Origin of the sequence: Hoeflea sp. TYP-13 (assembly GCF_040932035.1) — a bacterium.
In the GTDB taxonomy this organism is placed as follows: domain Bacteria; phylum Pseudomonadota; class Alphaproteobacteria; order Rhizobiales; family Rhizobiaceae; genus Hoeflea_A.
This window is the reverse complement of the sequence record NZ_JBFRBB010000002.1, coordinates 741,813-799,483: the sequence shown is the minus strand read 5'-3', so window position 1 is coordinate 799,483 and position 57,671 is coordinate 741,813. Positions and strand designations below refer to the sequence as shown.

Annotated in this window: 50 protein-coding genes (2 of these 50 cut by a window edge); 32 read left to right on the top strand and 18 right to left on the bottom strand. The window is 57.6% G+C overall.

Annotated features, from left to right (window positions below; all coding sequences use genetic code 11):
- The 5 genes in view from ABVT35_RS14060 to ABVT35_RS14040 are tightly spaced (at most 13 nt apart) and all read left to right on the top strand, a layout consistent with a single transcriptional unit that may run on beyond the window.
- Positions 1-394 carry the final stretch of an acetyl/propionyl/methylcrotonyl-CoA carboxylase subunit alpha gene (locus ABVT35_RS14060; protein ID WP_368467215.1) on the top strand. Its footprint begins 1,097 nt before the window's first position, so 394 of the gene's 1,491 nt are visible here — the last part of the coding sequence; its start codon lies off the left edge, out of view; its stop codon occupies positions 392-394.
- A gap of 2 nt (positions 395-396) precedes the next feature.
- On the top strand, positions 397-897 hold the full coding sequence (locus ABVT35_RS14055) for a biotin/lipoyl-containing protein (protein WP_368467214.1): 501 nt from the start codon (positions 397-399) through the stop codon (positions 895-897).
- Positions 890-2,497 carry an acyl-CoA carboxylase subunit beta gene (locus ABVT35_RS14050; protein WP_368467213.1) on the top strand — a complete coding sequence of 536 codons (1,608 nt, stop codon included), beginning with the start codon at positions 890-892 and terminating at the stop codon, positions 2,495-2,497. The genes ABVT35_RS14055 and ABVT35_RS14050 overlap by 8 nt, the downstream gene beginning before the upstream one ends.
- Before the next feature lie 13 nt (positions 2,498-2,510).
- Positions 2,511-3,164 carry a 2-hydroxychromene-2-carboxylate isomerase gene (locus ABVT35_RS14045; RefSeq protein WP_368467879.1) on the top strand — a complete coding sequence of 218 codons (654 nt, stop codon included), beginning with the start codon at positions 2,511-2,513 and terminating at the stop codon, positions 3,162-3,164.
- Positions 3,154-3,933, top strand: coding sequence for an enoyl-CoA hydratase-related protein (locus ABVT35_RS14040; protein ID WP_368467212.1), 780 nt, complete (start codon positions 3,154-3,156; stop codon positions 3,931-3,933). The genes ABVT35_RS14045 and ABVT35_RS14040 overlap by 11 nt, the downstream gene beginning before the upstream one ends.
- On the opposite strand, the gene ABVT35_RS14035 is transcribed toward ABVT35_RS14040, so the two are convergent.
- A complete protein-coding gene (locus ABVT35_RS14035; RefSeq protein ID WP_368467211.1) occupies positions 3,827-4,966 on the bottom strand; it encodes a GlxA family transcriptional regulator in 1,140 nt (379 codons plus the stop codon). The two genes, ABVT35_RS14040 and ABVT35_RS14035, sit on opposite strands and share 107 nt — an antisense overlap.
- 156 nt (positions 4,967-5,122) lie before the next feature.
- Here ABVT35_RS14035 and ABVT35_RS14030 point away from each other — a divergent pair, with 156 nt between their 5' ends.
- From ABVT35_RS14030 to ABVT35_RS13945, 18 genes are all read left to right on the top strand, one after another.
- Positions 5,123-6,115: a GlxA family transcriptional regulator gene (locus ABVT35_RS14030; RefSeq protein WP_368467210.1), complete on the top strand. Its 993-nt coding sequence runs from the start codon at positions 5,123-5,125 to the stop codon at positions 6,113-6,115.
- Between the two features lie 223 nt (positions 6,116-6,338).
- Positions 6,339-8,258, top strand: a complete 1,920-nt coding sequence (locus tag ABVT35_RS14025) for a sigma-54-dependent Fis family transcriptional regulator (RefSeq protein ID WP_368467209.1) — start codon at positions 6,339-6,341, stop codon at positions 8,256-8,258.
- Between the two features lie 394 nt (positions 8,259-8,652).
- Positions 8,653-10,659, top strand: coding sequence for a sigma-54-dependent Fis family transcriptional regulator (locus tag ABVT35_RS14020; RefSeq protein ID WP_368467208.1), 2,007 nt, complete (start codon positions 8,653-8,655; stop codon positions 10,657-10,659).
- 387 nt (positions 10,660-11,046) lie between these two features.
- Positions 11,047-12,756, top strand: a complete 1,710-nt coding sequence (locus ABVT35_RS14015; RefSeq protein ID WP_368467207.1) for an extracellular solute-binding protein — start codon at positions 11,047-11,049, stop codon at positions 12,754-12,756.
- An 82-nt stretch (positions 12,757-12,838) separates the two neighbouring features.
- Positions 12,839-13,696, top strand: a complete 858-nt coding sequence (locus tag ABVT35_RS14010) for a carbohydrate ABC transporter permease (RefSeq protein ID WP_368467206.1) — start codon at positions 12,839-12,841, stop codon at positions 13,694-13,696.
- Positions 13,693-14,655, top strand: a complete 963-nt coding sequence (locus tag ABVT35_RS14005; RefSeq protein WP_368467205.1) for a carbohydrate ABC transporter permease — start codon at positions 13,693-13,695, stop codon at positions 14,653-14,655. Before ABVT35_RS14010 ends, ABVT35_RS14005 begins: the two co-directional genes overlap by 4 nt.
- 3 nt (positions 14,656-14,658) lie before the next feature.
- Positions 14,659-15,759, top strand: a complete 1,101-nt coding sequence (locus ABVT35_RS14000) for an ABC transporter ATP-binding protein (RefSeq protein WP_368467204.1) — start codon at positions 14,659-14,661, stop codon at positions 15,757-15,759.
- A gap of 11 nt (positions 15,760-15,770) precedes the next feature.
- Positions 15,771-16,880: an ABC transporter ATP-binding protein gene (locus ABVT35_RS13995; protein ID WP_368467203.1), complete on the top strand. Its 1,110-nt coding sequence runs from the start codon at positions 15,771-15,773 to the stop codon at positions 16,878-16,880.
- A 13-nt stretch (positions 16,881-16,893) separates the two neighbouring features.
- The gene (locus ABVT35_RS13990) at positions 16,894-17,382 is read left to right on the top strand and encodes a peroxiredoxin (protein ID WP_368467202.1); all 489 of its coding nucleotides are present in this window, start codon (positions 16,894-16,896) and stop codon (positions 17,380-17,382) included.
- A 177-nt stretch (positions 17,383-17,559) separates the two neighbouring features.
- On the top strand, positions 17,560-18,525 hold the full coding sequence (locus ABVT35_RS13985; RefSeq protein WP_368467201.1) for a thiamine pyrophosphate-dependent dehydrogenase E1 component subunit alpha: 966 nt from the start codon (positions 17,560-17,562) through the stop codon (positions 18,523-18,525).
- Between the two features lie 15 nt (positions 18,526-18,540).
- Positions 18,541-19,545, top strand: a complete 1,005-nt coding sequence (locus ABVT35_RS13980) for an alpha-ketoacid dehydrogenase subunit beta (protein ID WP_368467200.1) — start codon at positions 18,541-18,543, stop codon at positions 19,543-19,545.
- Between the two features lie 72 nt (positions 19,546-19,617).
- Positions 19,618-20,730 carry an acetoin dehydrogenase dihydrolipoyllysine-residue acetyltransferase subunit gene (locus tag ABVT35_RS13975; RefSeq protein WP_368467199.1) on the top strand — a complete coding sequence of 371 codons (1,113 nt, stop codon included), beginning with the start codon at positions 19,618-19,620 and terminating at the stop codon, positions 20,728-20,730.
- 3 nt (positions 20,731-20,733) lie between these two features.
- The gene (locus ABVT35_RS13970) at positions 20,734-21,075 is read left to right on the top strand and encodes a carboxymuconolactone decarboxylase family protein (RefSeq protein ID WP_368467198.1); all 342 of its coding nucleotides are present in this window, start codon (positions 20,734-20,736) and stop codon (positions 21,073-21,075) included.
- A gap of 107 nt (positions 21,076-21,182) precedes the next feature.
- Complete coding sequence (locus tag ABVT35_RS13965) at positions 21,183-23,027, top strand: FAD-dependent oxidoreductase (RefSeq protein WP_368467197.1); 1,845 nt, start codon at positions 21,183-21,185, stop codon at positions 23,025-23,027.
- 33 nt (positions 23,028-23,060) lie between these two features.
- A complete protein-coding gene (locus ABVT35_RS13960) occupies positions 23,061-24,086 on the top strand; it encodes an NAD(P)/FAD-dependent oxidoreductase (RefSeq protein WP_368467196.1) in 1,026 nt (341 codons plus the stop codon).
- Positions 24,087-24,111: 25 nt separating this feature from the next.
- Positions 24,112-25,920 (top strand): 2-oxoacid:acceptor oxidoreductase subunit alpha, encoded by a 1,809-nt coding sequence (locus tag ABVT35_RS13955; protein WP_368467195.1) that lies wholly within the window; start codon positions 24,112-24,114, stop codon positions 25,918-25,920.
- A 21-nt stretch (positions 25,921-25,941) separates the two neighbouring features.
- The gene (locus ABVT35_RS13950; protein WP_368467194.1) at positions 25,942-26,805 is read left to right on the top strand and encodes a 2-oxoacid:ferredoxin oxidoreductase subunit beta; all 864 of its coding nucleotides are present in this window, start codon (positions 25,942-25,944) and stop codon (positions 26,803-26,805) included.
- Positions 26,806-26,958: 153 nt separating this feature from the next.
- Positions 26,959-28,485: a trimethylamine methyltransferase family protein gene (locus ABVT35_RS13945; RefSeq protein ID WP_368467193.1), complete on the top strand. Its 1,527-nt coding sequence runs from the start codon at positions 26,959-26,961 to the stop codon at positions 28,483-28,485.
- An 8-nt stretch (positions 28,486-28,493) separates the two neighbouring features.
- Here ABVT35_RS13945 and ABVT35_RS13940 read toward each other — a convergent pair whose 3' ends face one another.
- Both ABVT35_RS13940 and ABVT35_RS13935 read right to left on the bottom strand, forming a co-directional pair.
- The gene (locus tag ABVT35_RS13940; RefSeq protein WP_368467192.1) at positions 28,494-29,873 is read right to left on the bottom strand and encodes an MmgE/PrpD family protein; all 1,380 of its coding nucleotides are present in this window, start codon (positions 29,871-29,873) and stop codon (positions 28,494-28,496) included.
- 153 nt (positions 29,874-30,026) lie between these two features.
- Positions 30,027-30,998 (bottom strand): LysR substrate-binding domain-containing protein, encoded by a 972-nt coding sequence (locus ABVT35_RS13935; RefSeq protein WP_368467191.1) that lies wholly within the window; start codon positions 30,996-30,998, stop codon positions 30,027-30,029.
- Positions 30,999-31,251: 253 nt separating this feature from the next.
- Between ABVT35_RS13935 and ABVT35_RS13930 the strand changes: the two genes are divergently transcribed.
- Positions 31,252-33,666: an FAD-dependent oxidoreductase gene (locus tag ABVT35_RS13930; RefSeq protein ID WP_368467190.1), complete on the top strand. Its 2,415-nt coding sequence runs from the start codon at positions 31,252-31,254 to the stop codon at positions 33,664-33,666.
- A 68-nt stretch (positions 33,667-33,734) separates the two neighbouring features.
- Here ABVT35_RS13930 and ABVT35_RS13925 read toward each other — a convergent pair whose 3' ends face one another.
- The 6 genes from ABVT35_RS13925 to ABVT35_RS13900 form a co-directional block, all read right to left on the bottom strand.
- Positions 33,735-34,952, bottom strand: a complete 1,218-nt coding sequence (locus ABVT35_RS13925; RefSeq protein ID WP_368467189.1) for an SRPBCC family protein — start codon at positions 34,950-34,952, stop codon at positions 33,735-33,737.
- 8 nt (positions 34,953-34,960) lie between these two features.
- The gene (locus ABVT35_RS13920; protein ID WP_368467188.1) at positions 34,961-37,024 is read right to left on the bottom strand and encodes an FAD-dependent oxidoreductase; all 2,064 of its coding nucleotides are present in this window, start codon (positions 37,022-37,024) and stop codon (positions 34,961-34,963) included.
- Positions 37,025-37,098: 74 nt separating this feature from the next.
- Positions 37,099-38,163, bottom strand: coding sequence for an extracellular solute-binding protein (locus ABVT35_RS13915; protein WP_368467187.1), 1,065 nt, complete (start codon positions 38,161-38,163; stop codon positions 37,099-37,101).
- A 16-nt stretch (positions 38,164-38,179) separates the two neighbouring features.
- A complete protein-coding gene (locus ABVT35_RS13910) occupies positions 38,180-39,295 on the bottom strand; it encodes an ABC transporter ATP-binding protein (RefSeq protein WP_368467186.1) in 1,116 nt (371 codons plus the stop codon).
- Between the two features lie 19 nt (positions 39,296-39,314).
- On the bottom strand, positions 39,315-40,112 hold the full coding sequence (locus tag ABVT35_RS13905) for an ABC transporter permease (RefSeq protein WP_368467185.1): 798 nt from the start codon (positions 40,110-40,112) through the stop codon (positions 39,315-39,317).
- Positions 40,109-40,966, bottom strand: coding sequence for an ABC transporter permease (locus tag ABVT35_RS13900; RefSeq protein WP_368467184.1), 858 nt, complete (start codon positions 40,964-40,966; stop codon positions 40,109-40,111). The genes ABVT35_RS13905 and ABVT35_RS13900 overlap by 4 nt, the downstream gene beginning before the upstream one ends.
- Positions 40,967-41,162: 196 nt before the next feature.
- On the opposite strand from ABVT35_RS13900, the gene ABVT35_RS13895 reads away from it, so the two are divergent.
- Genes ABVT35_RS13895 through ABVT35_RS13885 form a run of 3 tightly spaced genes read left to right on the top strand, consistent with a single transcriptional unit; the run spans position 41,163 to position 42,442 of the window.
- Positions 41,163-41,819 carry a TetR family transcriptional regulator C-terminal domain-containing protein gene (locus tag ABVT35_RS13895; protein WP_368467183.1) on the top strand — a complete coding sequence of 219 codons (657 nt, stop codon included), beginning with the start codon at positions 41,163-41,165 and terminating at the stop codon, positions 41,817-41,819.
- On the top strand, positions 41,820-42,119 hold the full coding sequence (locus tag ABVT35_RS13890; RefSeq protein WP_368467878.1) for a 2-dehydro-3-deoxygalactonokinase: 300 nt from the start codon (positions 41,820-41,822) through the stop codon (positions 42,117-42,119).
- On the top strand, positions 42,029-42,442 hold the full coding sequence (locus tag ABVT35_RS13885) for a 2-dehydro-3-deoxygalactonokinase (protein WP_368467182.1): 414 nt from the start codon (positions 42,029-42,031) through the stop codon (positions 42,440-42,442). Before ABVT35_RS13890 ends, ABVT35_RS13885 begins: the two co-directional genes overlap by 91 nt.
- Before the next feature lie 47 nt (positions 42,443-42,489).
- On the opposite strand, the gene ABVT35_RS13880 is transcribed toward ABVT35_RS13885, so the two are convergent.
- From ABVT35_RS13880 to ABVT35_RS13845, 8 genes are all read right to left on the bottom strand, one after another.
- Positions 42,490-43,914: an aldehyde dehydrogenase family protein gene (locus ABVT35_RS13880; RefSeq protein ID WP_368467180.1), complete on the bottom strand. Its 1,425-nt coding sequence runs from the start codon at positions 43,912-43,914 to the stop codon at positions 42,490-42,492.
- 152 nt (positions 43,915-44,066) lie between these two features.
- Complete coding sequence (locus ABVT35_RS13875; RefSeq protein ID WP_368467179.1) at positions 44,067-44,453, bottom strand: DUF4440 domain-containing protein; 387 nt, start codon at positions 44,451-44,453, stop codon at positions 44,067-44,069.
- A 1-nt stretch (position 44,454) separates the two neighbouring features.
- On the bottom strand, positions 44,455-45,132 hold the full coding sequence (locus tag ABVT35_RS13870) for a DJ-1/PfpI family protein (protein ID WP_368467178.1): 678 nt from the start codon (positions 45,130-45,132) through the stop codon (positions 44,455-44,457).
- 64 nt (positions 45,133-45,196) lie between these two features.
- Complete coding sequence (locus ABVT35_RS13865; RefSeq protein WP_368467177.1) at positions 45,197-46,225, bottom strand: GlxA family transcriptional regulator; 1,029 nt, start codon at positions 46,223-46,225, stop codon at positions 45,197-45,199.
- A 443-nt stretch (positions 46,226-46,668) separates the two neighbouring features.
- The gene (locus ABVT35_RS13860; protein ID WP_368467176.1) at positions 46,669-48,204 is read right to left on the bottom strand and encodes an ABC transporter permease; all 1,536 of its coding nucleotides are present in this window, start codon (positions 48,202-48,204) and stop codon (positions 46,669-46,671) included.
- On the bottom strand, positions 48,197-49,261 hold the full coding sequence (locus ABVT35_RS13855) for a glycine betaine/L-proline ABC transporter ATP-binding protein (protein WP_368467175.1): 1,065 nt from the start codon (positions 49,259-49,261) through the stop codon (positions 48,197-48,199). The genes ABVT35_RS13860 and ABVT35_RS13855 overlap by 8 nt, the downstream gene beginning before the upstream one ends.
- A gap of 61 nt (positions 49,262-49,322) precedes the next feature.
- Positions 49,323-50,288: a glycine betaine ABC transporter substrate-binding protein gene (locus ABVT35_RS13850; RefSeq protein WP_368467173.1), complete on the bottom strand. Its 966-nt coding sequence runs from the start codon at positions 50,286-50,288 to the stop codon at positions 49,323-49,325.
- Between the two features lie 29 nt (positions 50,289-50,317).
- Positions 50,318-52,642: a DUF1989 domain-containing protein gene (locus ABVT35_RS13845; protein WP_368467172.1), complete on the bottom strand. Its 2,325-nt coding sequence runs from the start codon at positions 52,640-52,642 to the stop codon at positions 50,318-50,320.
- A 98-nt stretch (positions 52,643-52,740) separates the two neighbouring features.
- Here ABVT35_RS13845 and ABVT35_RS13840 point away from each other — a divergent pair, with 98 nt between their 5' ends.
- The 3 genes from ABVT35_RS13840 (at position 52,741) to ABVT35_RS13830 (ending at position 55,823) form a co-directional block, all read left to right on the top strand.
- Entirely contained in the window at positions 52,741-53,763 is a 1,023-nt protein-coding gene (locus ABVT35_RS13840; protein ID WP_368467171.1) for a LacI family DNA-binding transcriptional regulator, read from the top strand.
- Between the two features lie 185 nt (positions 53,764-53,948).
- Positions 53,949-54,953, top strand: coding sequence for a tRNA dihydrouridine(20/20a) synthase DusA (gene dusA / locus ABVT35_RS13835; RefSeq protein ID WP_368467170.1), 1,005 nt, complete (start codon positions 53,949-53,951; stop codon positions 54,951-54,953).
- A gap of 126 nt (positions 54,954-55,079) precedes the next feature.
- A complete protein-coding gene (locus ABVT35_RS13830; protein ID WP_368467169.1) occupies positions 55,080-55,823 on the top strand; it encodes a hypothetical protein in 744 nt (247 codons plus the stop codon).
- 215 nt (positions 55,824-56,038) lie between these two features.
- On the opposite strand, the gene ABVT35_RS13825 is transcribed toward ABVT35_RS13830, so the two are convergent.
- Positions 56,039-56,335, bottom strand: a complete 297-nt coding sequence (locus tag ABVT35_RS13825) for a hypothetical protein (RefSeq protein ID WP_368467168.1) — start codon at positions 56,333-56,335, stop codon at positions 56,039-56,041.
- Between the two features lie 760 nt (positions 56,336-57,095).
- Here ABVT35_RS13825 and ABVT35_RS13820 point away from each other — a divergent pair.
- A complete protein-coding gene (locus ABVT35_RS13820; protein WP_368467166.1) occupies positions 57,096-57,434 on the top strand; it encodes a cytochrome P460 family protein in 339 nt (112 codons plus the stop codon).
- 218 nt (positions 57,435-57,652) lie between these two features.
- Positions 57,653-57,671, top strand: the beginning of a protein-coding gene (locus tag ABVT35_RS13815) for a flavin monoamine oxidase family protein (RefSeq protein ID WP_368467165.1). 1,550 nt of this gene lie beyond the right edge of the window; 19 of the gene's 1,569 nt are visible here — the first part of the coding sequence; it begins with the start codon at positions 57,653-57,655; the stop codon falls past the right edge of the window.

Genomic DNA, 57,671 nt, shown 5'->3' with positions numbered 1-57,671 from the left:
GGCTGCATCACATATCCGCTTCGAAAACGGCCTTGTCGAGGGGCACTATGTGACGCTGAGTTTCGATTCCATGCTCGCAAAGCTTGTCGTGCATGGAGAGAACCGGAAAGCCGCAATCGACTGCACCGTCGAAGCGCTGCGCGAAACGGTCCTGCTCGGTGTCGAGACGAATCTTGATTACCTTTCCCGTGTTGCGGATCATCCGGTCTTCCGTGATGGCGCACTTCACACCGGATTTGTCACCGAACACGAGCAAGACCTCGTCGCGCCGCCGCCTGACGAAATGGAGCGTGATGCGGCGCTTCTTGCCGCGGCCCTTGCCTTCCGCGAGTTCCGTACGCTCGTCTTTGACGCGCCGGATCCCTACGCGTCCATGGGCGGATGGAGGAACTGACGATGGCTTTGAAACTCACAATGGACGATACGGCATATGCACTTGATATCGAATCCCTCCGTCCCGAGCTGAAAGTCGAGATCGACGGCCGGAAGAGGTCCGTGATCGACGAAGGAACACGCGATGGCTTTCGTATCATTGAGATCGACGGCCGGCATTTTGAATTCAGTCAGGCGCGTGACGGCAATCGCGTATTTCTGCGCCTGGGCGGCCGCAACTGGATCATCGATCTGATCGACCCTCGCGATGCTGCGGGCGAAGCCGGAAATGCGACGGATGAAATCCGCGCCCCGATGCCAGGTGCTGTGGTCACTGTTCACAAGGAAGCCGGCTCCGACGTGAAACACGGGGAAACGGTTTTGACGATCGAAAGTATGAAATTGCAGACAAACCTGGTCTCGCCGCGCGATGGCATCATCGCGTCCTTTCTGAAGTCCGTGGACGACACGTTCGAGAAGGACGAGGTGATCGTCACGCTGGAAACGGAGGCGTCTGATGCGTAGGATTCAATCGGCTATCAACACCGCCAGTCCGGATTTCCGCCAGAATCGGGATCATTACCGCCGGCTTGTTGCGGAACTGCACGAAAAGCAGAGCACGGCCCGCCACGCGCGCCCTGAACGCGATATCGCCCGGCTCGAACGCCAGGGCAAGATGCTGCCGCGCGAACGGGTCGAAAAACTCCTTGATCCGGGAACGCCGTTCCTGGAGCTTTCAACACTCGCTGCAAATATGGATTATGAGGGAGAGTCTCCAGGGGCGAGCATCATCACCGGCATCGGCATCGTGTCAGGCCGCGAGGTCATAATCCATGCCGACGATTCCTCGATCAAGGGCGGCGCCTGGTATCCACTTTCGGTCAAGAAGATCATCCGCTGTCTTGACATTGCGCTGGAAAACCATCTGCCGGTCATTCACCTTTGCGATTCTGCCGGCGGTTTCCTGCCGCTTCAGTCCGAGGTGTTTCCGGACCGGCACATGGCCGGGCGCATTTTCCGCAACCAGTGCCTGTTGTCGAAAGCAGGGATCAAGCAGCTTTCGCTCGTCTTTGGCCAGTGCACGGCCGGCGGCGCCTATATCCCGGGCCTGTCGGACTATAATGTCATCGTTCGCGGCACCGGCGCGGTATTCCTCGGCGGGCCGCCGCTCGTCAAGGCGGCGACCGGCGAGGAAGTCGGCGTCGAGGAACTCGGTGGCGCCGACATGCATACCAGCGTCAGCGGCACTTGCGACTATCCTGCGGCGTCCGAAGAAGAGGCGATAGCCATTGGTCGTGAAATTGTCGCCCAGTGGGATCGTCCGCAAAAATGGGCCTGCCAGCGCGAGGAGCCGGCTGATCCCTATTACGACCCGGAAGAGCTCTACGGCATTCTTCCCGACGACATCAAAAAGGGCTTCGACATCCGCGAGGTGATTGCCCGCATTGTCGACGGCAGCCGCTTCCACGAATACCAGCCGAATTACGGCACGACACTTGTCTGCGGCTTTGCCAATATCTGGGGCTGGAAGGTCGGCATCCTTGGCAACAATGGCGTCCTTTTCAACGATTCCTCGTTGAAGGGCGCCCATTTCATGGAGCTGTGCAACCAGAACAACACGCCGCTCGTCTTCCTGCAGAACATCACCGGCTACATGATCGGTCAGGCCTACGAGCGCCGCGGCATCACCAAGGACGGCGCCAAGATGATTATGGCGCAGACCTGTTCGCGGGTGCCGAAATTCACCGTCATGTGTCACGGTTCCTTCGGCGCGGGTAATTACGGCATGTGCGGACGCGCCTTCGACGGACGTTTTCTGTTTGGCTGGCCCGGTCATCAGATCGGCGTGATGGGCGGCGAACAGGCGACCAATACGCTGGCCGATGTGAAGATCGCGCAGATGCGGCGCAATGGTGAGACCTTCGATCCGGAGGTGATCGAAGAACTGCGCGAAACGACACAGTCAGCCTATCTCGAGCAGCTTTCAGCCTATTACTCGACTTCGCAGATATGGGATGACGGCATTCTCGATCCGGTCGACACACGCAATGCTCTGGGCATGGCGATCACCAGTTCGCTCAACGCTCCGCTTGGCGATTCAGGCTACGGCGTCTTCAGGTTCTAGAATTGTGACGCCGATGATAGAGGTCTATTTCGATTTTGTGTCTCCCTATGCCTATTTCAGCCTGAACCGGCTGGATGCATTGGCAGCACGGCACGGGCTCCAGGTGAGCTACCGCCCCATATTGCTTTGGGCGGTGCGCAGGGCCTTGAAGATGTCGCCGCCCATGGATGACGAACCGAAAGGGACGTACCTCCTCGATGACATGGCGCGTTCGGCCCGGTTTTTCGGTTTGCCCTACCGCATGCCGGACGCATTTCCGATCTCGACGCATCTCGCCGCACGTGCCTATTACGGTCTGGCCGCCATCGATCCGCTGAGGCTGCGTCCATTCATGCACTCGGTTTTCGATGCCTATTTCACCCAGAACCAGGACATCTCCGACGAAGACGTGCTCCGTAAAATCGGCGGACACTACGGCCTGGACCCCGAAACGCTCACGGAACTGATGACGGGCGATGGTCCACGAGAAGCGCTCGTTTTAGCCAATGACGATGCAGTGGCGCGCGGTGTGTGGGGCTCGCCCTTCGTCTTCATTGACGATGAAGCGTTCTTCGGGGCCGATCGGTTGCCGCAGATCGAATGGCATTTGGCATCGCGCGGGCAGGGCGCCGAACAACCGGGTGCACACAACCATCCACGCAGGGCGGGAGCTGACAATGGCATTTGAGGATATTTCGCTGGATATCGACGGTTCGGTAGCGACGATCACTGTGAGGCGGCCGCAGAAGCTGAATGCCATGCGCAACGGTACCGCAGATGAAATGCGGGCCGCTCTTACGCAAGCAGAGGAAGATTCGGGAGTTCGTGTGGTGGTGGTAACGGGCGAGGGGCGGGCGTTTGGCGCGGGTTATGATCTGTCGACCGTCGAACCGTCCCAAACGCAGGAAGCACATCTCCTCGAAAACGTGATCGACGTTCATTTCAATCCGCTTATCCGCGCGCTTCGCACCTCAAGGCTGCCGGTCATCGCCGCCGTCAACGGGCCATGTGCCGGGGTCTCGGTCGGCGTCGCGCTTTCCTGCGATATCGTGCTTGCCGCCAGCTCGGCCTATTTTTACGAACCCTTCGCAGGAATTGCGCTTGTCCCGGACGGCGGCAACACTTTCTTTCTTCCGCAAATCGCAGGGAGAATGCGCGCGACGGCAGCAATGCTGCTGGGCGAGCGCATTTCTGCAGAAGAGGCTCTGTCCTGGGGGCTGGTGTGGGAGGTGCACGAGGATGATGAGCTCATGAGCGCCGTTGAAAACGTTGCCGAGCGCATAGCACGACTTTCACCGCAGGCTGTTTCCGCAACCAAACGGCTTGTCGGTGCGGCCTGCGACAAGGATCTCAACCCACAGCTTGAGCTGGAACGTGATCTGCAGGCTGTATTGGGCCGCGAACCGGATATGCGGGAGGCCGTTGCAGCTTTCGTGGCTGGCGCGGGCAGGAGCTAAGGTCCCGACTGGCGACCAAAGTCCTTGATTCCACCGGCACGGCCTCATCTTTGCCAAAGACCTGTACCCGGCAATGGCTGGCACCGGTAATTTGAGCCTGGTGTCTTTCCTCACTGGGCGTGTGTCCGAAATGCCGAAGGTAGCATTTGCTGAAATGGCTGGCCGATGCAAATCCGTTTGCGATCGCGACCTCCAGAATTGACAGCGGAGTGTCACGCAACAGGTCCCGTGCCGCCTGCAACCGCAGGCGAATGTAGTACAGTCCGGGAGAACTGCCCAAATGCCTCTGAAACAGCCTTTCCAACTGGCGCATTGATATGTGCGTCATTTCAGCAAGCTGCTGACAGGTAACCGGCTCTTCGATGTACTCCCGCATCAACTCTACGGCCTGAATGATCTTCGGGTTATGCGTCCCCAAATGATAGGACATGTCGGGACGTTGTGCTTCTCCGTTCCTTCGCATGTGCTGGTGCAGCCCAGCCTCGGCAATCTGCCGTGCAAAGTCGTGCCCCTGCTCCTCGCTTATGAGGGCCAGCATCATGTCAAATGCGGAATTTCCACCCGCGCAGGTCAGGCGGTTACGATCGATCTTGAAGACAACCTCCGAGGCCGCCAATTGCGGGAACATCTCACGGAAGGTGCGCAGGCTTTCCCAATGGATCGTGCATTCGTAGCCGTCGAGCATTCGCAGCTTTGCCAGCACATAGGCGCCGGTGCAAAGCGCGCCGATCATTGCTCCACGGGATTCGAGCGCGCGCAACCGGTGGCCAAGCGCAGGATCAAGTGTGGTGGTTTGTACGCCGCGTCCGCTGACTACAAAAACAATATCCGCGTGCTTCAGATCGGATAAGGACGCGTCTGCCCCAACATCAATGCCGCAATCACTTTCCACCGCCGCGCCATCCAGCGTGTAGGTTGACCACCTGTATAAAGACTGGCCGGAAAGCCGATTGGCCTGCTTCAGAGGATCCAATGCCGAAACAAATGGAAGCATCGAAAAATTCGGCAACAGAACAAATGCAATGTGTTTCATTGTCTCCACCCGACACTGCCTCCACCCGACACTGTCCAAATTCGTCGCCCTTGAAGGACCGGTCATTGCAGCGTGGCGCAAAATCCGCCTGATCGGCTGTACAATTGCGTCAACACTACATTAAATATCCGTCATATCGGTTTGGAGAATTGTATAATGGTGCAGCCGAAGCCCGTTCTGAGGGTTGGATTCATCCTGTCGCAGAGGTTTACGCTGTCCGCGTTTGCGAATTTCGTTGACGTGTTGCGCCTGGCGGCTGATGAAGGGGACCGCTCACGTCAGGTCCGATGCAGTTGGACGGTTCTCTCGGCCACCATGAATCCCGTCAAGTCCAGTTGCGGTGTGCCGGTCTTTCCCGACCAACGCCTGGGTGATCCGCGCCAGTTCGATTATCTCGTGGTGGTTGGCGGGCTTATCGAAGCGATCGAGCGGCTCAACCCGGACTATGTGAATTATCTGAGGCTGGCCGCCGAGGCCGATGTTCCTATTGTCGGTGTATGCACCGGCGCTTTCATACTTCACCAGGCTGGTTTGATGCATGGCTACAAATGCTGCGTCAGCTGGTTTCACCATGATGATTTTCTCGAGCAGTTCGATGGTATCGAACCTGTGTCTGATCAGATATTCGTTGTTGATCGTGATCGCATGACATGCTCGGGAGGGGCGAGTTCGGCCCATCTGGCGGCTTTTCTCGTCAGCCGCCATGTGGGGCAATCCGCTGCTGCCAAGAGCCTGCATATCATGATCATTGATGAAGCCAAGGATGAGGAAAATCCGCAACCCGGGATACCGATCGACTTTTCTACCGAAGATCCTCTGGTCACAAAAGCACTGCATATGATCCAGCAAAACATGAGTGTTCCTCCGGCGGTGTCGGCCATTGCACAACGCCTGGGCATCAGCCGGCGAAAGCTGGAACGGCATTTCAGGGATGCGCTCGGAACCACGCCCGCGGAAGCCGGGATATCCATGCGGCTGGCCCGGGGAAGGCAGCTTCTGGAAACCTCTGATCTCTCAGTGACCCGGATCGCCCACGAGACCGGCTTTTGCGACGATTCCCATTTCATCCGGTCGTTCGGAAAGCGGGAAGGAACAACGCCTGCCGATTACCGCCGACGGTTTGCAGATCTGAAAAGTTCCGCTCAGTGACAAGACAGAGGCTTTCGCTGTCGCGTCGAATAGACCGGAGGGACAAGGCAACAATTCCTGCGGTTTATTGAAGTGCCCTGACGTTGCACTTTGCGCCAATTGTTGCTGGCACGCGCTTTCTGATAAGGTCTTTCGGCCTCGAACAAGAACAGATCGGGAGGCGCAAGTCGTCCGAAGGGGCGATAGCCGGAATATTTCCGGCGGCAAGGGAGGTGTCGGGCATATGTCCGGGACGAAGGAAACCAGACATATCGATGAGGTGGTTGGTGTCGTTTCCGGCCGTTCCTCGAAACGTGACCTGGCAATCCAGCAGTCCTGGCAACGGTGCGTGGATACATTCGGCCTGGACCCGACGAAGGCCAAGGAAGCGGTTATCCTGCCGGATTCACAGGTGCGCGAACATCAGGAGCGCAAGGACCATCTCATTCGCCGTGCCCGGTTTGGCCTGGAAAACCTCTATCGGCAGGTCTCCAGGCAAAACTATGTGGTTCTGCTCACCGATGAATCGGCAGTTACTGTCGACTATATCGGTGACCCGACTTTCAGTAATCAATTGAAAAAAGCCGGCCTTTATCTGGGGTCAAATTGGGACGAACGCCTGGCCGGAACCTGCGGTGTCGGTGTTTGTGCAACCACCGGTGAGGCTCTGACCGTTCACCAGACTGACCACTTCGACACGACGCATGTGCCGCTGACATGCACGTCGGCGCCGATCTACAATGCCGGAGGCAAGTTGTCGGCGGTTCTCGACATCTCCGCCCTGCAGTCTCCGAGCGACAAGGGCAGTCAGTACATGGCGCTGGCGCTGGTCAAGGAAACGGCAAAAAAGATTGAGATGGCGGGTCTTTGCGAGCAGTTCCGCTCGAACTGGATCATCCGCTTCAATCGTTCGCCGGAGCTTTTGGAGGTCGACCCGGACTGCGCCATTGCCGTCGATGACGGCGGCAGGCTGCTGGGCATGACGCACAATGCGCAGCGGTTTCTGGCCGAGACCCTGAACCGGGATTGGCGGCAGCCGGACGAACTGCTCGGGGTAAACATTTCGGAATATTTCGATTGCGACGTTGATGACCTCGTCCATCTGACACGCGCCACGCCAGCAGATCAGCGGGCGATTGTGTCGCGCATGGGTGCCGTCCTTTTTGCGGATGCAACGAAACCGGAGCCAAAGACAACAGGCAGAAACCCGGTCGCCAACAAGATTCTGAGTGCCGTTTCCAATGTGACCGATGGCGATCCTGCGATGCAGTCTGTCGTCGACAAGGCGATGCGCCTGGCGGACTCCCCGATCGCGCTTCTGCTGCTTGGCGAAACGGGCACAGGCAAGGAATTTCTGGCCCGGTCACTTCACAATGCCCGGCTGGCACCTGGGCCATTTGTTGCGGTTGACTGCGCGGCTTTGCCGGAGGAGATGATCGAGCGCGAGCTATTCGGATCGGCAAACCAGCTTGCTGACCGCGATGGGCCCACCGAAGGATATTTCCAAAAGGCAGATGGCGGCACGCTGTTCCTGGATGAAGTGGGTGAGCTCGATCTTGCTATCCAGACGAAGTTTCTGCGCGTGCTTTCAGAAAAAGAGTTCACGCCGGTCGGCGGCGGCGATCCGGTCCCGCTCAATTTCCGGCTGATATGTTCAACAAATCGGGAACTACGCAATCAGGTGACGTCCGGCCAGTTTCGCGGCGATCTTTACTATCGCATCAACGGTGCCGAGTTGAGGTTGCCGCGGCTTAGTCACAGAGAAGATTTTCGCTGGCTTGGTCGCAGGCTTTTGAAACAGGCCGGATTGAACGATGTCTCAATATCGCAAAATGCCTGGATCGAATTGGAGCGGCATATCTGGCCCGGCAACATCCGTGAGCTGGCCAACGTACTGGAATATTCCGCGGCGTTGTGCACCGACGGGGTTATACAGCCGTCGGATTTGCCTGAATACATGTTTGAGCGCCAGGGAGACGGGGGGGCGAGCGCGCCGGATTCTGCCTATGATGTTCTGCCGGGTTCGGAGGCCGCCAAACTTCAAAGTGCGCTCCGGGACAATGGCTGGAATATCTCCGCAACCGCGCGGGCGCTGCAGGTTGACCGCACGACCATACACCGCCGGATAAAAAGGCTGAATCTGGTTATTCCATACCGGCGATAAGCGCAGTGCAGCGTCACGCCACACCTGTTGCATCATTCAGCCTTCAGAATTGCCTTAATCCGGCTGCCTTGGCCATAACCATTTGACAAAATACAGATAAATTTCATTCGGTTTTGCGCATGGGTGTGGCGGTCCCTGCCACAATTGACAGCGTTCCGACTTTCTGGAACCCTTTTGATGGCATTGGGAACAACAACAGGTCTAAGAATCAACTGGCAATCAACAACCGGAATTAATCCGCCAGCCGGATCCTGAGAAAGTGTTTTGGGAATAACACAATCCGGTTTGTCCGGCACATTGTTTCGCACATTTTGACATGCCGAATTCTGTGCGCCGCTTTGCGGCGCGCACGCCAGTAAACTTGTTTTAATTTCCGTCCTGGGGAGGAGGAAGGATGCAGGCAGACAATCGCATAGACCCCGGCAGGGTAATGAAGGATCAGACTTGTGGAGCGGTATCCGGCCGGCCCTGGGCGGCGGGGTGCGGTCGAGTCGAAGCCTCATGGGAACGCTGTGCCAACGACTATGGCCTGGATCCGGGCGCCAGGCTTCGGAATGACAGGTTCGGCAATTACGAGGTGACTGAACGCCTGCAGGCCATTGAAAAGCCTCTGGTCGTTGCGGCCCCGCTGATTGAAAAGGTTCGCCGTGTGGCGCGGGATGCAGGCTATTGCGTAATCATCGCCGATAATGACTGTGCAGCAGTTGTTGAATATTGCGATTCCGCCGCAGCGAAGGAAATCAAATCATTCGGAATTAGCGCCGGAACCGTGTGGGATGAACCGTTCGTGGGTACCAATGGAATCGGAACATCCATCGCGGACAACAAAATTGCCACCGTCAACGGCAATCAGCACTATCACACCGCCTTCAAGAAATTCATTTGTTCGGCAGCGCCACTGATCGATCATGAAGGGCGCACATTCGCGGCGCTCAACCTGTCTGGCAAAGCTACGGACAGCGCCTCCGAAGTTGCGCTATTGGCGAGGCTGATAAAGAGATCGACCGGCAACATTCACAACTACCTGTTCAGAAACTATTTCAGGAACCATCATCTGGTGGCGCTTTCCACTGGGCCATTTTACGAACCGCACGATTATCAGGCGATGGTCGCTATTTCTGAAACCGGTGAGATTGTCGGCGCCACCAATCCCGCACTCGGCCTGATCGGCATGGACGATCGGGACAGTGTGATTGGAAAGAGCCTTGAAGCCACAATCGGACTGGGTATTGACGATCTGGCCGCCCTGAAGGGACGGGTGCATCGCACCGAAACCGATCGGGGTGAAGGACGCTATGTGCGCTTTTTCCGGCCACAGGCAGCGCGTGGCGGCAGCAAATCGGCCATCGGTTCCGCCACGAAAGCTGAAAGCAGAAATTCGAGGCAACCGGGTAAGCTGACCCTTGATCGAATAGCCGGAAACGACAGCCGGCTGGAAAAGACCATCAATCTGTGCAGAAAGCTGATCGACAGCGATATCCCGTTCCTTGTTCAGGGCGAGACCGGTGTCGGCAAAGATGTTTTTGCAGGTGCCGTGCATGCCAGCAGCAAACGGGCAGCCAAACCATTCGTTGCCGTCAACTGTGCCGCGATACCCGACAGCCTTCTGGACAGTGAATTGTTCGGATATGCGCCGGGCACTTTTACCGGCGCATTAAAAAGCGGCAAGGTCGGGCAGATCGTGGCGGCCGACAAGGGGACGCTGTTTCTGGACGAGATAGGCGATATGCCGATGGAGTCTCAGACCCGCCTCTTGAGGGTTCTGTCCGACCGGACGGTTACGCCGGTAGGCGCTACAAAGCCCGTCAGCATCGACATCAAGCTGATTTGCGCCACGCATCGCGACCTCGATGCCTTGGTGGCGGAAGGAAAATTCCGCGAGGACCTTTACTACAGAATCTGCGGCGCACGGTTCGAACTGCCGGCGCTGAGAGAACGCGAGGACTTTGGCGAAGTCGTGAATATGGTCATGGAAAAGACCGTGCCGGGTGCCGGCGGCCTTTCCTTCTCGGAAGACGCCTGGCAGATCATGGGGCAATACAACTGGCCTGGTAATATTCGCCAGCTTAAAAATGTGCTGCAGTATGTTTCCTACAGCTGTGCAAACGGGCATGTGCTGGTTGATGACCTGCCGGAGGATGTGCGCCGGGCCATGCGGTCTGGCTTTACGAGCGGTGTAGCAAACAGGTCGGCAAATACCGTATCCGGCAGGCGATCGGGCTCCATGCAATTTGACGGTAGCGCGCCGGAGATTGGCAGCGAGGAGCGCGACCGGATCGTGGCGGCACTCCAACAGGCCAAGTGGCGTGTCACTGAAGCAGCGGCAAATTTGGGCGTTAGCCGCGCGACCCTGCATCGGCATATGAACCGGTACGGCATTATTCGGCCCGATCACCGGTAGCGCAATAACCACACTTTCTCAGAACCGGCTGGCGCGATTGACGTGGCGCCGGCCTTTTTTGTGCTTCTCAACCGGCTTGAGCATGATGTGACACCTGTAGCATAGGTGCCGAAAACAACGCTCTATTGTCTGATGGATGAGAACTGAGCAAGTCACTGCCGGATAATGAAATTCCGTTTTTATCATTTAAAAACAAACAATTATTGCAAAACGAAAACTCTTTTCGCGCCAATCACCTGAATCTGGCACGCAATTTGCGGGTTGTTCTGCATCCGGAGACGACGCGTGTCCTGACCTGGGAGGAATAGGTCGGGATCGATGCTGGGTTGCTCCGGAAAACCATCTGATCGGGGTTCGATCCGTTCAGTCTATCGGGAGGAGAGCAACGTGGACACCAACGACAACGGCAAAACGATTATCCGGAGCGAAAGCCGGAGCCAGAAACCGAAAAGCGGAATAACGCGCCGCGATCTGATGAGCAAAAGCGCATCCGTCGCCGGAACCTTCGCGCTGACATCGGCTATCGGCATTGCGCCCAAATTCATCCGACCCGCCAGAGCCGGAGCGTATGCGCCGGGCATGACCGGCGGTCCGACCGGCTTCGCCGGCGCAGAGCGCTTCCAGTACAACGAAACCATGTCCGAAGGACGCGCAATCGAGGGCATCAAGAAGCTTCAGGCCGCCGGCAAGGCGCCCAAGAAACTCAGCATGCTGCTGACCGATGGCGCGATCGGTCAGATTACGAAGCCATTTCCTGTAGGCAAGATCGGTGGTCTCGACGCATTCCCCGATGGAGCGCCTTCGGTGAAGGATGTCTGGGAGCGCGAAACCGGCATTGAGATCGAAATCATCGGTGCGCCCGCCGAGGACATCTTCAAAAAGGTCATGCAGGACGTAACCACCGGCAGCGGAACGTTCGATATTTTCACCGGCCCGTGGAATTCAACCGGCGACCTTGCCGATGCCAACGGCATCGTCAATTGCGATGAGTATGTCGCCAAGTATATGCCGGACTGGGGTGATCCGGAGCGCGGCACGCCGACGCCTGAAATGGAAAAGCTGCTTTATACCTATGCCGGCAGCTACTACGCGTTCAGCCTGGATGGCGATTTCCAGACATGGTTCTACAACCGGGACCTTTATGAGAACCCGGATGTCAGGGCGCTCTTCGAAGACAAGTACGATAAGCAGCTCGGCACGCCCGCAACTTGGGAAGACGTTGACAATATCTCCGAGTTCTTTACCGGCAGGGATTTCGGTGCCGGCACGATGTACGGCAACGGCAATCTGATGAGCCCGTTCTGGGGTCTTGCCACGTTCTACGCCCGGTTCGCCAGCATGGCGTTTCCGAACAATTATTTCTTTGATGAGGAGGGCCGGCCTGCACTCGACAGCGATCTCGGCATCCGATGCGCCGAGGAGCATGTGCGGTCGTTCCAGTGGTGTCCGCCGGACGCGCTGACATTCACCTGGGCGGAAGCCTACAACACCATGTGGAACCTGCAGATCCCGCACACGGCGATCTACACCAATCTCGTTAAATTCGGGGATGGCTACAATCCGGACGGCACGCCAAAAAGCAAGGCGACCGGCAAGCTCAGCGCTCACCTTCCGGTCGGCAGGGATTTCGACGGTAAATTCAACCGCCGCTCCGTGCTTTACTACCACATCACCGGATGGATCTCGGCCAAGAGCCAGTATCCGGAAGCGGCTTACCTCTTCATGCAGTGGCTGAGTTCAACCCGCACCTACACCTGGATGTGCGGCAATCCTGGCGGCTATTTCGATCCCATGCAGCAGGCCAACTTCAAGGAACCGCTGTGTGAGGCGACCTATCACGACTATTCGATGGAGTTCATTCCGAAAACCATCGCGCGTTCGGTTCCTTCGATCAATTTTGCCGGTCAAACCGCGTTCGACAATGCGCTGGATGAAGAGTTGCAGGCGGCCATCACCGGCCAGAAAACTGCAGCGGAAGCGATGCGGGCTGCGTCCAAGAAATGGCAACGCATCATTCGCAAACGCCAGCGCAAGGGCATTCTTGATGCCATAGCTGCCAGCCGTCAGACCTGGCCGTCCATCGTCGACGATTCATGACCTCCCACGGCAACGGGAGAGGCCATCAATCCGGATGGCCTCTCCAGCGGAACACACGGGTTCGAAGCGAAGGGTGAACGGCATGCGCCGCAGTTTATTTTCAACGACCATTCACTATCTGCTGCTGCTGTTGGCAATCATTGTCGTCGGCTATCCGCTGCTGTGGATGGTCACGATGGCCTTTAAACCTTATCCGGAATGGACAACGGTTTCGGGTTTCACCTGGTTTCCCAAAAACCCGACCCTTCAGAATTTCGAGTTCATCTTTTACGGGCGGGCTGAAGGGCTGGTGGTTTCGCTCGATCGGACAATCATCGGTCCGCTGATATCGAGCCTGGTGACGTCGATATTGGGCACGTTCATTGCCGTTACGACAGGCACGCTTGCGGCCTATGCGGTCACACGTTTCGGGGTTGCGCAATCGCTGCCGCTCTCGGTGTTGCAACTGCGCTTGTTTCCGCCGCTTGCGGTGATGATCCCGGTGATGGTCATGTGGGCCTTCATCGGCGCGGTGGACACCTGGTGGGGCCTTTCGCTCATCTACGGCATCGTGACTTTGCCGTTTTCGTTCTGGCTGATGAAAACGTTCTTTGATGAAATCCCCATAGAGATCGAGGAAGCGGCGCTGGTCGAGGGCTGTAGTTATGCACGGATCTTCTGGCGCATCACGATGCCGATCGTCATGCCGGGTCTGGCAACCTGCTCGCTGTTCATCTTCATCCTGAACTGGTCCGACTATCTGTTCGCGCTGCTCCTGACGCAAAAGGAATGGGTGACGCTGCCGGTCTATATGGCAACGCTCACATCGGCGATGGGCGGCCAGATGTACGGAATGAAAGCCGCACTCGGAGTTATTGCAGCTATTCCGCCGGTCGTGTTTGGGATCCTGATCCAGAAACACCTGGTGCGCGGCCTGACTTTTGGAGCCTTGAAGCAATGAAATATGATGCCGCGACATCCGCACCGGGCACGGACATTGTGCCGCCCAACACCGATGCACCGTCTTTCTTGCAGAAGATTGCGCGGGACAAACAGAAACTTGGCGTGTGCTTTGTCCTGCCGACAATCCTTCTTTTGCTGTTTATCGTCGTTTTCCCGCTGCTGATGCAGATCTATCTCAGCATGAGCTGGTGGGGGCCGCTTGACGGCACGCCATGGTACAAGGCCTATGAGAGCTTCAATTTCTTCGAGCAGTATCTTTATCTTCTGGAGGACGAGCGGTTCTGGGGTTCGCTCTGGCGTACGCTGCTTATCATGCTGGTTTGCGTTCCTGCCGAGTTCCTGCTTGGTCTTGGACTTGCCTATCTGTTTATCGACCAGTTTCCGGGCCGAAAGCTCTTTTACTCCATTCTGCTGGTTCCCATGATGGTCGTGCCGGCTGTCGTCGGTCTGATGTTTTTCCTGCTCTTTCAGGGCACCGGGCCCGTCAACGACATGTTTGGACTGCCGCCGGATTTTTCATGGCTCACCGACAAGGACCGGGCGATATACACCGTCATGATCGCCGATATCTGGCAGTGGACGCCCCTGATGTTCCTGATCCTGCTTGCCGGTATGCTTGGCGTTCCGCGTGATCAGCTGCTGGCGGCGCAGCTTCTTGGCGGCTCCAATTTTCAGAATTTTCGCAAGATAATCCTGCCGCGAATGCGGACCGTGATGATCATTGCGCTGGTGCTGCGATCGGTTGAAATGTTCAAGATTTTCGACCTGATCTACATCATGACCAAGGGTGGCCCCGGTGTGCAGACCGAGACGATATCCGTCTACATCTACAAACTCACCTTCGCCGATCTCGAATGGGGCTATGTCGCCGCAATCGGCCTGACGATCCTGATTGCTCTCAGCGTGCTTGCCGCCTACGGACTGAAGGCAATGGCGCGCCAAACGGAGGAGGCGTGAGCGATGTCATCCATCCAGATCCGCAATACGACCAAGCAGTTCGGTGCGCTCACGGCCGTCGACAATCTCAATCTCGAGATTGAAAATGGCGAGTTCGTGGCGCTGCTGGGGCCTTCAGGATGCGGCAAGACCACCACCATGAACATGATCGCCGGAATGGAGCATCCGACAAGCGGTCAGATCCTGTTTGACGGTGAGGATCTTTCTGACACACGCATCCAGGACCGCGGCGTCGGGTTCGTGTTCCAGAACTATGCGATCTTCACGCATTTGTCTGTGCATAAGAACCTTTCCTATGCACTGGAAGTTACCAGGGTTCCACCGTCTGAGATCGAGACCCGCGTGAACGCCATGGCACGGCGGATGAATATAGAGCACCGCCTGCAGCAAAAGGCGAGCACATTGAGCGTAAACGAGATGCAGAAACTGGCAATCGGCCGCTCCGCCATTGCCGAGCCGCGCATCTTTCTGCTCGACGAACCGCTCAGCAATCTCGACTCTGTCTTCCGCGCCTATATGCGCTCGGAGCTGAAGGTGCTGCAGCACGAATTCAAGCAGACCATGGTTTATGTCACGCATGACCAGATCGAGGCCATGAGTCTCGCCGACAGGATCGCCGTGATCGACAAGGGTGTGCTGCAGCAATTTGGCGATCCACTCGAAGTCTATAACGATCCGAGCAATGTTTTTGTCGCTAATTTCATCGGCAGTCCGAGCATGAACCTGATTGAAGGAACGCTCGCGGTTTCTGAAGGCAAACCTGAACTTGCACTCGGTCCGCTGACAACGATCGGTCTTGACGACATGCGGTTTGCAACTCTGGTGGAGCGATCGGCGGGAAACAGGCTGGTGCTCGGGGTCAGGCCGGAATTCATTTACACCGGAGCAAAACGGACCGCTGGAGATATTGCACTTACAGGGGTCATCGATGTGATCGAACGCATTGGGCCGAAAAAGATCGCGCACGTGCAGATGGGTGGCTTCGAAATCCGCATCAACAGCGACGATCCGGATCTGCGGCCCGGACAGCAGGTGGAGTTCTGCCTTCCAGCGAGTAAATGCCTGCTGTTCGACGCAGATACCGGCAACCGCATCAGAATTTAGAGGGACGGATCATGGCAAGCATCAGCCTGTCGAATGTCAGGAAAAATTACCCGAAATTTGACCTCGGGCCGATCGACCTGGAGATAAAGGACAATGAGTTCTTTGGCGTATTCGGACCGCCCTCATGCGGCAAAACCAGCATTCTGAAAATCATTCTGGGCCTGGTCTCACCCGATGAAGGCAATGTTTTCATCAATGGGGCCGATGCCACGGATGCCAGAGCAAACGAACGCAATATAGCAATGGTTTTTCAAAACCTTGCGCTGTTCCCGCACATGACCGGGCGCGACAACATTCTGTTTCCGTTGCGTGAGAGGGGTGTGCCGGTCGAAGAAGCCGAAAAGCAACTGGCCCGTGTGTCGGAAGTCCTGCATATTTCGCACATCATTGACAAGACACCGGACAAAATGTCCGGCGGTGAGAGGCAGCGCATAGCCCTTGGGCGCGCCTTCGTGCGCGATCCGGCCGGGTTTCTGCTCGATGAGCCGATCGCTGCGCTCGATGCGCGCCTGCGCGAAGAAATGCGGGTCGAGCTGAAACGACTGCAGCGCGAGGGCAATCACACATTCATTTACGTGTCCCATGACGAGGAAGAGGTGTTGGGCATATCGGACCGCGTTGCCGTTGTGGAAGACGGCTGCGTCGCCCAGGTCGGCACGCCCGACGAAATCTACGACCGCCCAAGCAGCATCTATGTTGCCCGTATTGTCGGCTCGCCGCCGATGAATTTCATCGAAGGCCGTTTCAGCACGGCAACGGGTGAATTTGTTTCAGCTGACAGTCATCTGCGTATTGAGATTGCTCCGCCCCATGTCGTTGACAATCCCCGTGTGATTGATGCGACGATCGGCGTGCGGCCTGAAAACCTGGCTGTTTCGCGGGGCAACTCGGACGGAACGATAACAGGCACCGTGCTGTCCGTGGAGCCACTCGGTTCCTTTACGATCATCGATGTCGCGGCCTTCGACGGTGCGGTCATCAAGGCGCGGTTGCCCGGACAAATTACCTTCGATGATGGCGCGGAAATCCGGCTCGGGTTTCCGGGCAGCGCAGTTCATCTCTTCGACGCCGATGGCAGGCGGTATCCCGCTGCGCCGGCAGCATTGCCCGAGGCTGAATGAAAGGAGAAGTTTCATGTTGAAAAAAGGTGACCAGGTTCCGAACGCCGCCCTTCAAAACCTGACCGAAGACGGGCCCGTAAATATTACCCTGCAGGCATTGAGCGCCGGTCGGACGCTTGCGATATTTGCAGTGCCCGGGGCCTTCACGCCAACATGTTCGCAGAACCATCTGCCGGGATTTCTGGCGCATGAGAGCGCCCTCAAAAGTGCTGGCATAGACGAAGTCGTTTGCATTTGTGTGACGGATTTTTTTGTCATGGACGCCTGGGGACGCGATCAGGGTGTTGGCGCCAGGATCACCCTTTTGGCTGACGGAAACGGTGATTTTACCAAGGCCGCGGACATGGAACTCGATCTTTCAGCGATTGGTCTTGGAACACGATCCAAGCGCTATGCGATGACAGTCCGGGACGGTATGGTTCAAAATATCCTGATTGAAAAAGATGTAACACTGGCGGAGATGAGCGGTGCTCCGGCTCTGCTTTCTGCAATCGCTGCGTGACGCCCGCCATCTGTGAGACGGCGCTTCGATCTTGCGACATGTGTAGCAATACACCGTCAAATAAACTCAATAAATTCAACGGTCTGTTGTTGGCACGGAACTTGCTGATCTATTGGCAGACCTGCAATCGGGCAGCGTCAGACACCGCAAACGCCAACCAGTGGAGGAGTGTTGACCATGCAAATGAACCGCGAAGACCTGCTTGAGTCTTACCGAACGATGCGGACAATCCGCGATTTTGAAGAACGGGTGCATGAGGAGTTTTCCAACGGAAAAATTCCCGGCTTCGTCCATCTGTATGCAGGGGAGGAAGCCTCGGCCGTCGGCGTTTGCTCGCATCTGGACGGGCGCGATGCGATTGCCAGTACCCACCGTGGCCACGGCCACTGCATCGCCAAGGGATGCGATGTACGCTCCATGATGCTTGAGATTTACGGTCGCGGCGACGGGCTGTGCGGCGGCAAGGGCGGCTCAATGCACATTGCCGACCTCGAAAAAGGCATGCTTGGTGCCAACGGGATCGTCGGTGCCGGGCCGCCGCTAATATGTGGTGCCGCGGTGACGGCTAAATACAGGAAGACCGGTGGTGTTGCCGTCGCGTTCTTCGGCGATGGCGGCTCGAACCAGGGCACCACGCTGGAATCTTACAATCTCGCAAAAGTCTGGAACCTTCCGGTGATCTTTGTCGTTGAGGACAACGGATACGCAGAGTCGACCGCAAGCACGTGGTCGGTCGGCGGAAGCCAACAGGACCGGGCGACCGGATTTGGCATGCCTTCCGCACTGGTCGATGGTCATGATTTCTTTGCGGTTCACGAGGCGGCCGGGGAGATGATCGACCGGGCACGCAAGGGCGGCGGGCCAAGCCTGTTGCATGTCAAGTTGAACCGGTTTTTCGGTCACTTCGAAGGCGATGCGATGACCTATCGCGGCCCCGGTGAAATCCAGCGGCTGCGTGAGGAAAAGGACAGCCTCAAAATCTTCCGGGCACGGGTTACAGAAGCGGGCCTTTTGACGGGTGATCAGCTTGACGAGATTGACCGCGAAGTAATGGCGCTGGTGAACGACTCGATCACTGAATCCGAAGCCGCCGCGCCGCCGGCGCACGAACAACTCGTGACCGACGTCTACGTTTCTTACTAAGGGAGGCTATTTGAGATGGCTAAGAAATCCTATCGTCAGGCGATCAACGAAGCGATCGCTCAGGAAATGCGCCGTGATGAAAATGTCCTCATCTGGGGTGAGGACAATGCGGGTGGCGCCGGCACTGAAGGCGAATCCGATGCATGGGGCGGCGTGCTCGGTGTCACCAAGGGGCTTTTCCCGGAATTCGGGCCGGACCGTGTTCTGGACACGCCTATATCCGAAAGTGCCTTTATCGGCGCTGCTGCAGGCGCTGCCGCCACCGGGTTGCGTCCGGTGGCGGAGCTCATGTTCGTCGATTTCATGGGCGTGTGTTTTGATCAGATCTTTAATCAGGCGGCCAAGTTCCGCTACATGTTCGGCGGCAAAGCGGTAACACCCATGGTCATCCGAACGATGTACGGCGCCGGATTTCGGGCAGCGTCACAGCACAGCCAGGCGCTTTATCCGGTCTTCACGCATATTCCGGGTCTCAAAGTCATCATTCCGTCTTCACCTTATGAGGCGAAGGGGCTGATGATACAGGCTATCCGCGACGATGATCCGTGCATCTTCTTCGAACACAAGGTCATGTATGACGAGGAAGAAGAAGTGCCGGATGATCCCTATACGATCCCGTTCGGCGAGGCGAACCTGACCCGCGAGGGCGATGACGTAACGATCGTCGCATTCGGTCGCATGGTCCAGATGGCCAACCAGGCGGCAGATGCGCTTGAAAAGGACGGCATATCCTGCACCGTCCTTGATCCGCGCACGACATCGCCTTTGGACACGGATACCATTTTGGAGTGCGTGGAGGATACGGGCCGTCTTGTGGTCGTGGATGAAGCAAACCCGCGTTGCTCAATGGCGTCCGACATATCGGGCATTGTTGCGCAAAATGCCTTCAAGGCGCTCAAGGGACCAATTCAAATGGTGACGCCTCCGCACACACCGGTACCGTTTGCACCGGAACTGGAAGACGCATTTGTACCGTCGCCAGACAAAATAGCTGCCGCCGTTCGCGCAACGATGGCGTAGCGCAAAGGGAGCGCGCCGGGCACTGTTGGCCCGGCCGCTCCGGTTTCAGAAATTCAACCGAGGAACTGGTCGATGACTACAGATATCGAACCCATTGTGATGCCAAAATGGGGACTTGCCATGACCGAAGGACTGTTGACGTCCTGGCTGGTCGATGAGGGCGTCGAACTCAAACCGGGAACGGAAATTGCCGAGATCGAAACAACCAAAATTGCCAATGTGTTCGAGACTCCGATTGAAGGCAAGTTGCGTAAGCTGGTGGCCACAGAAGGTGAGACGCTGCCTGTGGGAGCGCTCCTGGCCGTGATTGCGGATGACGAAGTTTCAAACGAAAACATCGAAGCATATGTGACAACGTTCCAGGAAAATTTCGTTCCGGAGGAAACCGGCGAGGAAGCCGGCCCGGAACCGGAGACCGTGTCTGTCGGCGAACATCGGATTTCCTACCTCAAAGTGGGAGAAGGCGAGGGTGATCCGGTTCTTCTCATTCACGGCTTTGGCGCCGACACCACCGGATGGATGTTCAATCAGACGGCGCTTGCCGACGGCCGGCCTGTTTATGCGCTTGATCTGCCCGGCCACGGACGTTCGTCAAAATTTGTCGGAGATGGCAGCGTTACGGCTTTGTCGAAGGCGGTGAGTGGTTTCACAGCAGCGCTTGGACTAAAAAACGTTCATCTGGTCGGACACTCTCTTGGCGGCGCAATAGCGATTGCCGCGGCCACGGAAGTCGGCGCCAAATCGCTGACGGTGATCGACCCAGCCGGTCTCGGCACGGATATCAATATCGGTTTCCTGCAAGGCTTCATCGACGGCAAGCGCGGAAAACAGCTCAAGCCCGTTCTTGAACAGCTTGTCGCCGATAAGAGCCTGATAAGCCGCGACATGATCAATGAAGTCATCAAATTCAAGCGGGTCGACGGCGTGTTGGCCGGCCTTCAGGCGATTGTCGACAGCAATTTTGCCGGCGGTGTGCAGTCGATCGACCTTCGTGCGACCGTCAAGGACCTTGCTATACCCGTTTCGGTCATCTGGGGCAGGGAGGATGAGATCATTCCCGTTTCCCAGGCCGAAGGGATTGGCGATAGCACAGGTGTGACCGTCATCGACGGCGCCGGACATATTCCGCAAATGGAAAAGGCGTCTGAAGTGAATGACATCATCCTCGCCACCATTGGAGCCTGATCAATGACCGCTGACTACAAGGATTACGTAAACGGCGTCGACAAGCGGATCGGCGCTCTTTTCAAGGCTGTTCCCAAACCGATGGGCGCTTACAGCCAGCTCGCTCAGTCGGCATCGGCTGGCAATGCAATCGACAGCAAGACAAAAGAATTGATGGCGTTGTCGATTGCTATTGCGACGCGTTGCGAAGACTGCATAGCCTTCCACGCCCGCGCCGCAATCGGCCATGGCGCGGGACGGGATGAGGTGGCCGAGACAATAGCGGTAGCGGTGGAAATGGGCGGCGGTCCGGCGGTCGTTTACGGAGGCAAGGCACTTCAGGCTTTTGACGATCTGTCAAAGTAACCGGCTCAGGCCGATGGTTTGCAACACCAATTTGTGTTTAAGCCATTGCCTCCGTTGGATTTTGGGAGCATCGTAGGCGTATCAGGAATAATTGGGATACGCCTGACATGAACCCGCAGGAAAGTCGCAAGATCTATCTTAGGGAAGACGAGGATTTCTCCGATCCTCAATCGTACGGAAAAAGGGTCGTAACGCCAGTTCGCTATTCAACCGACCCGCGAGACATCGGCTGGGTTGAGGAAAACGTCCCGTGCCAGTCTGCCTGCCCGGCACTCACCAACATTCCAGCCTATATCCGCATGATCACCGAACAACGTTTCGGCCGTTCATACGAGCTGAACCGGATGGCGAATGTTCTGCCGGGCACCTTGGGACGTATTTGCTCGCGCCCCTGTGAAGCCAAGTGCCGGCACGGCTGGCCCGGCAATGGCGAACCTGTCGCGATCTGCCACCTCAAACGGCTGGCGGCCGATTTCAAATCCTCCGGCCACCGCATCAATGAAAGCCTGTTTACGCCGACGGGCAAGCGTATAGCCGTTGTCGGAGCAGGCCCGGCCGGTGTGGCGGCTGCGCACGATCTTTCCACCCTCGGCCACAACGTGACCATCTTCGATCGCGAAGAGCGTCCGGGCGGTATGCTCAACTACGGCATTCCGGAGTTCCGGCTGCCGCGGGAAATTCTTGACGTTGAACTGCAGAATGCGATGCGCCTTGGGGTCGAACAGCGCATCGGCACCGAAGTGGGGATCGGCGAGGGACAGGTTCGGCTGTCGGACCTTCACAAGGAATATGACGCCGTCCTCCTGGCAACCGGTTCGATGGAGGCGACACCGCTTCCGCTGCAGGATCTCGACAACGATGAGAAAGATCCCGTTCGTCTCTTGGACAATGTCGAATACGGGCTGGATTTTCTGGTCGAACTGCATCGTGGAGAAAAGAAGAAGGTCGGCAAGAGAGTCTTCGTCGTCGGCGCCGGATTTACCGCGCTCGATTGCGCGCGCGTGGCCAAGCGGCTCGGGGCCGAAGAAGTCACAATCCATCTACGCACCACCGAGGAATACATTCCGGTCGAAAAGGACGAGATTTTCGAAGCCAAGCGTGAAGGCGTGGTCATTCGGGGGCTGCGCACGCCCGCCGCGCTGTTGGCCGACGAGGACGGCAATTTCAAGGGTGTCCGGTTCGTTCAGAACCGGCTCGGCGGCTGGCGGGAAAACGGCCGGCGCGCCGCCATTGCCATCGAGGGCTCGGAGTTTGAAGAGGAATGCGACACACTTCTCGTCGCAATCGGCCAGCGTACGGTCAATGACTACGTGGATCTGGAACTGGATCTGGACCGTTGGGGCAGCGTGGTGATCGGCGACAATGGCATGACGTCAAAAGAGGGCCTATTTGCCGCCGGCGATTTCGTTTACGGCCCGACGACAGTGATCGAGGCTGTTGGTCACGGCCGGCGCATCGCCATTGACATCGACACCTGGCTGATGGGGCGCGAGCGGCGCAAGCTGGTGGTCAAGATCGAACCCGTGGAAGAGCCGCTGCGCGAACGGGCCTTCGATTTCATTCCACGTCAGGAAATGCCGACGGAGGATGTCAGAAACCGCTTCAAGGGGCTCACCGAAGAGGTAGAGCAGGGGATGGAACTCGACACGGCCTACGAGGAGGCCAAACGATGTTACCTGTGTTACCACCGCTACAGTATCGATGTGGATAACTGCATCTACTGCCGCGCCTGCATTGAGGTGGCGCCGCGCGACTGCATCAAACTGGTCGAGGGCGTTGAAATCAAGGAAGACGGCACATACGGCGACCTGCAGGAATCCAGTCAATGGGATCACGTCGGGGCAATATGGATCGACAACAATCAATGCATACGATGTGGCGCCTGTTACATGGTTTGTCCGACCAAGTGCATTTCGATCACCAAGAACGAGATGTTCTACCAGGACATCTGACGGGAGCGGTTCACCGGTGCGATGACAATGACAATGACCGAACACTACGTAATAATCGGAAACGGCGTTGCCGGCAGCGAGGCGGCCCGGCATCTTCGCCAGCGCGACGGCGATAGCCGCATCACCATGGTGAGCGCCGGCAAGCTGTTATCCATCAACCGCTACGAACTGCCCAAGATCTTCAGCACGTCGGCCGACTGGCGCGATTTTCTGCTTCACCCGCCTGAATATTACGATGAGCAGAATATCTCCGTTCGCCGCAATACATGGGTAAGTCATGTCGACCCGGCCAACAAATTGCTCATGCTGCACCACCGCGAACCATTGTCCTATACCAAACTTCTGATCGCCAGCGGCGGGGGCCGGTATATTCCTGAAAGCCTCAATCAGTTCAAAGATCTGATCGCCAAATTCGGAACCTACGAGGAAGCCAAATCCGTGAGCGACGCCTTGCCGAAGCGTGGTCATATGGTCATGCTTGGTGGCGACATGATCGGCCTTGACCTGGCCCGTTCACTGGTCAGGAATGGCTACAAGGTGACGGTGATAGGAGAGGGCCACCTGTTCTGGCCGCATCGGGTCGAGGCCGATGAAAGACAACAATTCATTGCGGTGCTGCAGGGTATGGGCATCAACGTCAGAACCGATGTCGGCATCACCTCAATCAAAGAGGGCGGGCGCAACAAACCAGAGCGGCACATCGTCCTCGACAATGATGAAGTCATTGACGCGGATGTTGTCCTGTCATTTTGCGGTCTTATGCCGTCTTTGGCGTTCATGGCCGGTGCCGGCGTCGACATAGAGCGCGGTGTTCTGGTCAATCCGCAGCTGCGGTCGACGGACAAGAGCATTTGGGCGGCTGGCGATGTTTGCCAGATCTGGTCGCCGGAAGAAAACCAGTACCGGTTCTTCTACGGTTGGGAGAACGTCAAGAAGATGGGCAAAATAGCGGCGTTCAACATGACTGGAGCGGATGAATCGATCGATACGGTTCAAAATGAGAAGCTGGTCACGACGAAGAGCGGTGAGATCGATTCGCCGTTTTGGCAATACGGCTAGAAAGACAGAACTGAAGGCACGTGAAATGGCAAGAACGGCCAAACAAAGAACTGATATCCAGATAGCCATTTGCGGCTCGGCGGGCGACGGCACCATCGCGGCTGGCGACATTTTGAAACAGGCCATGGCCAAGGCCGGTTATAATGTGATTGCGTTTGACGTCTACCCGCCGGAAATCAGAGGCTTCGGCAAATGTATCGCCCGCGCCCGGATTACGTCCGAACAGGTCTATTCGCTGAAATCGGAATCCGATTGCCTGATCTCGCTCAATGACAGCCATGCCATTCCGCATGTCTCGGAGGTCTGCAAGTTCGGGACAGTCATTTACGAGGATACGCCGGTTTCCACAGTCGAGGAGGGTGCGCATGTTTCATCGCATCTCGCGCCGGCGCATTTGCCCTATGGCGTGGCGTTTCGTGAGATTTCCGAACGTATCACCAGCAGCGCCCGATCGCGCAACATTGTAGCCGTTGGTTATCTTGCCGGTTTGTATGATATGCCCGCAGATGTTTTTCACGAGGTGATCAGCGGTAAATTCGCGAGTAAATCCAAGGAATTGGCGGATTCCGTTCGCGCTGCGTTCGACGCAGGCTTTCAGGCAGGCGTCGATACCTTCCGCTTGCATTTCGACCGCATGGGCGCAGCCGGCGGCAGGGGCAAGCAGACCGATCTCGTGATGATGAGTGGAAATGCGGCTATTGTACGTGGGTGCCTTGATGCCGGCATTGACACGTTCTTCGGCTATCCTATCACGCCGGCCACCACGATCATGGAAATGCTGGCGCGTGAAATGCCAAAGCGCGGCGGCCGCCTCCTTCAAACCGAGGATGAGATTTCGGCCATCGCGGCGACCATTGGCGCCGGTTACACGGGCGCGAGGGCTGCCACGGCTACTTCAGGCCCGGGTCTGGCTCTTATGGCGGAAATGATGGGGCTTGGCGCCATGGCCGAAGTGCCTGCGGTCGCATTTGTTTCCCAGCGTGGGGGGCCGAGCACCGGCATGCCGACGAAAACCGAGCAGTCGGATCTCAACCTTGCCGTATTCGGCGTTGCGGGTGACGGCCAGCGGATCGTTCTGGCACCCACCAATGTGGAAGGCTGCTACAAATGTGCCGGCAAGGCGTTCGAGATGGCGGAGGCTTTTCAGACCCCTGTCATCGTGTTGCTCGATCTTTATCTCTCCAACCGCTACGAAGCTGTGCAATTGCCGGTGAAAAATCCGTTCGCAGAGAATTGCTCGAAGGCCCCGCGAAAAAACGCAAGCCCGGCCGAATACAGCCGCTACAAGCTCACCAGCGATGGGGTCAGCCCACGCGCTATTCCGGGCGAAACGGGGCGCATGCACACCGTTACCGGTCTGGAACATGACGAGCGCGGAAAGCCAAGCGACCAACCGCGCATCCATCACGCCATGAGCGGCAAACGCCACCAAAAGCTGTTGCCCGCGCTCAAACACCCGGGCATCACCATTTCGAAGCGCTTCGGCGACAAGGGGGCGGTCGATGTTGGCGTTCTTGGCTGGGGATCAACGTTCGGCGAGATCCTGGAAGCAATGATCGAGGCCCGCAAGGAGGGCATTCGTTGCGCGGCCATGAAGGTCGTCATGCTGTCGCCCCTGCCGGTCGGGCCGGTAAAGGCATTTATGGACGACTGCAACGAAGTTCTGGTACCCGAACTCAATTATGAAGCCCAGTTCGCCTCGCTGGTGACCGGAGCAACCGGCCGTTCGGTCCACAGGCTGAACCGGGTGAGGGGAACGCCGATGAGTGTCGGCGAGATACTCGACCAAATCCGCCATCTCGCCGGTCAAAGTGGAAAAATCGCCGCCGAATAGTGGTCAAACAGGAAGCAAGCCATGATGAACGTTAGTACACCGGTTTACCTGGAAGACAAACTGGAGGAAGTGGAAAGAAGCGGAAAGCTGGAATACCGCTCCGGCACCCTGCCGACATGGTGCCCTGGATGCGGTTACTTCTCGATCTCCGAAGGTGTCGGCAAGGCCATGACCGAGCTCGGTCTCGATCAGAAGGACACCGTTTGCGTATCGGGAATAGGATGCGCATCGCGCTTCCCGTTTTTCATGAACACCTATGGCTTTCATTCGCTGCACGGGAGGGCGCTGCCGGTAGCAACCGGCATAAAGGTGGCCAATGACGATCTGACGGTCGTCGTTGTCGGCGGCGACGGCGATGCATTTGCCATTGGCGGCGGGCACATTCCACACGCCGCACGGCGCAATGTCGATATTACCTATATCCTCTTTGACAACGGCGTTTACGGCCTGACCAAAGGGCAAACTTCACCGACGTCGGTTCTCGGCTTCAAAACGACAACAACGCCGTATCTCAATTTCGATCAGCCGCTGAATCCGCTGATGATGCTGTTGTCGTACGGCGCAAGCTGGGTTGCCCAGGCCTACGCCGGAGAGCCGCACCATCTGACTGAAATGATCAAGGCCGCAATCGATCACCGGGGGTTTTCCTATCTGCACGTGCTTTCGCCGTGCGTCACATTCGACAAGACGTCGATGACCTACAAGAACCTTGACATGAGTGTGCATCCGCTGCCTGACGACCACGATGCTTCAGACTTTTCAGCAGCGATGACCGCCGCCCAGACCACCGATCATCATCAAATCGGGGTTTATTTCTCCAGCGAGCGCCCGACGCTTTCGGATGGTCTGGACGAAATCTCGGAACGCGCCAAGCAAACGGCCTGACCGGACTGCGGGTCTGAATGCACGCCGTGATTTGGCCTGATCCCGGCATGAGGCGATCTCATGCCGCCTGCAAATCTATTCGTTTGCAGCAAGGGTAGTTCGTGCATGATCATCATTTCTACATGATTTACCCCATCGAGGTTGAACGGATCCATGGCCAGAAGAGCCCGCAGAGAGCGCCACCGGCGTATCGGAATCAAAGTCGAACAGGCGCCAAGCCGCCAGTTGAAAAATCCCTACAAACCCTTTGAAATCATGAGCGAAGACCAGATCTGCATGATCCATGAATCTTCGATGGAGATAATGGAGAACGTCGGCATTGATGTTCAGGATGCCGATGCGCGCCGGATATTGAAGGATGCCGGATTTGATGTGATCGAGGGCAGCGAACGGGTTCGCATGGATCGGGACGGGGTCCTGGCGCTGGTTGGCAAGGCGCCGTCAAGCTTCACCGTTCATGGACGCAACCCAGCCCGCAGCGTTTCCGGCGGGGAGGGGCAGCTTATGTTCTCCGCCGTTGCCGGGCCGCCCTTTGGCTCCGATCTGGATCGAGGCCGCCGGGCCGGAGTTTTCGAGGACACGGTGAAGTTCCTGAAGCTCACCCAGAGCCTCAACATCCTGCATCTGCAGGGCGGTGCTTCTATCGAGCCGACCGACCTGCCACCGGAAACCAGGCATCTTGACCTTGCGCTTGCCTGCGCGCGCTATCTCGACAAGCCGTGGAAGCCGAACTTTATCGGCCGGGAACGTTCACTCGATGCACTCAGAATCGCAAAAATCCTTCACGGCAGAGACGAAGAGGGTTTGGCGGAGTATCCGGTCTACTACTGCAATACCAACACCAACACGCCGCTGATACTGGATCGCGAGATCGCGCAGGGCGTGATCGAACTCGCAAAGGCGGGGCAGGTGATCTGCATTACCCCGTTCACCCTTGCCGGCGCCATGACACCGGCATCGCTGGCCGGAGCATTGGCCATGCAGAACGCTGAAGCCCTGGCAGGCTGCGCCTTTGTGCAGGCGATCCGCCCCGGGTGCCCTTTTGTCTACGGCTCTTTTACCATGGCCGTCGACATGAAATCCGGATCGCCAACCTTTGGTACACCGGAATTTGCCAAGGGCGCTGCTGCCACCGGGCAACTTGCGCGCCACTACAAATTGCCGTGGCGTTCGTCCAATGCCTGTACCTCATGCGTACCCGATGCCCAGGCTGCCTATGAAACGCAAATGAGCCTGTGGAGCGCGATCACCGCCCATGTGAGCGTCATCTATCAGGGCGCCGGATGGCTGGAGGGCGGGCTGGTCGGCTCGTTCGAAAAACTGATCCTCGATGCGGAGATGCTGCAGATGTTCGCAGCATGGATGGAACCGTTCGAAGTGAGCCCAGAGGAGATCGGTCTGTCAACGATCGAAGAGATCGGTCCGGGCGGCCATTTCCTCGGCACGGCCCACACGATGGAGCGTTACGAAAACGCCTTCTACCGTCCGCTGGTTTCCGATTGGAACAATTTCGAGAACTGGCGCGATGCCGGTGCAAAGGATGTTGCGGCTCGGGCCAACGAAATGTGGAAGCGCCTGCTTGATGAGTATGAGCAACCACCGCTTGATATAGCCATCGAGGAAGAACTGGAAGCGTTCGTTGCCAAGCGCAAGGAAGGCTATGGTGCCGCCGCTGCATAGAGCTGAACCTATAAAGCGGCGTCAGGTAACGCCGCGCTGGTAGCGGTAAATATGAGATCGAACAGCTCGTTGAGTTCCGAAGAATTCAGCTGATCAAACATTCCGCATGCCTCTTCGATGGCCCGCGCCCTTTCCGGATAGATCAAGCCTTCTGTAAAAGCATGGAATTTGAGTGAGATTTCCGCATCCGTCAGCGGATCGTCGGGATCGCCTCTCGGTGTTTTGGGATCGGACGCCAATTCGCGCCCGTTTTTCAGTAAAAGGCTCACATCCGCCCAGCGTTTGCGGACCGATATGGCGGTGTATTGCTCTGTTTCCACCAGTTCGGTCGCCCGTGCCAGCCGCCGGATTTCGGGATCGGTCAGGACGTCCTCGCGCAGTTCGCACCGGCCGATTTGGCCGCGCACCGCCATGACCGCAGCCGGGTAGATCATGCCATAGGTCATCTCGTCAAGGTTTTGCGGATCGGCGCCGGCCAGGCGCACGGCGTTGTGGAATGTCCGGATGCGAATGCGGGCAATGTCTTTGTACGAGAGATGGTTATCCGTCATAAGCTGTTTGATTGCATCCAGCGCTGGATGCGCCCATCTGCAGACGGGATAAAGCTTGTAGTGTGTTTCCTCGGTCTCCCACCGTTCGCCCAAACCGGACCACCAATCCCGCGCATTGTCGGCCTCAATGGTGAGTGCCGGCGCACCGGTGAAGCCCATTGCCGCCATATAGGCAGCAGACACTCCGGTCGGTGCGCCCCAGCCGACGCCGTCACGCAACATGGTTGGAAACTCGATGCAGCGCATCATCTGGCTGCGCGGACCGTGATATTCGGCAATGCCGGCCGCATGCCGGATGCCCTGTTCGTTGAGGCCAAGCAGCCTCGCGCCGGCGGCGGCAACGCCCACAGCATTCCATGCGCCCGAAGAGTGATAGTCGCGCAGTGTGCCGTGCTGTGCGAGACCGGACCGATAGCCGATCTCGTAGCCGAGCGCCATGCCGACCATCAGGTCCTGTGCGGTGAGCGGCCTGCCGCTATCCCGGCGCTCCTCGAATATCGCCAGCATACCGGGCATGACGGCAGAGCCTGCATGACCCTTTACTGCGGAATAGCCGTCATGGGCGTCAATGGAATCGATGGTAAAGGCACCGGCAAAGGCAGCGCCCGCTGGTGAAACACGCCTTCCGTCGCAAATCATCCGCGCACCGGGTTTTCCCTCCGCCGCACCCCAGAACTCGGTCGCATAATGCCGCACGATGCGTGAGATTTCCGTAGTGGTGCCGACGATGGCAACGCCGATCGTGTCGAGGAGGCTGCGGCGCATGATGCGGCGCACATTTTGCGGGACGTCGGCATAGTCGGTTCGGGTCATGAATTGCGTGAACGACAAGGCCACCAGGGTCTCCTGAACAAGCCGGACGACTGAATTTCCGGGCCAACGTGCAGAGTATTCCGAGGATGAAACTGCATGAGATAAGCAGCCGTGTCGAGGATATGGCGACCTCATCAGCGGGATCGTTTTTCACCTGCCGTTGAGCTCGTTTCACTGTCAGTGATCTTGTTCCGCATCAAGCGTTGATACGAGCCAATCGCAGAAGTTCCTGACATTGGGGAACTTCGCTTTGCGCTCCGGCCAGCACAGATAGTAATTCATGCCGGTTTTGATCTTCAGATCAAAGGGGATGACGAGATTTCCGTTCCGCAAGTAGCGGTCCGCGTAGGGCGTGCGGGCCATGGCAATGCCGAGCCCGTCGCGTGCCGCCTCGATGACCAGTGCGCGATTGTCCAGTTCCACCCGGGCTGCCGGCGCGTAACCGTTGGCGCCGATCAACGGGCGGCCTGAATTGTTACGGGTGTCCATATCCATGCGCCGGGCCGGCACGATTTCCTCAAGTCCAGCTTCGCGGAACCAGCCGGTCCATTCGGTCGGGTGATTGATGCAGTAGATCAGGGTTGCTTCAAGGATCGCTTGCGGATTTGCAAACGGACCATATTCCTCAACGTACGAAGGCGAGCACACGGGAACAATTTCCTCTTTGAACAGAAAGGCACTCATGACCTCCGCGGGCTTGTGCTCCGAATAGCGGATTGCCACGTCAATGTCAGATCCGGTGAAGGGGATCGAGTCGAGAGACGAGACAATGCGAATGTCCACGTCACGATTTTCAGACTTGAATGTATTGAGTCGCGGCAGGAACCACGTCGAAACCAGCGACGGGAACAGGTTGATTACAAGACTTGCATCATCCCGCTCCTTTTCAACGCGTGAGGATGCTGCTTCAAGGATATTCATGGCGGCGGCGACATCGCTCCAGTAAGCCTGCGCAAGATCCGTCAGCTCCAGCGCATTGCGCGTGCGCTGGAACAGGCAAACACCGAGATAGTCTTCCAGGGACTTGATCTGGTGACTGATGGCGGAGGGAGATAAATTGAGCTCCTCGGCGGCCTGCTTGAAGCTGCAATGACGGGCAGCGGCTTCAAAAGCGCGCAGAGCCGCAAATGGAGGCAGGGAGCGGGCCATGTCATCCTCTCGGTTCTATTCCAGTTGCTGCGACCCGTGCTCGGCAATGCGACCGCAGCTTGTTCCATTTCTCTTCAAGGGCGCATGAACTCTATTCATTTGCACTACCTGCAGAAGAATTCAATTCTTTTTGGAGCGGCGCACCGGATTTCGCTGAATCGAGCTGGTTTGCGTTCGGGCCTGGCTTTGTCCGGCATTTGCCGAGTGAGTTTGGATGAAGGGCGCACGACGCTCATTTGAAGGATTGTAATTCATGCAGGATCAGGCACGGGTCGTCGTGATTGGAGGCGGCATTATCGGCTGCTCCGTTCTGTATCATCTGACCAAGAAGGGATGGTCGGATGTGCTGCTGCTGGAGCGGAGCGAATTGACCGCGGGATCAACCTGGCACGCGGCGGCATCCATGCACCGCTATCACGACAATCCCAACATTGCCCGGCTGCAGGCCTATTCCCAGGACCTGTATAAAAGCCTGGAAACGGAAACCGGTCAGTCCTGCGGCATCCATGAATGCGGCGGCATATACCTCGCCTCCTCGCAGGATCGCATGGACGATCTGAGGATCCAGCACGCCCGTGCGCGCTATCTCGGCTTTGATTTCGAGCTATTGGGTGCCGACGATATCCGCAGGCTCAATCCGCTGGTGAACACGGATGGACTTCATGGCGGCATGTATGACCCGCTCGACGGGCATGTCGATCCCTCCGGGGTGCCCAATGCGCTGGCCATCGGTGCGAGGCAGGGAGGCGCGAAAATCCATCGCCATACGACTGTCACAGCACTTGAGCCGCGCGCCGACGGAACCTGGACCGTGCGCACAAACAGAGGCGGCATTCATGCCGAACATGTGGTGAACTGCGCCGGGCTTTGGGCGCGGGAGGTGGGGGCGCTGACCGGCCTCAAGTTACCGCTGCAACCAATGGAGCATCAGTACCTGGTTACTGAAGACATTCCGGAGCTGCAGTCCCTGGGGTTCGAGATGCCGCTGACCCGCGACTATGACAAGGAATTCTATCTGCGCCAGGAGGTGGGCGGGCTTTTGATCGGCGCCTATGAACGGGATGGGCGCGCCTGGGCCATCGATGGCACGCCGCCCGAATTCGGTATGGAGCTTCTGGCCGATGACGTTGAACGCATGATGCCGAACCTCGAACAGGCGATGGAACGCTTGCCCTGCTTTGCCGAAGCCGGACTCAAGCGTGTCGTCAACGGCCCGATGATTTTTTCCACCGACGGTCTGCCGTTGCTGGGTCCAGTGCCCGGTCAACGCGGCATGCATGTGGCTGTGGGCGTGATGGCGGGATTTTCGCAAGGGGGCGGCATCGGCAAGGTAATGGCCGACTGGATCGTCGAGGGCGATCCGGGCATGGATCTTTCCGTTCTGGACAATGCCCGATTTGGGCTCTACGCGACACGCGAATACACCGTTAGCAGAGTGGTGGAGAGCTATTCAAACCGGTTTGCCATCCACTATCCGGGTGAGGAGCGACCCGCTGGGCGGCCGCATGCGACGACGCCGATGTATGACGAATACACAGAAATGGGAGCCGTGACGGGCTTTACCTACGGCTTTGAGCGTCCGCTGTGGTTTGCCCCGCAGGGTGTTGAAGCAAAGGACGAGCTCAGCTTTCGGCGCACAAACTGGTTCGAACATGTCGGCAATGAATGCCGGACATTGCGCGAAAAGGCCGGTCTGATCGATCTCTCCATCTACGGAAAACTGCTGGTGGAGGGGCCTGACGCGGAAGCATTTTTACGACATGTCTTTTGCGGTCGTATTCCGAAGAACACAGGCCGCATGGCGTTGGTTCCCATGCTCAATGACCGCGGCGGTATTATCGGCGACTACACAGTCGCGAAGGTCGACGACAACAGTTTTTATCTTGTCGGCGCGCTCGGGGCGGAGCGCATGCACATGCGCTGGTTTGACGATCACCGTGGCGAATTCAATGTCGCCTATCGTTCGGTTGCCGCCGAATACGGCGTTTATGGACTAGCAGGACCAAACTCCCGCGTCATTCTTCAGCAACTGACCAGGGAAGATTTGTCGACCGGAAACTTTCCCTTCTTCCGCGTCAAGGACGTTGAGATAGCCGGGGTGCCTGCGCGGTTGATGCGTGTCAGCTTCACCGGAGATCTTGGATATGAGATCCACTTTCCCATTCAGTACCAAAGGAAAATGTTCCATGCGTTGAGGGACGCAGGCAGACCGTACGGGCTCGGCCTGGCCGCATCCCGCGCGCTTGACAGCCTGCGTCTTGAAAAATCCTATCCGCGCTGGGGGCTGGAGCTGACGGCAGATACCAATCCCTTTGAGGCGGCGATGGACGGCTTGATCGACTGGGACAGGGATTTTGTCGGCAAACAGGCAGTGCTTGCGAGCCGGGAGAAGCCACTGAAGTGGCAGATCTGCACACTGAACGTCGATGCGGCATATGCTGATGCGCTCGGAAACGAGCCGGTGCTGATCGACGGGGAGGTGGCAGGCGTTGTTACGTCGGGCGGCTATTCCCACACCTATCGGCAATCTGTTGCCCTTGCCTATCTAAGGCCTGAATGCTGCACACCGGGCCGCGAAGTCGAAGTGGTCATCCTTGGCGAAAACCGTCTCGCAAAGATCAGCGCGCAGTGTCTGTTCGATCCCGAAGGACAGCGTCTGCGTGCATGATGGTGCTTTGCTAAGCGGAACGCGAGGGAGGGGCGGGCGCTGTAATCTGCGCCCGCCCAAAAATTGTCTCAGACGAGGCGCAGATAGCCGTGGTAGAAGTCGCGGATGCCCCATTCCATCTCGGCGAGCGGGCCGGGTACGAAACGGTGCGAATTAACCCCTTCCTGATTGTGGCGAATGATGCGCTCATCATCCAGGGACGTTACATGCCACAGCCAGGTCAGCATTTCCTTGTCGTAATCGCGTCCTTCTTCTGCATCCTGATCGACCATCCAGATAATCTGGATGTCCGTTTCCTGCATGCTTCTGGGTACGAAGCGATAGCCCACAACATGGTCTGAATAGGCCAGGAAGTTGTTCAAGGGGCCGATCTGGATGTCGGTCGTGCCGCCGTCGAAGCCGCTGAGCTGTCCGAGAAGCGGGGCAAGCGGTTCGCCCGATTTGCTGCCAGTCTTGTAGCCGGGAAAGAGCGGATATCGACGATAATAGATATCGGCCGCCGGGCCTGCTGCATCGCCGCCCGTCAGCTCCAGGTTCACCGGTTGCAGGCCGGCGCCGACGGAGCGCTCCTTGAGCGGTGCGATGAGTTCCTCCAATTCGCGCGGGTCCTTCAGGCTGTGCGAGCGGGAATAGTCCTTGTGGGACGGCGCGCAGTGATAGCATTCCATGTAGTTTTCCAGCGCCAGCTTCCAGTTGGCCGGCACCGGATAGGATGCGCTATGGGCGATCTTGAGCCTTTCCAGGCCATAGGGCTCGGTGAGCGGCGCCAGTCTGGCAAGGCCTTCGTCGATTGGTGGCGGATTGTCCGCCACGCAAATGAAAATCAAACCCTGGAATACACGGACATTCGCTGCGAAGAGGCCATAATCCGCCGGATTGAAATCCGGGCCCATGGCTCGCCCTCCGCGCAGGCGCCCGTTCAACTCATAGGTCCAGGCGTGATAGGGACAGGAAAAGAGCTTCGCCTTGCCCGATTCCTTCAGGCAGACGCGCGAACCGCGATGCCGGCATACGTTGAGGTGGGCACGCACGATGTTTTCGCGGTCGCGAACCACGATGATGGATTCCGGCCCGTATTCGAAAAGAAAGTAGTCGCCCGGCTCGGGTATCTGGCTGACATGACCGACCCAGATCCAATTGTGGTTCCAGTAGGCTTTGATATCGTGTTCGTAAACTGCTTGAGATGTATAAAAATGCCGGGGCAGGGCAAATCCGTCCTGGTGATCGCGAATAAGGTCGCGCATGATCTGCAGGTCATCGTTGTTACCGGTAGCTGCGATATTCATGTCATGCCTCATGCGTTTTCCAGAGAGATTATTTCCCGGCGAAAGAGTTGCTGAGCAACCTTCTGCGGGTTCATTTCGAAATTACGAGCCGTCATGTGGCCGGCATAGACAGCATCGGCGATCAGGCCCGGCATGGCCGCATCACCGATCAGTTCCAGTGTTTGTAATCCTGATTCAGGGCTATTTTGCAGTTCGTTATAGAGATCGCATTGCCGGAACCGCTCAGTCACCGGAAGAAGTGTCGCACAATCGACGGTTCGGATCTTGCCGGTATAGATACAACCGAGGTCACAACGGCCATTTTGGGCAGATATCAATTTGTGACCGATCACGATGTCAACACCCTTTTCCAACAGGCTGCGCTGAATTCGCTCCTGCTCCAGTGTGTACTCGGTGAAGGGTGAAACGACGCTGGCCGGAGTGACAAATGTGATGTTGCAACCGGCTTCAGCCAGGTGTTCGGCTATAACCCCTGCAAGATAGGCCTGGTCGTCGTCGTAGATTACAAGAGGGCCGGGCCCCGGAACCTTGCCGTCCATGATGTCGTCGGGTGTCAAAACAGCCATCGCCGGGGATATCTCAGCCGGGCGGCGACTTGATCTGCCAACACCGTCGGAACGCCAGCGTGCCCCGGTGGCGACAAATACATTGGGGATGCCAAGCTCGATCACGTCTGCGGCCGACAAACGGCTGTCCATGAAGGTCTGCACGTTGGCACGCTGCTGCAGGTCGTAGATCCGGTGGTCCGCCACACGACGCCAGGCGCCAAGACCTTTCAACTGTGCCTCCCGGGCAGCGCGACCACCGAGTTCCTGACCGGCTTCGGCAAGGGTCACCTGATAACCGCGCCGTGCCAGTTGCATAGCGCATTCCAGCCCGGCGGGGCCCGCGCCGATGACGAGGGCTGTCTCTTCAACACCCTTCGGTTCAATTTTCTCTGGATGCCAGTTGCGGCGCCATTCTTCACCCATCGTCGGGTTTTGTGTGCAGCGAATGGGTATGCCCATCGTGTCACTGGACACGCAGATGTTGCAGCCGATGCATTCGCGGATTTCTTCGGTGCGGTCGCTGCGGATCTTCTCCGGCAGGAACGGATCGGCGATGGAGGGGCGGGCCGCGCCGATGAAGTCGACAATGCCGCGCTTGACCATGGATACCATCATATCGGCCGATGTGAGGCGGCCGACCGCGACGACCGGTTTCGATGTCATCTGTTTGACGAATTCGATATAGGGTGTCTGGTACCCGTCGTTCGGTTCGAACCTTGTGGTGGCTGAATCATTGGCCCAGTCCGAGACATTGACGTCCCAGATGTCCGGAACCTCGGCCAGCATTTCAACGACAGCACAGCCTTCCTCCTGCGCCTGCATGCCTTCCGCACCCATCATCTCATCAACGGCAAAGCGGAATGCGACGGCGCAGGTGTCGCCCACTTCCTCGTGCGTCTCCTCCAGGAGTTCGCGTATCAGCCGGGTCCGGTTTTCAAGGCTGCCGCCATATTCATCGGTTCGGTCGTTATATTCCGGCAGCAGGAAATGCTGGGTAAGGGTCATGCGATGACCGGCATAGACATAGATGATGTCGAACCCGGCCTGTTTTGCACGCCGCGCCGCATCACGGTGCCAGCGGCGAAACGCGCGAATGTCCGTCTTGTCCATCGCGCGGGCCTGTTTCGGATAAGCGATCGCAAGCGACATGTCCGAAGGTGCAAGGACGGGACCGCGGCTCAGAAGGTTCTGTGCGTGATTGCCATTGTGCACGAGTTCGATTGCCGTCAAAGCTCCCCTGTCGTGAACGGCGTCAGTCATCAGCCGCAGAGCCGGAATATCGCGTTCATCCCAAAGCCGCTGTTCGGCGTAGGGAGACAGATCCGATGTCGGATGGATCTCGGTTTCTTCCGTGCTGACAACGGCCCAGCCCCCCTCCGCCTTCATCGCCCGCATGGCCGCATGGGCCTGAGGCCGGACATGCCCCATGCCGCAGCAATGCGGGACCTGATAAAAACGGTTTCGCGCCGTGACAGGTCCTATCTTAACCGGCTCGAACAGGACGGAGTACTTGTTGTCAGGCATAAACGCCCCTCAAATTGCGGGTTTCAACGCTTGCAAGGTGGAGCGGGGCGACGGGCGCCCCACTCGAGCCGGGTTTAAAACCCGGCCTTGATCCGTTCGAACTCCTTCAGCATCTTTGCTTCCAGCTCGGGATCGACCGCATTGAAGAACAGGCTCTTGTCAAAAAAATCGACGGCCTTGTCAAAGCCGTAGCTTTTGATCAATTCGGGGTCGACGACGTCGAAGGCCTCCGCATTGGAGTGTGCATAGCCCCATGATTCAATTATGTACTTGCCGCTCGCCTGGCTTGTGAGCGCGTTCAGCATGTCATAGACCTGATCGTCGGACTGGGACGAGTTCTTCAGATGCACATAACCGCAGACCCATGTCGCGATGCCCTTGTCGGCATCCTTCATCATGATGGCCGGGACCTTGTTGCCGATCAGGTTCAATTCCGACTGGTTCCAGCCCCATCCCATCACCACTTCCTTGCTGGCAATGGCCTGGTCCAACTGGCCGGCATCGGTCCAGTAGAACCGAACATTCGGGTGGATGGAGCGCAGGAAGTCTGACGCCTTCTTGAACTCTTCATCGGTCATGTTTGTGTAGTTCTTGATGCCTGTGGCAAGGGCGGCCAACGCATAAGCGCTGGGACCAGCATCGGGTATGGCGATCTTGCCCTGATATTTTGGGTCCGCCAGCAATTGCAGCGAGATTTCATCATCCGTGATCATGTCCGTGCGGTAGATGAGGCCGGTATTGCCCCACTCGAACGGCACCATGTAAACCTCGCCGTCGACGATAATGCCGTCGACATCCTTGATTGCCGGGAGAAGTTTGTCCCAATTCTCAAGACGGCTGGCATCAATCGGCTGTATCAGGCCGGCGGCAGCCCATTTGCGGGTTGCATCGGTGCAAGGGTGCGCTAAATCCGCCGAAAATCCGGACCGCAGCTTTGTGAAGGCCTCGTCCTGACTGCCGAAGAACGAATAGGACGGCGCGCTGCCGTGCTTTTCGACATAGGAGCTGAAAAAGCCCTGGTCCTCGTAGCCGGACCAGTCGAAGACGGTCAGGTCCGATCCCTGCGCCATTGCCGGGGCCGACCACAGCAGACTGGTCAGTCCTGCGGCCAGCAGCAAATCTCGTGTTCTGATTTTCATGTCATTTCCTCCCAATTCATGTTTTGGCGGCGGTGTCTGTGCGTTTGCCCAGATCGATGACCGACGCGTTTTGCAAGCCCAGCCACACGGCGTCTCCGCGCCGGTAGTCAACCGTGTGGAAATAGTTGGGCACGGCAACGGCGATGGGGGCATCCACGCCGTCGATCTTCACGTAGTAGTGGACGCTCTCGCCGTAGAAGGCGACATCAGTCACCGTGCCGCTGGCGGTGGCGTCGTAGTCGTCCGGTTCCTTCGCCGCGATCTCCAGTTGCTCGGGCCTTATACCGACGAGAAGAGCGCTATCATGTTCGCGAACATTCGGATTTACGTCGATGCGTAACGGTCCGAACCCCGCCGCTGTCACTTTCAGACCGTCCTTGTCTTCCCCCGTTTTCTCGGCCGGCAGGAAATTCATGCCGCCGATGAAAGAAGCGACTTCACGGCTACAGGGGCGGGCATAAAGAACCTCGGGTTTGTCGACCTGTTCCAGGCGACCGTTGAGCATGACGCCGATCCGATCCGACATGGTCATGGCTTCGTATTGATCATGGGTGACCATGACAAAGGTGATGCCGATCGATTGCTGCAGCCGACGCAGCTCCAACTGCATGGATTCACGAAGGTTCTTGTCGAGCGCCGAAAGCGGTTCATCCAGCAACAGGACCTTGGGACGCAGCACGAGGGCGCGTGCAAGCGCCACGCGCTGCCGCTGCCCACCTGACAGTTGGTCGGCCTTGCGTGCCTGGAGACCGCCGAGCTCAACCATTTCGAGGGCTTCTGCAACGCGTTCGTTTGCCTCCTGGCGGTTGAGACCGTTCTTGCGCAGGCCGAAGGCGACGTTGTCACCGACATTCAGATGCGGGAATATCGCGTAGCTCTGAAACACCATATTGGTGGGGCGCTTGTTGGCGGGAATGTCGTGCATCGACTGACCGTCGATGGAGATGTCGCCTTCTTCGGGCTCCTGAAATCCGGCAATCATGCGAAGCGCTGTGGTCTTGCCGCAGCCGGATGGGCCCAGCAGCGAGAAGAATTCGCCTGCCTTGAGTGCCAGGTTCAGGTTGGACACGGCCACAAAATTGCCGAACCGCTTCTCGACGCCGTTCAATTCGATGATGTTCTGATCACTCATAATTCAGGTCGTCCCTTGTTCAGGCCGCGGCTTTGACTGACCGGCGGCGGAAATATTCCGCGATCAGCAAAAGCAGGATCGAGAAGAGAAGCAGTAGAGAACCCAGCGCCAGCGTGTTTGGAAGTTTGGCCGGGAAACGGATCTGGCTCCAGATATAGACGGGAAGGGTGGGCTGGTTGCCGGACAGGAAGAATGCCAGCACGAACTCGTCGAAAGACACTGTGAAGGTAACCAGCAGGCTGGCGATGATGCCCGGAGAGACGATTGGCAGCGTTACCCGCCGGAAAGTTCCAAAAACGCTCTCGCCCAGGTCAAACGCGGCTTCTTCCAGGGATTGGTCGAAATCGTCAAAGGCCGATTTCATGATCGAGACCGAAAAAGGCAGGGCGATGAAAACGTGACCTAAAATGATGGTTGTAAGGGACGGCCGCAGCCCGACGCTAATGAACAGAACCAGCATGGATGATGCGACAATGATGCCCGGTATGACCAAGGGCAGCATGACCAGCCCTTCCGAGACTTCGCGGCCTCGAAACCGGTAGCGGACATAGGCGCGTGCGGCGAACAGACCGAGCGCGGTTGCCAGAACAGCGGTGACCGAGCCGACTATCAGGCTGTTGACCAACGACTGAAGCATGGTGCTCGCTTCGGCCAATTGCGCGTACCATTTCAACGTGAAACCTTCTATCGGGAAGGCCACGATTGTGCCGTCGTTGAACGAAAACAACGGCAAAAGCAGAACCGGCAGGTAAAGGAACACCAGATAGAGCACGGCGTAGGTGGTCAGGCCCGGAAACAGACGCATTACCGATCTCATCGTATTTTCTCCCCGACACTGCGCACAAGAAATACGAAGACGATGGCGACAAGCCCGACCGACAACATCGCTATCAGCGACAGTGTTGCGCCTAGCGGCCAGTTATTTGCCGCTCCGAACTGCACCTGGATGAGATTGGCGATCATCTTGCCGTCGGAGCCACCCACCAGCGATGGCGTCACATAGTCACCAACCGTGGGTATGAAAATAATCAGGCAGGCGGCGATGATGCCGGGAACGGTAAGCGGCAATGTCACCCTGACAAACCGCTCCAGCCTGCCGGCGCCAAGATCCGTTGCCGCTTCCAGAAGACTGCGGTCGATTTTCTGCAGCGATACGTAGATGGGCAGAATTGCAAATGGGGCCCAGGCGTGGGCAAGCGTCAGGACCACGGCTATTTCGTTGTACAGCAGAAAGGTCAGCGGCTCGGAGATCAGGCCCAGCGTCAACAGAGCGCTGTTGAGGACGCCGTTAAAGCCGAGGATCAGCTTCCAGGAAAACACACGCAGTAGATAGCTGCTCCAGAACGGGATCGTGATCAGCAGGAGCCACAGGGTTTTCTTTTGTGTTCTGAATGCGATGAAATAGGCAATCGGGTAGGCCAGCGCCACGGTCGCCGCGGTCACGCAGCCGGCGATGGCAACAGAACGAATGAGCAGGTGACGTACAAGTGGATCGTTGAATGCTTCCTGATAATTGACCCAGGTCGGAGTCCGGTCGATGTCGACATAGGTCTGTGTCCAGAAGCTGTAAACAACGAGAATGCCGAGGGGCGCGGCCACCAGTAAGCCGACATAGAGCGAAGCAGGCGCACTGAGTGCCATTCCTTTCGAGGCGTCAGTCTTGATGCGCAATCCCGTCTCTCCCCACGTTCGGCGGATGAACTCGATACCGGCAATCGCCTTTCAAAATTAAAATGGATGATCGTCCATTTAATGTGTATTGTTATGGCACTCTGAGTCAACAGGAAATTCCGAAGGCTTGCGATTTCGTTGTACGGCGCTAAAAAAAGACAGTGAAATCAGTCCGGAATAGGGATGTGTTCGATTGGTGGAAAACGGCAGACGGCAACAGTTGAAGGAGCAAAACCGCGTCACGCTGATCGAAGCGACGCTGGACTCCATCGCCGAAATCGGATTTGCCCGAACCTCGGTCAGTGAAATAATCGACCGTGCAAATCTGTCACGTGGCATGATCCATCTGCATTTCGGCGGCAAGGATGCACTTGTCGAAGAGGCAGCCAAATATTCCAGCGCTGACTACTACGACAGCCTCGACGGTCTTTTGCAGACTGCCGGTCCCGAACCGCAGGAGCGCATTGAAGCGATCATCCGCAGCGATCTCAGCGAAAGAGTGCTCAACAAGCGGACCGTTAGCCTGTGGTATGCATTCCGCGGCGAATCCCGGGAGCGCGAGACGATCGCCGCATACAGTGACACGCGCGATGCCCGATTGCGTAATCTTGCTTTCGATGCATTCCTGAAGATTGCACGCCAGACAGATTTGCCCGATCCTGAAACCACCGCCAAGGATGCCACGCACGGTCTTCTGGCGCTGCTTGAAGGCATGTGGACGGACTTTCTGCTGCACCCGGAGTCCTTCGACCGGGACACGGCGATGCGCACGATATTCCGTTTCCTGTCAGCGCTGTTTCCCAGTTTTTTTGCCCTCCAGGGTGCCGTAAGGCGGGACCGGGAACACCGTTAGCTGTTCGGGCTTGTTCTGCTATTCCCGCCCCATCGATCAGCTGCGACCGATCCGGAGCTGGAACCGGACCTGGGGATGGGACGCCTGCAACCGGACGAATTCGAGGGCGCGCTTGTTTTGCTGATCGAACCGTGGCTTACGGATGGCGAAACCATCCCGGTCTTTGCCTGTGGAATGGTCGGCGCCTTTCAGACTTTTTTCAGACTTTCATGTCGGGCGAACTGTTTTCGCTTCTGGCTCACCATTCGATATTGCGGCACAGTATTTCCGAGGAGGGCGAAGATCCTGCGGCTTTCCTGAGTGCAGCAAAAAGAGCCGCTGAGCATCCAGAGAACATCGCTTTGAAACTGTTCGGATTGAGGGCCGCCTCACTCCTGAACTATCCGCAGCCCCAGGTCGCGCGCGCCAAGCTTTCCGGCATGATCATCGGGCACGAGATCGGTGTTGCAAGGACATTCTGGAGTGGCAGGCCAGTCGCGATTATCGGCACGTCCAAATTGTTATCGCTGTACCACATCGTGCTCGATGGGGAAGGCGCGGATACGCGTCTGGTCGGCACCAAGATCGCAGTCCTGTCCGGTCTGGCGATGGCAACAAGGCAGGTCGGCGCCGCCGCGGCTTGACGGACAATTGCAGCAGCGCCTTACGGTGCGGTAGTACGGAGGCCAGGTCAGGCGGCTTCGGCCTTGCTGATGCTGATGATCTGCGGTTGGGTCAATGCCTTCAAACCTTCGATACCGAATTCGAGACCAAATCCGGACTTTTTGGCACCGCCAAAAGGAACCATCGGGTGGATCACACCATGCCGGTTGATCCAGACCGTTCCGGCATCAAGCCTGCCTGCCACTGCCGCTGCCTTTTCGGTGTCCGATGACCAGACGGATGCGCCAAGGCCGGTGTCACCTTCATTGGCCATGCCGATTGCATCGTCCGTGTTGCTGTAGCGAATGACCGGCAATACAGGACCGAACTGTTCCTCTTGCACAAGCGGCGCATCGTTTTCGATATCGGTTACCAGCGTGACCGGAAAGAAATTGCCAGGCCCGTCGATGGAATTGCCACCACAGACAATTGTCGCGCCCCTGGCTTTGGCGTCTTCGGTGAGGCGGGAAACGATGTCCAACTGCCTGCGGTTTTGAACCGGTCCCAGGACAATGCCGTCGTTCAGTCCGTTGCCCATCGGCATGGCTTCAGCGAGCCCTTTCAATTTCGCGACCACCGCGTCGTGAATGTCTTCGTGCACATAGAGCCGCTTGGCGCAGGCGCAGGTCTGGCCCTGATTGATGAAGGCGCCCCAGAAGAGCCCTTCTGCAATCGCTGCCGGATCGGCATCGGGAAGCACGATGGCCGGATCGTTGCCACCCAGTTCCAGAGTCAGGCGGGCCAGGTTTTCGGAAGAGGCCTGAATGATTTTTTTGCCGGTGGCCGCCGAGCCCGTGAACATGATCTTGTCGATATCGGGGTTCTCACACAAACGTCTGCCAACCGTGCCGTCGCCGCTGACCGTGTTGATCACGCCTTCCGGCAGAACCTTGCTGATCAATCGCACCATTTCGAGTGTGCCGATCGGTGTATATTCTGACGGTTTGATAACCACTGTATTGCCGGCTCGGATCGACGGCATGATCTGCCAGGTGGCAATGAGCAGCGGCCAGTTCCATGGCGCAATGGCGGCGATGACGCCAAGAGGTTTGCGGTGGAGTTCATCGCGTCGCGTTTCGTCTTCAAAAACCACTTCGACCGGCAGTTCAAGATCGGCGGGAACGTTTGTCCAGTCCACACACGCTTGTATTTCAAACTGCGATCCCGGACCGGTAAGCGGTTTTCCCTGTTCGCGGGTAACGAGTTCGGCCAGGTAGGCGGCATTTTCTTCCAGCACGGCTGCTGCCTTGACCAGGTATTCCCGTCGATTGGCATCGGGCAGGGCCGCCCAGGCAGGCTGGGCCTTTCTTGCAGCGGCAATGGCTTGGCCTATCTGTACATCTGTGCTTCTCGCCACCAGTCCCAGAACTTCGCTGGTGGCCGGATTGTAGGATTCGAATGTCTCTGTCGATGCGAGCGGTTTTCCGTTGATGATGTTGTCGTAGGTTTGCATTCTTCGATGTTCCTTGCGGCTTGTGGCACAACGGTCCGAAGACTGCCTGCACGAGGGCAGGCAGTGCTTGTCGAATCGGCTGTCGCGACAGGCGGTTCAAAAGGTCCGGATGGCGTCAACGCTCTCCGTGACGGCTGAAATGGCCGTTGTCTTCACACGGGTTGTGTGACGCTGCTGCAGACGATGTCCCGGCTGATCAGCCAGCCCTCGCCGGTCGACTGCCACAACACCATATAGCTGCCGCTGTCGGCGACAGCGTCACCGGCAACTTTGAGTGTGTAGCTGCCGATCTCTACGACCGTGTCGTCTTTTTCGACCAGTTCGTCTGTTTGCAGTTCGAGTGCTTTCAGTCCGGCCGAGATCATGCCGCCAAATGCGGATTCTATCTGTGAGCGGCCGACGGCCGGATCAGCGTTCGGCAGCATAAACCGGGCGTTATCGGTGTAAAGCGCGCCGAGTGCCTTGAGATCCCCGACGGCAAAGGCCGACATCATCGCTGCGTTGTTTTCATCGATGGCGTTTTTAACCTGGGCGGTCATATCAATTTCTCCTCTGATTGGCGTAGTCCATAAGGTCGGCAGCGATATCGCCAACCTTGCCGCGCACCGCAGCTACGACTTCCGGCGGAGCAGTTTCCGGACCGCCGGAATTGAAGGGCGGCTGCGGCCGGTATTCGAACAGAAGCTGCATTACATGAGCCGTCGGCTCATCTGTCAGTTCGGCAATGACCGTGAGCGCAAAATCGAGGCCGGCGGTAATGCCGCCGCCGGTGATCCTGTTGCGGTCGACCGCCACGCGTTTGTCGACAAGCTTGACCTTGTCATAGGATTCCAGAACGTCGCGGTAGGCCCAGTGTGTAGCGGCTTCATAACCGTCGAGCAGTCCGGCTTCCGCAAGGATCAGCGCGCCGGTGCAGACCGATGTGACGTAGCGGGCCTTCTCGCCGGCCTTGCGGATAAAATCGATGACTTCCGGATCTTTCATCTGCGCCAGCGTGTTGCCGCCGCCGGGCACGACGAGCACATCGATTTCCGGGCAATCGTCGAAGCCGTATTGGGGTGTCAATAGGGCACCGGAATCCGAAGCGAAGGCCTCGTTGGTCCTGGCGAATGTGAATGTCTCGAACGCATCGACAAACGAGAACATCTGCAAGGGCGCGTACGCGTCCATCATGGTCATATGGGGAAACAGATAGATTCCCACCGTCAGCTTACTCATCTTAAGCTCCTTTCGAGGTTGAACGATGATTTGAAATGTGGCGGCCACCTTGCGACCGCATCCGCTATTGCAGCGTATCGGGAAGCGGTGGCGGATAATCGCCGGCCGATCGTTGAAAGCGGCTGCGGAACTGCTGCGGATTGACTTTCAGCCGGCGAACGAAGGTGCGGCGCATTCGCTCGGCGTTGCCAAAGCCGCTCGCGGCAGCGATGGCGTCGATCGGGATCGACGTGCTTTCAAGGTGCCTTTTGGCGGCGTGAAGACGCAGTTCCTCAACATATCTGCCCGGTGAGATGCCGACTTCGGAGGTGAACAGCCGGGCAAAATTGCGGGTGCTCATGCACATGCGCTCAGCCAGCCGCTCGATGCATAGATCTTCGCTGAGATTGTCCATCATCCAGTTTTGCAGCGCGGTGATCGAGCGGTTGCTGCTTTGCTGTCTTGGCAGGAATGAACTGAACTGTGACTGGCCTCCGGGGCGCTTGAGAAACATCACCCAGTTTCTGGCAATGTCCAGCGCGACCTCGCGGCCATGATCCTCTTCGACAAGTGCCAGCGCCATGTCCATTCCGGTGGTGATGCCAGCCGACGTAAATGTGTTGCCGTCTTTCATGAAAATGGCGTCCGGTTCCGTCTTCACGTCGGGAAAGGATGCAGCAAATTCATCAGCCCAGTACCAATGGGTTGTCGCCGTTTTTCCGTCAAGAAGTCCGGCTTCGGCCAGCAGAAAGGCGCCCGTGCAAACGGACGCGGTTCTTCTGGCTCTGGGAGCGTTTTCGGCAATCCAACTGATGAGCGTCCGGTCCTGTCTGGCCGCCGCCATGTCGAGGCCGCCGGATACCATCAAGGTGTCGATCTGCTTGTCGGAGAACGCTTCCAGCGGCTCGCTCATGATAAGCAGCCCGCCCGGCGATGTCCTGACCGGGCCGCCGGCGAGGGTGGCAACCTTGACGTCGTAACGGGAATTGCCGCCTTCAAAAACGGACGTTGTTCCGGAAAGGATGTCGAGCGGTCCGACGATATCGAGAGCGCTTGCGCCGTCAAAGGCGACCATCAGGACCAGTTTCGTCTCAAATTCGTCGGTGCCAGTCATGCCGATTATCTCCTCCAAGCAAATCATAGCGGAGCTGGACTTGGCATCAATGACAAAGACCCCACCTTTTCTGCCAATCGGAGATGTGTTTTGGATCAACCCACATTGCCGGGGTGCAAGCGTGTTGCCGGCTTTCGACCGGAGAATACGGAGTCGCAACTCCGCATTCGGCCCGTCGTTGTAGTCCCGCAGGCGCAAAAAATCCCCGCTGCCAATCCTGTTGGTTGTCTCAAAAAATTACGCCAGACGAGTTCGAGGGCGCGCTTGTTTCGCTGATCGAACCGCGGCTTACGGAGGACCTGTATGTACACTATCCTGCCACTTCTCGAGATCGGGCTGGGCGTGTGCGTGATCTGGCACCAATGAATAAGCAACGTCTCGTGGTTGTGGACGAAGCCAATCCGCGCAGCTCACACGAGCTGGCACGAGACAATGTCTGAACATTACTGTGCCGGCTTACCCGCAACGATCCGATCGAGGATCAGCGCGCAGAACAAAATGGCGAGACCGGCGAGAATGCCCTGACCGGCGGCTGCATATTGCAGCGCCTCCAGCACATCCTCACCAAGACCCTTGGCACCGATAAGCGACGCGACGACAACCATGGCCAGTGACAGGAGAATTGTTTGATTGACACCGGCCATGATTGTGCGCGCTGCCAGAGGCAGATCGACTTTCCATAAGAGGTAACGTGGCGTTGCGCCGAATGCGAGCGCGGCCTCGCGCACCGTTTCGGGAACCTGCTGCAAACCCAGCACCGTGAACCGGATGACCGGCGGGCTGCCGAAGATCATGGTGGCGATGACGCCTGCGGGTTTACCCGAACCGATAAAGGCGACGACCGGAATGAGATAGACGAAGGAGGGCATCGATTGCATGAAATCGAGGATTGGCCGGATTATGGCAAAGGCTCGTGGACGGCGGGCGCAAAAAATACCCAGCGGAATACCGAGCGTTATAGAGATCAGAGCTGCGGCGCCCAAAAGTGCGATCGTGGTCATCGCCTTTTCCCAAAAATCGAGCAGTCCGAGATAAGCAAGAGCTGCACCTGTGAATATTGCCACGCGTGCCCCGGCCGACAGATAGGCAAGCAGGATGATGACCAGCGCGACAACCGGCCAGGGCGTTTGCACCAGGATCACCTCTATCCAGTCCAAAAGCGTCCGCATGCCGAATGTCAGATTGTCAAAGAAACCGCGCCCTGCGGTCTTGGTCCAGTCGAAGCCGGTCTGCACGCCATCGCCAACCACGAGGCGCCAGTTTCGGTCCGTGGGAAAGGTTTTCAGGACATTGAGAGCGTCCGGCTGTGCGAATTTGATTACCGACAGGCAGACGACCATCAGAAAAATACAGGTCGCAACGATCAGCCGCATAAGGGGCAAGCCGTGGGCGAGGGTGCGGTTGGAGCGCCATTTCGTGAACTGGCCTTCAAGCGTCCAGTTGGCAAGGGCAGCGCTGCCGAATTTGAAGATCAGAAGGCAGACAAGGCCAAAGACGACGAACTTGAGTCCCGTGGCGTCGGCCGCAGCGGCGGCGGCCTGCGCGTCGCCCAGCGCGGTTTCCAGGGCAGAAGCGGCGCGCTTCAGGGCTTCTATCGAGGAGGAACCCGACCTTTCGGCAGCCTCGATCTGCTGATGCCGCAATTCAAGCGTTGCGGCGATGCTCTCCGCGCGCTCACGGCTTTCGCGCCCCAGGTCGCCGAACAGGCCGCTGCCGATCTGGATATAGGCAAAAGTCTCGAGAACAAGTGTTGCCAGAAACCAGGACCACAATCCGCGTGCCCCGAACCAGATCGGGCCAAGGAGGCCGGCAACCCAATTGAGCGTGAAACGATAGCCTGGCGCCGCCATCATGTAGCGGAACGTTTTTCGGTAGTAGTCCGTATTCGTGCCGGCGAACTCGGTCACCAGCGCGTCGAGCTGTTCGGCGGTTTCCGGTTTGACTTCGTCAGTCAGATTGTCTTGAGCTACTTTAAGCATGGTTTCCCTGAATGGCCTGCAGAAGGCCAGCCCTGTTGATTACACCCACTGTCTGGCCGTTTTCGGTGACCGCGACGATGCCGTGTCCATCTATGCAAAGGTCCATCAGATCGCTGAGATCCATTTCCGGATGCGCCGTTCGCGCATCGGCCGGGACATCGCCATGTTCGGCCCGGAACTCGTCAACCGGTTTCATCACCGAATGGGCGAAAATCATGTTCAGTTTCGAAATCCCGGCAACGAAATCGGACACGTAATCGTCGGCCGGATTGAGAATGATTTCCTCGGGCGTTCCAATCTGGACGATGCGGCCGTCCTTCATGATTGCAATCCGGTTGCCGATGCGGATTGCCTCATCCAGATCATGAGTTATGAACATCGTCGTCTTTTTAAGCTTGGCGCTCAGCTCCATGAACTGATCCTGGAGCTGTTTTCGAATGAGCGGATCGAGGGCCGAAAACGGCTCATCCATCAGCAGGATTTCTGGATCGGCAGCAATGGCGCGCGCCAGGCCAACCCGCTGCTGCATGCCGCCGGAAAGTTCATGGGCGTATTTGTCCTCCCAGCCGGTCAGTTCGACAAGGCTCAGAACCCTGTCGGCCTCTTCCCAGCGCCGCGCCTTTCCGGTGCCCCGGATCTCCAGCGGCATCGCGACATTGTCGCGGACCGTGCGGTGAGGCATCAGGCCGAAATTCTGAAATACCATGGCGACGCGATGGTTGCGCAGGTCGCGCAAGGCGGAACCGTCGAGGCCCATCACATCGTCATCGCCGATGAAGATCTGACCGGCGGTCGGCTCAAGCAGCCTGTTCACATGACGTACAAGCGTGGATTTTCCCGAGCCGGACAAGCCCATGACGCAAAAGATCTCCCCTTTGCGCACTTGGAACGTCGCGTCCGCAACGCCGATCACGCAGCCATATCGGCTCAGCACCTCGGCTTTGCCGAGTCCATCGCTCTTGATCGCCGCCAATGCTTCTTTCGCCCGGTCGCCGAATACTTTCCAGACCCCTTTGGCGTTGATCGATATGGTCTCGGGTGCTGTGGATGTCGTCATGATTTCCTCGGCTGTTCTGCAGGCCGCCCGACATCGATGCGCCGGGCGGCGGCATGTTCCGTCAGTTCAATCCAAGCCAACCATCGACGGTCGTTCCGTTGGCGTCGATCCATTCCGAGACGACCGCATCTATTTCCTGGCCCTGAACGACGACCTTGTAGGTCAGTTCCGACAGAGCATCGGAGTCCATGTCGATCTTGGCAAGGAAGGATGCCGCCGCCGGATTGCGCTTCTCAAGCGACTTGGAGTGGGCCACACGTACCGTTTTCACCTGATCTCCGGATGTGATCTGCGACTTGTTGTACCAATCGGCATCCTGATCCGGTTGAATGATCGTGTATTGCGACGGATCGTGTTCGGGCTCCTCGATCATCGTGACATCATACAATGCATGCACGTAATGCGGCTTGTAGCAGTAGAATACGACGCCCTTCTTGTCGGAAATTGCGTCTTTCAAACGAGCATAAAAGACGGTTTCGTCCTCGGTGGTTGGCTCCAGAAAGGTCTCAATTCCATAATCGCGTACCTTGACCTTGTGCACATTGGTGGATGCCCAGCCGGACGCGCCGACCCAGATTTCACCCTTGCCGTCGCCATCGCCATCGTAGAGCTTCTGCGCATCGGGCGTGCCGAGGTCGAACACGGACTTTATGTTGTGTTCGTTCGCCATATAGCTGGGGGTGCAAAATCCCGATCGTCCTTCATAGGAGCCTTCGGATAGTGCCACGGTTTTCTTCTGGTCGACATATTCATCCGTGAAGGATGCCTGGTTCGGCAACCAAACATCCGGATGCACGTCGATGTCGCCCCTGCCACCATCCATGGCTGCAAAAATCACGGCATTGGCACCCGGCGCATAGCCCACTTCACCGCCGAGGCGCTTGGAGATGATCTGGCCGATGAGATTGGCCATGATTTTTGCCCCCGGCCAACTTGGCTCGCCGATCATGACCTTGCTCTGGGCGAGTGCGCCTGTCGTTCCCATCGAAAGCGCGGCGATTGTCGCCACCGTCCTGATAAACCTCATTGTCTGTTGCTCCTTCTGGTTTCGTTTATTTAACTGCGTGCTCTCTTGCGCTGCGGGTCGACGAATGGAATGTCGACCACCTTCGCTGAGAGCCGCTTCATGCGCCCGTCCATCTGGCCTATTTCGAGTTCGGTTCCGCTATCCGCGTGCTCGACGCTCAGGCGGGCCATTGCGATGCCGCACTCCAGGAAGGGGGAACGCGTTGCCGAGGTGACCACGCCCACTGGACGCTCTCCGGCGAAAACATGCTGTCCGTGGGTCGCAACCTCATCGGTATCCAGAACCAGCCCCTTCAGGAGACGGCGTTGCGAAGCGGCATTGCGCTCAAGCGCCGGTTTGCCGACAAAGTCAGATTTTCGGAGATCGACCGCAAACCCCAGTCCGGCTTCGAACGCGTCGACAGCGGAAGTAAATTCTGTCCCGGCAGCCATCAGTCCTGCTTCTATGCGCAGGATGTCGAGAGCGGCGTTACCCATCGGCTGGATGTCGTGTCCGTTGCCTGCTTCGATCAGTGCATCCCAAATTTCAAGCGCGTTGGACCGGTCGCAAAAGATCTCGTATCCCAGTTCGCCGGTATAGCCGGATCTGGTCAGCATGAACGGTGCGCCATCGCGGTCGCGCAGGCGTGCCATCGTCGCACCGAACCATTTCATGTCGTCGAGCGCTGGGACATGCGGCTGGGTGAACACAATCTCGCGCAACAGGTCCCGTGAATTCGGACCCTGAAGGGCGAGATTTGGCATTGCTCCGCCGAGCGCCGTTATCCTGACCTGAAGTCCTTCGCGGTTCGCAAGCCGGCTCAACGCGCGGCCGCTTTCCTCCGAACCGCAGCACCAGCGGAACAGGTCCGGGCCGATGCGGAACAGGGTTCCGTCATCGATGACCGTTCCCTGGTCGTCGCAAATCAGGGAGTAGGTGCCGCGCCAGACCGCCAGTTTTGCAACGTCGCGGGTCATTGCGCGCTGCAGGAGCGTTTCGGCATCCGGTCCAATGATGTCGAATTTTCTGAGCCCGCTCATATCCTGAAGGGTCACGGCATTGCGGCATGCCCAGTATTCGCCGATCGTGCCAACGGACGGAAATGATACGGGAAGCCAAAGGTCACGGGCGGGCTGGAACTGCTGGGTCAGGACGCTTGTTCGGGCGTGAAATGGGCTTTCTTGGCTGATTGCCAGCACGTTGTCTTCCTTTTCTCGATAGGCCACGGCGCGGCGTATGGGTGCTTGTGGCTTATAAATGCGGACATGAATGTCGGTCGGATTCCAACCGTTGATGGGATCGATATCGTCGGGGCACGCGGTGCTGACGCAAACGAGGTCATCCATCGCCTGCAGGGCCACATAGTCGCCGGGCCGGGACCAGGCTTCCTCCGACCTCAGGCGGTTGTCCGTGTGATTGATCCACGAATTGAAAAAGAAGTTGATCGCCGGCCAGGCGGCACGGCGCTTGACGCCGTAGGGTGCCAGCTCATTCGAGATGTTGTCCGAACAGTTGACGTGGCCGGGAAAGCCCCGTTCCTCGTAGCCGCGGGCGGTGCAGGCGAGCGCGAACGTATCGTGGCGACCAACCGTATCCTGCATCAGTTTAAGGAGCGGCCGTATGTCGGAATCCAGAAATTTGTCGAAAAGACCGGGCATCGGATAGGCGCCGCCGACGAATGTACGGGTGACCGTGCTGTCGATCATCTTTTCCCGTCCGGAGTGCAGAGCATCGGCCCGGAAAGCAAGGAAATCCGAACATTGCTGCCCTTCGATGTCGATAATCTGCACCACCTCTCCCTTGCACAGTTCATAAGCGTGCGCGGAGGCTTTCGGCACCGTAAATTCATCCCGAACGTCACCCAGTGGCGGCGGCAGAAGCGGCAGCGCGGTATTGGCTTTTTTCAGTTCCACGAGGATGCGGCCGACGCCGCCGATGTTCAGCAGGTTCTCTGCCGTAACCGCATTCACGATCCAAACGGTGCAGGGCTGCTCGGCCTTAACGATGAACGGTTCAGGAAGGGACGGCATGCGAAAGGCCACGATCTCATCCGAGGCGCGGCCGCCATTGCCAGCAATCCAGTCAATAAACCGTTGGCTCGCAAACTCGGACGGCGCCAGCGCGCTGTTGGCTGATAGGCCGAGGCTTTTCAATGCCGGTTCGCCGTTCTGTGCGAATGCCGCCAACTTTGGTGATGAGGAGGGTTCAAACGGTCTGAAGGAGAGGACATCTCCGGCTGAAAGATTAAAAAACTCTGCTTCGCGCGGTGCGATCGTCCGGCTCAGGGCCGGATGGGGCGCATCCAGCCCCGGAAATCTCCGGCCGAACCTGTGAATTGCCTGGTTTTTTACAGAAAGCAGAACTTCCGAAACCATCTTGATTTCCCTGTTGAACGCCTTATTAGGAAAATGTAACCGGTTACATTTGTCAATAGGTAGTTTATTTTTAACGTTGCGTCATGCAGGGTGACAGGATGAAAAACGCTTCGACCGACATTGAATCCAAACGGTCAAAATTGCGGGATGTAGCACGTGAAGCCGGTGTTTCCGTCGCCACGGTTTCCCGCGTTATCAACAATTCACCCCGGGTTACGGAAAAGACGAAACTCAAGATAAACGAGGTGATTTCGAGGCTGGGTTATGCTCCCAATCCGGTCGCCCGCGCGTTGACCGTCGGTCGGACAAAAACGATCGGCGCGGTCATTCCGACACTTGATCATGCCATTTTTGCGAATTTTCTCAGCGCCGTTGAAGAAGCGCTGGCTGCGTCGAAATACAGGTTGGTTGTCGCCACAACCGGCGGGGATCCTGATGTCGAACTGGAGCGGACACAAGCGCTTTTTGACATGGGTGTGGAGGGAATTGTGCTGTCGGGCACCGTCCATCGGGCCGAAATCGATCAGCTTTCCAGCCGCTATGAGGCACCGGTTGTCCTGACGTCATGCTACGACGAAAGGGCCTCTTATCCGACGATCGGATACGACAATTTTCATCTGGCCCAGCTTGCCATGAAACATCTGTTCGATCTTGGACACCGCGGCATCTGCGTAATTCATGGGCCGCTTAAGAACAACGACAGGACGCGGGCGCGTCTGGCCGGTGCGCGGGAATTCAGCAGCGAAGTCGAATTGACGGCGATCGAGACGGAACTCAGTGAGGCCGGCGGTTCTGAAGCAGTGGGAAAAATCCTGAAGGAAAAGCCCCGGCCGACGGCTCTTCTTTGTCTGTCGGACGTCATAGCGCTCGGTGCGCTGTTCGAACTGCAACGTGCATCGCTGAAGGTGCCTGACGATATCTCGGTCATGGGCTTCGACAATCTCAACTGGTCCGTTCATGCGGAGCCGGCCCTGACGTCGATTTCACTGCCGGTCAGGCGCATGGGCAAAAAAACGGCCGAGGCCCTTGTCCGGAAACTGGAGGACGATGTTGATATCGAATCCGTGCTGATCGGTGGCAGCCTCGTCGAGAGAGCCTCGACGGCAAGGCCGCCGCACTGATATCCGCACTGATATTTGACCAGGACGAGCTTTGAGGTGCGTGAAAAGCGGCTTCAATTATCGCACATAATGGAATATCCGGACTTTTCATTTGGCGTAAACAATGTGCACAGAATGATCCATATGGCTAAGGGCGTTCGGAATTGTATAAAAGAGTACGTGGTTTTCGGTGTATAGGCTTAGCGATGAAATATAAATTACTGAAAAACAAAGAAAAAATATTCGCCGTCGCGCCGATGATGGATTGGACGGACCGTCATTGCCGGTTTCTTCACCGGTTGCTGACGAAGCGTGCGCTGCTTTATACCGAGATGGTGGTTGCCGACGCCGTCATTCATGGCGACCGGGAAAAGCTGATCGGATTTGATGCCGTTGAACACCCGGTGGCACTGCAACTGGGCGGCTCTGAACCGGAAAAGCTAGCAGAGGCCGCCCGGATTGCCGCGGATATGGGTTACGACGAGATCAATCTGAATGTCGGCTGCCCGTCCGACCGGGTGAAATCCGGAAGCTTTGGCGCTTGTCTCATGCGTGAACCCGAACTGGTTTCGGATTGTGTCCGGGCAATGAAGATAACGGTGTCTATTCCTGTCACCGTCAAATGCAGGATCGGGGTTGATGATCAGGATCCGGAGACGGCGCTCGACACAATGGCGGATGGCGTCTTCGAAGCCGGCGCCGACGCGCTCTGGGTGCATGCCCGCAAAGCCTGGCTGCAGGGGCTGAGCCCGAAGGAGAACCGCGATATTCCGCCGCTCGACTATGATCGAGTCTTCCGGCTGAAAAAGAGTTTTCCCAATCAATTCATTGGTATAAATGGTGGAATTGAGGATTTGAGTCATGCATTGGCGTTGTCGGCGCATGTCGATGGTGCAATGCTGGGAAGAGCGGCCTATCACAATGCCGGGTTGCTTGCCGATGTGGACACAGAATTTTACGGATCAGCGGCCGAAGACGTCGACTGGACCAGCGTGCGCGACGCGATGATGGCGCATGCCGAACGGCATATTGCGGCGGGCGGGCGGCTGGTGCATGTCACAAGGCACATGGTCGGACTTTTCCACGGCCTGCCGGGCGCCAGACGGTACCGGCAGATCCTTTCGAACGGAGCCAGCCGCCATGATGCGGGTCCCGAGATTATCGGGGAGGCGTTTGCCGCGGTACAGCTCCGAGAGCCGCTGGTGGCATAATTGCCCGCATGGCTATGCGGTGTGATCAACGCCTTGTTATTGCTTGCCCCTTGAAATACGGCGCCTATCTAAGCCACAAATTGCCGTGCGCCCGCATTGCAACGCCGAACCGGAAACGAAAGCCACATGGATAGCACGCCGCTGAAATTCGATCTTCCCGCAGCGCTGTCGGAATATTCTCCGGCAGAACTGGAACGCCTTTCGGATGCGGGAGAGGTCGTCAAAGAAAACCTGCGGCTGCTGGCGAAGTCCGGGCAAAATCTCGTCGGCCAGTGCCTTGCCCACCAGGGCACCTTCTATGAGGAAGAGCACTATCCGAAGGGTGATGTGTATGACGGCGAGTCGCACGCCCAGTATTATTACCACGCGCACCGCCCGGAAAGCGGAGAGCACGGGCATTTTCACACATTCCTGCGTTCGGCCGGAATGCCGCGAAAGGTGAGACCCGCGCCCTATTCAGGCGATGCCGAGAGGCCATCCGGCAAGGATGCGCTGTCCCATATCGTGGCGATATCGATGAACCGGCCCGGCCTGCCCATCGGCATGTTTACGACCAACCGCTGGGTGACCGGCGAGACCTTTTACAGCTCGGAAGATGTCATCGACATGATCGACCGGTTCGATATCGAGCAAAGCTATCCGTGTCTGGCCACCAACAGGACGATTTCGGCTTTGATGCGGCTGTTCAAACCGCAGGTCGTGGCGCTTTTGAAATTGCGCGATAAAACGCTCACCGGATGGGCGGAGAAATATCCCGACCGGGACATTTACGAGGACCGGGAGCTTGAAATCACTTCGATTGTAGACATCAATATCGACCGGCAGATTTCAGAACTGAAAAAGGCGCGCCGGCTCGCCCGCAAGCGGTGAGTGAATGGCGTTGCGGCGCCATCAACCATGTTCGATTGGCTGGTGAATATAGCGAAAGTGCCTGCGTGATCTCCGGTGCGCTTTTGGCCAATCCAGTAAAATCCTCCTCTCAAAATGTTGACGGGTTTATCAAGCGATTGTGACCCGCAGGTTACCAGCAAGATCATAAGGTTGTTGCGTGGATGAGAAACGTACCCAGCCGGCGAAAAGTCCGGTCAGGCGGAGGAGATACTTATGGCGACAATCAAAACGAAATTGCTGACAACGGTTGCAGTGGTGCCGTTGGCGCTGGCAGGAGCTGCCGGGACAACATTCCTGTTGTCTGCCGGACTTGCCACACCAAGCGCTGCCACGTGCGCGGCAAATCCGTGCGCGGCTAAGAAACCGGCCGCATGCAACCCGTGCGCAGCAAAGGCCGCCTGCGGTGCGTGCAATCCATGTGCAGCCAAAAAGGCCTCTGCCTGCGGTGCCTGCAATCCCTGTGCGGCAAAGGCGGCATGCGGCGCATGCAATCCGTGCAATCCCTGCGCGGCTAAGAAAGCTTCAGCGTGTAATCCCTGTAATCCATGCGCAGCGGCGGCGTGCAATCCCTGTAATCCATGCAACCCGTGTGCTGCAGGTGCAGGTTCAGCCGCAACAGAATGTTATGTGCCAAGGCTTCAGCAGGCTGCTCTGTGCAACCCGTGCGCTGCCAGGACGGCATCGGCCTGCAACCCGTGCAATCCGTGTGCGGCAAAAGCCGCCTGCGGTGCCTGCAACCCATGTGCCGCGAAGACGGCCTCGGCTTGCAACCCGTGCAATCCATGCGCGGCTAAATCTGCCTGTGGTGCCTGCAATCCGTGTGCCGCAAAGACGGCATCGGCCTGCAATCCGTGCAACCCGTGTGCTGCCAAAAAGGCTTCTGCCTGTGGCGCCTGCAATCCCTGCGCGGCAAAAGCGGCCTGCGGCGCTTGCAATCCCTGCGCGGCCAAAAAGACCGCAGCGGCCTGCAACCCTTGTGCAGCAAAGAATCCTTGCGCAGCCGCAAACCCATGTGCGGCATCGCATTGCAACCCGTGCAATCCGTGCAACCCCTGCGGAGCGAGCTCGGCTGCCGCCGATCCGGATGATCTGAATCTCGGACCGGAAGAAGTCACGGCACTTTATGACTGTCTGAAATCGGAACTCGCCGCCCAGTACAAGGGTGGTGGACACTGGGCCGTCAACAGGTGGGAAAACTTTGTCCACTTCTCCAAATATCCATATCCGAGTGCAACGCATGGCAACCGGTTCGTGGTGAACTACACAAACAAGCTCGGGGCGGAAGCCTACGCCAAATACGGCGAGGTGAACCCTGTGCCGATCGGCACCACTTCGGCCAAAGCGAGCTTCACGGTTGACGCCAAGGGGCAGGCGTCAGTCGGACCGCTCTTCATCATGGAAAAGATGACGCGCGGATTTAACCCCGCAACGGCCGACTGGCGCTATGCCATGGTCATGCCGGGCGGTACCACGGCCGGGCTGACAGGAGGGCCGGGCAGCGATGCCATGACCTTCTGTCACGACTGCCATACCGGTGCGGAAGATGCGGACTATCTGTTCTTCCTCCCAGAGGAAGTGCGGGCAAGGTAACCTCCAGCTGCCCAACTGTGCCGCCGGCATTCATGTCGGCGGCATCGTTATGCGATCCCCCAAGTCTTTGACCAAGTCTCGGGCCGGCGTCGGGAATGCCGGTATTGAGCAATCATCCCGACGGGCGCTCAACACCCGATGTCGCGGGTGATAATCGCGTGCGAGTGCGTTAAGATCGCCTCATCTTTGGTGTTTCTGTATTGCACGAGGGGATTGTAATGGTCGTCTCCAAGCGTG

Excerpts from the sequence above, each read along its gene's own strand:
- ABVT35_RS13840 (WP_368467171.1), top strand. The coding sequence starts at position 52,741 with ATGAAAAACGCTTCGACCGACATTGAATCCAAACGGTCAAAATTGCGG.
- ABVT35_RS13975 (WP_368467199.1), top strand. The coding sequence starts at position 19,618 with ATGACTACAGATATCGAACCCATTGTGATGCCAAAATGGGGACTTGCC.
- ABVT35_RS13885 (WP_368467182.1), top strand. The coding sequence starts at position 42,029 with ATGTCGGGCGAACTGTTTTCGCTTCTGGCTCACCATTCGATATTGCGG.
- ABVT35_RS13945 (WP_368467193.1), top strand. The coding sequence starts at position 26,959 with ATGGCCAGAAGAGCCCGCAGAGAGCGCCACCGGCGTATCGGAATCAAA.
- ABVT35_RS14010 (WP_368467206.1), top strand. The coding sequence starts at position 12,839 with ATGCGCCGCAGTTTATTTTCAACGACCATTCACTATCTGCTGCTGCTG.
- ABVT35_RS13955 (WP_368467195.1), top strand. The coding sequence starts at position 24,112 with ATGGCAAGAACGGCCAAACAAAGAACTGATATCCAGATAGCCATTTGC.
- ABVT35_RS13950 (WP_368467194.1), top strand. The coding sequence starts at position 25,942 with ATGATGAACGTTAGTACACCGGTTTACCTGGAAGACAAACTGGAGGAA.
- ABVT35_RS13985 (WP_368467201.1), top strand. The coding sequence starts at position 17,560 with ATGCAAATGAACCGCGAAGACCTGCTTGAGTCTTACCGAACGATGCGG.
- ABVT35_RS14035 (WP_368467211.1), bottom strand. The coding sequence starts at position 4,966 with ATGAAACACATTGCATTTGTTCTGTTGCCGAATTTTTCGATGCTTCCA.
- ABVT35_RS13935 (WP_368467191.1), bottom strand. The coding sequence starts at position 30,998 with ATGGCCCGCTCCCTGCCTCCATTTGCGGCTCTGCGCGCTTTTGAAGCC.
- ABVT35_RS13830 (WP_368467169.1), top strand. The coding sequence starts at position 55,080 with ATGGATAGCACGCCGCTGAAATTCGATCTTCCCGCAGCGCTGTCGGAA.
- ABVT35_RS14000 (WP_368467204.1), top strand. The coding sequence starts at position 14,659 with ATGTCATCCATCCAGATCCGCAATACGACCAAGCAGTTCGGTGCGCTC.
- ABVT35_RS14030 (WP_368467210.1), top strand. The coding sequence starts at position 5,123 with ATGGTGCAGCCGAAGCCCGTTCTGAGGGTTGGATTCATCCTGTCGCAG.
- ABVT35_RS13905 (WP_368467185.1), bottom strand. The coding sequence starts at position 40,112 with ATGAGATCGGTAATGCGTCTGTTTCCGGGCCTGACCACCTACGCCGTG.
- ABVT35_RS14050 (WP_368467213.1), top strand. The coding sequence starts at position 890 with ATGCGTAGGATTCAATCGGCTATCAACACCGCCAGTCCGGATTTCCGC.
- dusA (WP_368467170.1), top strand. The coding sequence starts at position 53,949 with ATGAAATATAAATTACTGAAAAACAAAGAAAAAATATTCGCCGTCGCG.
- ABVT35_RS13855 (WP_368467175.1), bottom strand. The coding sequence starts at position 49,261 with ATGACGACATCCACAGCACCCGAGACCATATCGATCAACGCCAAAGGG.
- ABVT35_RS13845 (WP_368467172.1), bottom strand. The coding sequence starts at position 52,642 with ATGGTTTCGGAAGTTCTGCTTTCTGTAAAAAACCAGGCAATTCACAGG.
- ABVT35_RS13880 (WP_368467180.1), bottom strand. The coding sequence starts at position 43,914 with ATGCAAACCTACGACAACATCATCAACGGAAAACCGCTCGCATCGACA.
- ABVT35_RS14045 (WP_368467879.1), top strand. The coding sequence starts at position 2,511 with ATGATAGAGGTCTATTTCGATTTTGTGTCTCCCTATGCCTATTTCAGC.
- ABVT35_RS13990 (WP_368467202.1), top strand. The coding sequence starts at position 16,894 with ATGTTGAAAAAAGGTGACCAGGTTCCGAACGCCGCCCTTCAAAACCTG.
- ABVT35_RS13860 (WP_368467176.1), bottom strand. The coding sequence starts at position 48,204 with ATGCTTAAAGTAGCTCAAGACAATCTGACTGACGAAGTCAAACCGGAA.
- ABVT35_RS13875 (WP_368467179.1), bottom strand. The coding sequence starts at position 44,453 with ATGACCGCCCAGGTTAAAAACGCCATCGATGAAAACAACGCAGCGATG.
- ABVT35_RS13865 (WP_368467177.1), bottom strand. The coding sequence starts at position 46,225 with ATGACTGGCACCGACGAATTTGAGACGAAACTGGTCCTGATGGTCGCC.
- ABVT35_RS13915 (WP_368467187.1), bottom strand. The coding sequence starts at position 38,163 with ATGAAAATCAGAACACGAGATTTGCTGCTGGCCGCAGGACTGACCAGT.
- ABVT35_RS13965 (WP_368467197.1), top strand. The coding sequence starts at position 21,183 with ATGAACCCGCAGGAAAGTCGCAAGATCTATCTTAGGGAAGACGAGGAT.
- ABVT35_RS13850 (WP_368467173.1), bottom strand. The coding sequence starts at position 50,288 with ATGAGGTTTATCAGGACGGTGGCGACAATCGCCGCGCTTTCGATGGGA.
- ABVT35_RS13925 (WP_368467189.1), bottom strand. The coding sequence starts at position 34,952 with ATGAATATCGCAGCTACCGGTAACAACGATGACCTGCAGATCATGCGC.
- ABVT35_RS14040 (WP_368467212.1), top strand. The coding sequence starts at position 3,154 with ATGGCATTTGAGGATATTTCGCTGGATATCGACGGTTCGGTAGCGACG.
- ABVT35_RS13910 (WP_368467186.1), bottom strand. The coding sequence starts at position 39,295 with ATGAGTGATCAGAACATCATCGAATTGAACGGCGTCGAGAAGCGGTTC.
- ABVT35_RS14055 (WP_368467214.1), top strand. The coding sequence starts at position 397 with ATGGCTTTGAAACTCACAATGGACGATACGGCATATGCACTTGATATC.
- ABVT35_RS14005 (WP_368467205.1), top strand. The coding sequence starts at position 13,693 with ATGAAATATGATGCCGCGACATCCGCACCGGGCACGGACATTGTGCCG.
- ABVT35_RS13995 (WP_368467203.1), top strand. The coding sequence starts at position 15,771 with ATGGCAAGCATCAGCCTGTCGAATGTCAGGAAAAATTACCCGAAATTT.
- ABVT35_RS13960 (WP_368467196.1), top strand. The coding sequence starts at position 23,061 with ATGACCGAACACTACGTAATAATCGGAAACGGCGTTGCCGGCAGCGAG.
- ABVT35_RS14020 (WP_368467208.1), top strand. The coding sequence starts at position 8,653 with ATGCAGGCAGACAATCGCATAGACCCCGGCAGGGTAATGAAGGATCAG.
- ABVT35_RS13930 (WP_368467190.1), top strand. The coding sequence starts at position 31,252 with ATGCAGGATCAGGCACGGGTCGTCGTGATTGGAGGCGGCATTATCGGC.
- ABVT35_RS13970 (WP_368467198.1), top strand. The coding sequence starts at position 20,734 with ATGACCGCTGACTACAAGGATTACGTAAACGGCGTCGACAAGCGGATC.
- ABVT35_RS13870 (WP_368467178.1), bottom strand. The coding sequence starts at position 45,132 with ATGAGTAAGCTGACGGTGGGAATCTATCTGTTTCCCCATATGACCATG.
- ABVT35_RS13980 (WP_368467200.1), top strand. The coding sequence starts at position 18,541 with ATGGCTAAGAAATCCTATCGTCAGGCGATCAACGAAGCGATCGCTCAG.
- ABVT35_RS13920 (WP_368467188.1), bottom strand. The coding sequence starts at position 37,024 with ATGCCTGACAACAAGTACTCCGTCCTGTTCGAGCCGGTTAAGATAGGA.
- ABVT35_RS14025 (WP_368467209.1), top strand. The coding sequence starts at position 6,339 with ATGTCCGGGACGAAGGAAACCAGACATATCGATGAGGTGGTTGGTGTC.